Genomic DNA, 54,199 nt, shown 5'->3' on the forward strand with positions numbered 1-54,199 from the left:
TAAAAAAGCCGCTGCAGTTGCAGCGGCTAACCCCACCAGGAAGTTAGGGTGTTAATTAGTGGTCGTGATGATCATCTGCCGGCTCAGCAATACCCAGCCAGGTGATGCGGTGTGGCGTAAAGTTTAGCTGCTTGCGGCTTTTGATTTCCGCATCATGCACATCCACCGTAATCAGCTCTTTACGGATTGGATCGGTGATATAAACTTTGTCATCGGCCGCCGAAATCGCTAATTGGAAACGGGCCCCTGCCGGTAACAGGCTCAGATCAGCGTTCGATACTGCAACTTTAGCCGCATAGGTAAAGGCACTTTGGCCAGCGTGGGCATGACCATGGTAGTTAAAAATGGTCAGTTGGCCGGTGTTATCCAGCAATACAAACTTTTCCGCACCATCGGCAAAACCATAGCCCCAGATCGCGTTAGCAGCACCTGGCTGCCAATCCAGCTTTTCCATTTTGGCATCTTCAGCGTCAATCGCGAACACCTGAGCGCCTGCTAAACCAATAAAATGTTCTGCCGCTTTGTCACCGGCCAGGGTGCCAATACGCAGCGTACCGGTAAAGTCGGCGGTATTCGCCAGCTTACTGGCAGTAAAGGTATTTCCATTCTGCTCAATCAGCAATACACCATCCGAACAACCAAAGGCCACAAAATCATGATTCTGTGCGCTGCCGTGTAAGTTAGGGCAGTTTTCGGCAAAGACTTGTTCCTGGATGAAATCAGCACCTTGCCGCTTATACAGTGCCACCTGACTTGGCAGGGTAGTGCTGCTGTTTACATCGCGCAGAGTACTGACTAAAAACTCACCCCGTGCCTGCGCCGCACCATGCTGGTGAGTCGTTAAGGTTAATTTCGGATAGTCAGTGCGATCTTCACCAATATCAGCATCGGTTAACACCGCGACACTGGCAGGCGCACCTGTTGCGGCATTACCATCGAAAAATACCGCCAATTGGCCCGGAGCCTGCTGAAAGTGTGTCGGTCTGACGCCAGTTAACTGAAACGGCATAAAACGTGGCGCTTCCTGATAATCATGCAGATGGTCGACATGGTCTTCCTGCCATAAACCACCATCAATAAAGTTCACCAGATCCTGGGTACGTTGTACCACAGCTGCATAGCGGTAATCGCCACTGGCATAAAGATCACTGGGTGTCGCACTGACCATAAAGGTGTTCAGTTCGGTTTTAGCGGGTAACTCTAAGATTTGCACGAAAGGGTTATCAATCGCGGTTAACACTAACCGGCCTACCGGATTCACCTTATCATGGTCATGATCATGACCCGGCCGCTCAATAACAATCGGCTCCTGCTCGTTAATATTAATTGTCGTATCTCCACAAGCCGCAAGCAAAGCTGCGGCTACGGCCACGGCAACAGTCCGGGTCGGTGTTAGATAACGCATAGTGTCTTCCTCTGATACTCGAGCCCTGTCGCCAGGGCCCCTAATTGTTGATTAAAGTTAGAATGAACCTCTAAGGCCAATAGCAAAGCTACGACCTGGGAGTGGTGTGATGTCACGTAAGAAGGAGGTATGAACCAGCGCCAGCTCATCGGTCAGGTTCTGCGCTTTCAGATACGCCACCAGATCCTGCGAACCTAAGTTAAAGCGATAGCTCACACTGGCATCAACCAGGGTGTACCCCGCAGAAGCCTGCTCGAATTCAGCGATTTTATCCTGCCGGAAGTAACGGCTGATACTGAGATCAGCATCAAAATGATTACCCTGATACGCTAGCTCGGTCATCAAACGCATTGGTGGTGTGCGTGGTAACTCACCACCAGCGCGCAGCCGGGCCCGAATATAGTCGCCCTGAATGGTCAGCCGATACGGTGCGCTGATTTGCCAGATAAACTGAGCTTCAAAGCCGTGCAAATCAACGTCTTCGTTAACGTACAGATAAACCGGCAATTCACCGCCATGGTCGTGGCCACCATGATCATGATCGCCATGGTCATGACCATCATGCTCATCCTCGTGCTGGTGGCTATATTCGGCAAATAAGCCGGTGTTACGTTGATAGAAGTAATTATCAACCCGGTTGTAGAAGGCATTTAGTACTAAACCAAAATCACCACCAAACTTGCGGAACGTCAGGTCCAGATTGCGTGATTTTTCTAACTCAAAGCCGTCCCGGTTTAACTCAAAGCCATCCCGATCGGCATTGAGACGGAATAACGAGCCGATTTCATAACTGCGAGTCCCCAGGTGAGGACCAAAGGAGAACAACTCAGCCGCACTCGGCGCCCGCTCAGCCTGGGATAAGGATAAACCAAGGTTATATCCCTCAGCAAAGTCCCAGACCACACCGGCAGATAAACTGACTGGCGTGTATTTATTCTCGACACCAAACACACGGATGATCTCAACACCGCCATGATCATGGTCATGATCGTGGTCGTGATGGTCATCGTCATGGCCATGAATGTCCAGTTCCGGCAGCAGCACCCGGTCAGCGCTAATCTTTACCCGTTCAGCGCGGGCGCCCAGCTGCAACAATACCGGGCCAAAATGACGCTCAGCCATCCAACCCAAGGCCAACATGGTAGATTCAGATGGTGGCGTAAAGGCCTCGCTGCCAACCGCCTCGAAATCGCTGAATTTATAGTGCAGACTCAGGCCGCCTTTCCAGTCGTATACCGGCTGGTGGAATAACTCGAAACGGGCTTCGTGACTCTTGTTGCGGAACACCGTACTGACAAAACCGTCTTCAATCTCAGCATGCTGATAATCGGTATAGGCCAGACGACTATTCAGCTGACGTAGCCAGGGATTGTCAAAAAACAGCTCGCTTTGTAGCTGCAGCCGATCCTGCTTTTTATCGGCATAGACCAGCTCTTCGTCATGCTCAGCGTGATCTTCTTCGCCACCATGGCTATGGCCCGGGATACCATATTCCCGCTCTAAACGACCGTATGACAGCCCGACAAAGCCATTATCTAACAAGCGACTGCCACCAACGGTAAAGCCTTTGCTGGTGCTGAAGGTGTTCGCAATGCGACGACCGTGCTCATCATGCTCATCAGCATGGTCGTGATCATGATCGTGCTCGTCCTGGCGGTGCATCCAATCGTGCGGTGCCTTGTAATTAATGCTGTCGCGCCAGAAACCATCCAGATAAACCGCATAATCCTGATTGCCATTAACCAGTGAGCCGGCAATCAGCTTCGCTGAGTCGACGCTTTGTAGCTCGGTGAGCCACTCAGCACGCGGCGTGCTATCTGTCGGGATCCGATCATCGACCACATTGACTACACCGCCGATGGCGCCACTGCCATAGAACAAGGTCGCCGGGCCGCGCAATACTTCAATTTGGGTTGCGGTACTGGTTTCTGTCGCCACACTGTGGTCCGGGCCGATACGTGAGGCATCACCGGCATCGAGACCATTTTGCATAATCAGTACCCGCGGGCCATCCAGGCCACGGATAATCGGGCTGCTGGTAACACCGCCATGGAAATTCGAATGCACACCAACTTCTTTACTCAGCGTATCGCCCAGCGAGGTAGTTTGTTGCATCTTTAACCGATCACCTGCTAACACGCTGACTGGCAGGGCGGATTCTGTTACTGAGGCATGTAACGGGCTGGCCGTGACATCAATAATTTCAAAGCTGCTTGGCGTCAGCTGCAGTTCCACATCGGTTAACCCAGCTGCCGGAACAGATAATTTCACGTTGCTGTGACCAAAACGACGGGCCGCCAGATGCAACTCTACTTCCCGCACTGGTACATTGCGCAATGTAAAGCGACCAAATTCGTCAGTGCGTGTTTTGGCCGCGGCGCCAATAACATCAACTTCAGCATTGGCAACGGGCTGCCCTTTAGGATCTTTCACTACACCGCTAATGGTATTGGCTTGTGCTGTGGCGCTATGCAAGGCCGCTGCTATGGTTAGGGCTATCGCACTCTGCTTGATCATTGGTCCTTAACTCCAGGATTGGCTCAAAATGTTATATCGTAACAATATACAACTTTTGTGATGATATAACAATGCAGGGGTTTAATGATGTGCGTTTAACAGATGTAAAACCTCGATAAACACCATACCGACTGCTACACAGGAGATTTGCAAACCCAAGACTCTGATATTTACCGGCCGCTGCAATCTGGGCAATAAATCGAATAATGCAATGTAAATAAAGCCCCCGGCCGTAATAGCCAACAAGGTTGCTACCGGCAAAGTTAGGATCTGGCCCAAACTCAACACCAAAGCGGCACCGATAAAAACAGTGCTCGCCGCCAGCAAATTCAAGCCAACTGCCTTTTTCAAACTCGCGCCCGCCGCCACCAAAATGGCGGTATCACTGATTTCCTGGGGCAATTCATGCAGCAGAATCGCCAGCGTCGTCGCCCAACCCAAGGCCGGATCTAACAGAAAGCTGGTCGCAATCAGGGCGCCGTCAATCAGATTATGCAGAGCATCAACACTCAGGCTTACCCAGCCAAAACTGGCCATGGCTGGCGGATAAGCGCGGTGAAAAACGCGATGCTGCCAGTTGAGTCCCCGCTCGAAAAGAAAGAATACGCCCAGCCCTACGACCAGCCAGCTTAGAACGGGCCAGACCGTCGCCGAACTGGCAAGGGCTTCGGGTAATAAGTGAAAAAGCGCATCAGCAAGCAATACGCCGATGGCCACCGCTAACAACCAAGGGATAACGCTGTGCAGCAGGCTACCGAACAACCGCAGCAACAAGCCACCACTTAGCGATACCAAACAAACCAGGAAACAGGCAAAGACGATCTGCAGCATAAGACACCAAATTGTGATAATATAACATTTCACTTGCTAGTGTAGCCGATGCTGCTGCCTGACACAAATCATTAATGATAACTATTTGCATTTACAAAAAGCCGCGCTATACTCACTGCAACGGATTAAGAGCCGGTCATGGATGGCATCTCTCTGGTCTTTGTGGCTCGTCCTGCATTGTTCGGGCAAGCAAGCTTGCCCGTTTTTTTTGGAGGAAGATAAACTATGCCATTGCTGGAAGCCGGATCCCTGAAGAAAGCGCTTGGTATCCTGGCCGAATGCTGGCCATCGTTACGCAACAACAGCTCGCCCGCCCCCTGTCAACAACAGGTGTTATTTCCACCTGCTGCCGGTTGGCAACATTTACGCATTCTCGGTTATCGCTGTCTGGCTGAACATAGCGCGGGGTACGAGTTTATGCTGAAGCTGGAATCGCCATCAGAGAGGCTTGTATTGCCAACACTGCTGGAATTACAACCTCAGAATAGCTATAGCCAGGTGGCACTCTGGTTAACCCGACTCAGACTTAGTGGCTGTCAGATAGTACAGTTTGCACGGCAACGGGTGCCGCTCTGTCAGGCTCTTTCCTGTGTTGATTTAACTCAAGCCTGTCAAATACCGGCATCAGCGCTAAATGACTGGCTGGCCAGCCAGCCCAGGCTAATAGCGGGACGTTTTCAGGTGTTAGAATCTTGGGATACGGACGACAGCCTCAACCTGCACTGCGTCACCACAGATTGCATGTCGCGCGCCTGCTATCACTGGCTGCAACAGCAGGCGATCCGCTATCAGTTGCTCTACTTACGTTTTCTTGCAAACCGTTGTTAAAGCTGCGATTGCAGATAGTTTTCTAGTCCCAGTAGCTTAATCAGGCGGAGTTGCTGCTCCAGCCAATGCGCGTGATCATTTTCGGTATCGTCCAGCAGCCCCTGCAGGATATTACGCGTCACAAAATCCTGTTCCTGTTCACACAAGGCCATGCTTTGTTTCAGCAGCTTTTGCACCGCATACTCAACATTCAGATCATTCTGCAACATCTGCGGCACCGTCTGCCCGACCTGAATGGCATCGCGTTTGCTCATATCCGGCGTGCCGCCGAGAAAGATAATGCGCTCAATCAGCGCCGAAGCGTGACCTTTTTCATCGTCGAACTCGTGATCGATGCGCTCAAACAGCTTGTGCAGGCCCCAGTCGTGATACATTCTGGAGTGAATAAAATATTGATCCATTGCCGCCAGCTCATTAGCGAGCAACAAATTCAGGGCACTGATTACCTTCGGACTACCCTGCATTATTCACCTCCCAGCTGCGCTTGCAGATAATTGGCTAATCCCATCACCGTAATTTGATGCTGTTGCGTTTCCAGCCAGTCCAGATGTTCTTCTTCATACTCCAGGATTTCCGTTAACAGATCCCGGCTAACATAGTCCTGCAAACTCTCACACAGTGCTATCGCTTCCTTTAATAACGGCAATTGCTCCAGCTGAAAATCCTGATCGCATTGCAGCATCTCCGGCGTATCTTCACCAATCCTGAGCTTACCCAGCGCCTGCAAATTCGGTAACCCTTCCAGCATCAGAATACGCTCAATCAGTTCGTCGGCTTGCTTCATATCTTTGATAGATTTCTTGTAGCAAACATCATTCAGGGCTTTTAGCCCCCAGTTTTTATAGATCCTGGCGTGCAGAAAATACTGATTAATAGAGGTTAATTCGGCAGTCAGTACTTCATTCAATTTGCTGAGTACCTGTGGATGACCGTGCATAGCAGACTCCGGCTAGATTAAAAGCAGGCTTTAAGCTTAGTTCAAACCGTGCAGTTAAGCAAAATTATGTTTAATATCAGCAATATGCAATTAAGAATGCTTTGCATTTCTACTGTCACCCAGGCTCAGCACTGCCCTCCGTCCTGTAAATCTGCAACCAATCGCAAGTTGCTTCGCAGCGCTGGCATTTAACGTTATGGTAAGCATAAGATTTTCATTATCGACCTTGGACAACATTATGCGACTATCCTGCTACGCCCTGCCCCTTTTGCTGGGTCTGGGTTTAACACTGGGCCCGGCGCTACCGGCGCTGGCTACCAACAAAACCGAAGCGATCAGTATCGACGCCGATAGTGTAGTGGTGACCGAACACCGCACGCAGATTAACGGCCAAAGGTTCAGCTACAAAGCTTATACCGGTACCCAGCCGGTGTGGGATGACAATGGCCATCCCACTGCTACGCTGTTTTATACCTACTATCAGCGCACTGATATTAAGGATAACAGCAAGCGGCCACTGCTGATTTCGTTTAACGGTGGTCCGGGCTCGGCATCGGTTTGGATGCATATTGCCTACACCGGCCCCAAAGCGCTGATTATTGATAGCGAAGGCTACCCTATTCAGCCATACGGCGTAAAAACCAACCCTTACTCAGTACTCGATGTCGCCGATATTGTCTTTGTGAATCCGGTTAATACCGGTTATTCGCGGGTACTGCCCGGGCCAGATGGTAAAATGCCATCCCGCGAGCAACAACAGAAAATGTTCTTTGGCGTCAATGCTGACGTTAACTACCTTGCCGGCTGGATCAACAGCTTTGTCACCCGCTACGAGCGCTGGCCGTCTCCTAAATTTCTGATTGGCGAGAGCTATGGCACAACCCGGGTCGCCGGTTTGGCACTGGCACTACAAAACAATCAGTGGATGTATTTAAATGGTGTGATCCTGGTGTCGCCGACCGATATTGGCATTGAACGTCAGGGCCCGGTCAAGGCTGCCAATCGCCTGCCATACTTTGCCGCGACGGCCTGGTATCACCAAGCCCTGCCGGCCGATCTACAACAAAAAGATCTGTATGATATTCTGCCGGAAGTTGAAAACTTTACGCTGAACGAATACCTGCCAGCACTGGCCCGCGGCAATTCGCTGCCGGCACAGGACAAGCAACGTATTGCCGAGCAGGTTAGCCGCTATTCCGGTATCAGCGTGCAGAATGTGCTGCGTTCTAATCTGGATATCAGCACCAGCTACTTTTGGAAAGAGCTATTACGTGACCGTGGTCAAACCGTTGGCCGGCTGGATTCACGTTATCTGGGGATCGATAAAAATGATGTCGGCGCCAGCCCGGACTATTGGGCCGAGCTGACCTCCTGGTTGCATTCTTTTACCCCGGCAATTAATCACTACCTGCGCACCGAGTTAAACTATAAAACCGACATTAAATACAACATGTTTGGTAACGTGCATCCCTGGGATCGCAGCAACGACAATACCGGTGAAAACCTGCGCCAGGCAATGGCACAAAACCCCTATCTGCGGGTGCTGACACAAGCGGGTTATTACGACGGCGCCACCAACTACTTTGATGCTAAGTACAATATGTGGCAACTGGACCCGAGCGGTAAAATGAAAGATCGCCTCAGCTTCAAAGGCTACCGCAGCGGCCATATGATGTATTTACGCTATGAAGATTTAAAGAAATCAAATGATGATCTGCGCGAGTTTATCCTGCAATCATTACCTGCTGCTGGCCAGCCCGCTAAATACTAAACCGTAATTGTTACTGCCGAGTGCCGTCAGTATTTGAAACAGAAGCCCCCGCAACAGCGGGGGCTTTTTTAGGTCTGAGATCTACGGTAACTCACTTAGTCTGCCAGTTCCTGTTCGGCGCTTTGCTGTTTGGCTAACAGGGTTTGTTGCTCCATCTGCGCCGTCAGCTGCTTCACCCGGGCAGCAAAAGCGGCCTTGGATTCTGCTGGTACCGGACGCGCCAATGGGATATGCGCGGTCATCGGATTTACCGGTCTGTTATTCACATGCAGCTCATAATGTAAATGTGGTCCGGTGGAGCGCCCGGTATTGCCGGATAAGGCAATACGCTGTCCCCGCGTCACTCGTTGCCCACGCTGAACCAAAAAGCGGCTTAAGTGCAGGTAGCGGGTTTTATAGTTACCAAAATGCTGGATCTCAATGTACTTACCAGCAAACGGATGGTTTTCAATCCGGGTCACTACCCCGTCGGCCGGTGCAATAATCGGCGTCCCGATCGGTAACGGAAAATCGGTACCATTGTGCGGCGACACCCGTTGCGTAATAGGGTGCAGACGGCGTGGATTAAAGTGTGAGCTAACCCGGACCTGGCTAGCCAGAGGTAAGCGCGAAAAAGCCCGCTCCAGACTATCGCCATTGGCATCATAGTACTGGCCGTCGTCATGCATAAAGGCGGTTAACGTCTGACGCCGGTTTAGAATACGGATGCCTTCAATCCGGCTTAAGCCCGTACTTTCTTCACCAACAAAGTTTTCACTGCGCAATACCTGAAACTGGGCTCCGGCTTGCAAGTCGCGGGCGAAATTAATCCGCTCTTTAAATAACTGATTAATATTGTAAATATCAGCATCATTCAAACCAGCTCGCTGGGCTGAAGCGTAAAAGCTGCCAAAGACTTCACCCACCAGAATCGTATTTTGCCATACTCCTTCATCCAGCAGTTCCTGATAACTGAATTCATCGGCGGCTTCACGTTTATACAGCACTTTCTTGCCGGCATGCACATACAACTCCATGCTCTGTAGCTGGCCATTTTCATCCAGCTGCAGGGTCAGACGATTACCGGGGCGCAGTACGTCTAACGCCAGCAAGGACTCGTCTGCCGCCATCACCTGCTGTACAGTTTGGTAGTTCAGGCCATAGCGGGCAAAGATCCGGCTCAGGCTATCACCGGCACGGATATTATAAACTTTGATAAAGGGATCTTCGGCGGGTGCAATATGCAACTGGCTTTGCAACCAGGCGGTAAGCTCGGCCACCGGAAATTGCTGCAGCTGCTGGGGCCCATGTTGTAGCCCCATACCCAGCATTAACGGCATAAAGCCCAGGCTACTCTGTGTTGGCTTAGGCTGCGGCCAGGCGAGCAACACGCTCAAGCCCAGCGCACAGCCCAGCATCAACCGTTGATGCAGCACGGGCACACGGTCCCGGAATTGTTGAATTAAACTGTTCGGCATGAATTAAATCGTAATCATTATTCTAATTTTAGTGTGGATGGCGCTGGCGCAACCTGCTATCAGCGGCGGCCGACTCTGGCTACCTAAGATAACCGTACCCTCAATAAGTTCATTCTATGACATAGCAACGATAATTGCACCCGCCACCTGGCGGCATAGCACTGCAGGCGCTAGCGCCCGGTTTTATGCCAGATACGAAACTTTTACCAGAAAGCGGCGAAAAATCACACAAAAAATTTGTATTAAGCGCGCTTTTTCGCCATAAAAAAGCTGAACCGCCGCTTTCACTCTCACCTCTGGCACCAGTTTACAGAAAAAATGCCACCGGTAGACAAATCGGCGCACGATAAAGAAATAAACAATAAGCTATAACAATCAACAGGGTAGAAAAATGTTTAATCGAAAACTACTAACTATATTACTTGGCAGCGGGGTGCTGCTGGGCTGTAATACTGAAACCAAGGTGGTGGAAGTAGAAAAAGAGGTCCTTGTTACACCACCACCGAAAATTGATACCAGCGCTGTGGTACTTACCGATCTGGATACCGTGTACGGCTATGCCTCAGAAAACGGCGGTACCACCGGCGGCGGCGGTGAAAACCGGGTAGAAGTAGTAGTCTGTACTGGCGAGCAAATGATTAACGCTCTAAAAAACAAAGATCCGAATCGCCCGCTAACGATCTGGGTTAATGGCACCATTACCCTACAAAATGCGAAGGACAGCCGGATTGATATTAAAGATGTACGCGATGTCTCAATTATTGGTCTCGGCACTCAGGGCGAAATGGCCGGTATCGGCTTTAATATCGTGCGGGCACACAATATTATTATCCGCAATCTGCGTATCCATCATGTTCGCGCCAACCTTGGCGCACCTGGCGATGGCATCAGTATCGAAGGGCCGGCGAGCAATATCTGGATCGATCATAACGAAATTTACAATAGTCTGACCGTTGATGACCCGAGCCTGACACTGGATCAGGTGAAAGACTATTATGATGGCCTGGTCGATGCCAAGGGCGATGCCCGCTACATCACGATTTCTTTCAATAAGTTTCATAATAGCTGGAAGACGTCGCTGGTCGGCTCCTCCGACAGTGATAACTACGAGCGTACCCTGACTTACCATCATAACCACTGGTATAACGTCAACTCACGCTTACCACTGTTCCGTTTTGGTAAAGGCCATATCTACAACAACTTCTATGACGGCGCTGTCGAAAGCGGCATTAATTCAAGGATGGGCGCCGTGATCCGGATTGAGCAAAACCATTTTGCCAATATGAAAAACCCGGTGATGTCGATGTACAGCCAGCAAATTGGCTACTGGCAATTGATTGATAATATCTTCGAAAACATCAGTTGGGAGCCGGGCGCACCGGGTTCAGTGATTGCCGATAGCTATCAGTCGACCGGCGAGCTAAATGTGCCTTACAACTATCAGTCCAGTTTGATCCCGGTGCAGCAAGTCAAAGAAACCGTGTTACGTTACGCTGGCGTGGGTAAAATTGAGACGCCGCCAAGTCCGGGTTTATGCCCGGCACCCGAACCAGAAACCACCGCGCCGGAAGAGCCGACCCCACCACCGGTACCGATTGACCCGGTTGAACCGCCGGTTGCGGTGAACTGGAATATCTATGCTGCAGATTTAGAACCTTTCGCCAATGGCGCCGTAACTCTGGCCGATGGCAGCCTGGGTCAGTTTACCGCGCAGCAAAGTGGCGGTGTGGCAGAGCCTAATCTGTTCAGCGCTAACGGCGATGGCACCGTTACCTTTGATAGCACCGCCAGTGGCTCAGACCGCAGTCGCGCCAAACTGGATAACGTGGTCGCCGCCGACGGTGTCTATCCCAAATACTTTACCCTGCTGATGGGCTTGAAGGGTAATAGCGATAATCAACGTATTATCGAAACCGAAATCGCACTGGGCGATAGCGGCGCCAGTGCCGGCAGCCGTCTGAAAGTGGTGTTCCGCGGCGATGGTAATAATGCCGGGATCCAACTGGAAAATGCCAACAATGGCTCATCGGTTACCTTTGGCAAGGCCAATGAGGCCGATGCTATCGATATGACACAGTATCGGGTTTATCATTTCACCATCGCGCTGAGCTCTCCTACTACCGGTAATGTTGCCGTCTATGTCGAGGGCAATAATACGCCGCTGGGATTACTGGAAGCTGTCACCATGCGCCCGGCTAGCAATGGCAGTGACAACTATCTGCAGCTGGGCGATGCCGGCAATAGTAGCTACAAAGGGGATATCGACTGGGTGTTGTGGACCGATTCCGGTGCCTATACCCCTGAGATGTTAAAAGGTTTACTGCCAAACGGCATCGGCGATATTAGTGGCTACCAGAACGAGTAGCACACCTTACTGACAGCCCGGCTTAGTCCGGGCTTTTTTTATCGCAGCGAAAGTGTATCCGGCAGCCTTTGTTGCTATAGTCAGAAAAAAATCAACAACAGGATCCCGTATGCAACTTAAACCCTTGTTATTACTCGCTACGCTGACAAGCTTTGGTCTGTCTGCCGCGCCTGTAGTGCTGAAAAATATTCAGGGCTATGGTTTTGACCAGCAGCGGCAACTGGTGAACTTCCAGACGCTGGTATTTGATGACGAAAGCGGCCAGGTACTGGCTCGCGGCGCAGCCGGCATTACTGCCAACTATCCAAAGGCCAGGGTGATTGATGGTCAGGGACAAACCCTGCTGCCGGGCTTAATCGATGGCCACGGCCATTTACTCGGGCTGGGTGAATATCTGAAACAAGCCGACTTGCGGGGCCTAAGCAGTGAACAGGCTTCAGCGGCTCAGGTCGCGGAGTTTGCCCGCGCGAACCCGGAGCAGCAATGGGTGATTGGCCGCGGTTGGAATCAGGTACTATGGGATAGCAATGCTTTTCCGGCAAAAAAGACTCTGGATGAGCTGTTACCGGATAAACCGGTGTATCTGGTGCGGATTGACGCCCATGCGGCCTGGGTCAATAGTAAAGCGCTGGCCTTGGCTGGTATCAGCAAAGACACCCTGGATCCACCCGGCGGAGAAATTATCCGTGATGCCGCCGGCGAACCAACAGGTGTATTAATTGATAACGCTATGTACCTGGTACAGCAAAAAATCCCTGCCCCCAGCACTGACGATAAAAGAGCGGCACTGCAAACGGCATTTGCCCATTTGCAGGAACTGGGGATCACTGCCGTGCATGATGCCGGTGTCAGCAGTGAACTGGTCGCGCTCTATCAGCAATTACAGCAGGAGCAGGCGCTGGGCGTCCGGGTATACCCGATGCTATCAGCCAAGGATCCGGCACTGGAGCAATGGTTGACTAACGGCATCGTTGACGACCCGACTGATTGGCTGGATATCCGCTCGGTAAAAATTTATGGCGATGGAGCCCTGGGTAGCCGCGGTGCGGCATTGTTAGCTGACTATAGCGATCAGGCCGGCCAACGTGGCCTGTTGGTTACCGAACCCGATGCTCTGACCGAGATTATGCGGCTGACCATTAACGCCGGCTATCAGGCCAATGTGCACGCCATTGGCGATCGGGCTAACCGCTTGGTATTGGATCGCTTTGAATTGCTAGCCTCAGCCGAGCAGCGCGCTGCCGGCCGCCACCGTATCGAACATGCGCAGATAGTCTCACCGCAGGATATTCCGCGCTTTAAAGCGCTGCACATTCTGCCCTCGATGCAGGCGGTACATGCCACCTCGGATATGAATATGGCCGGTGACCGGCTGGGCATAGCGCGGTTGCGCGGCGCCTATGCCTGGCGCACCTTTGCCGATCAGGGCAGTATTATTGTCGGCGGTTCAGATTTTCCGGTGGAACTGGCCAATCCGTTCCATGGTTTACATGCCTCGGTCACCCGGCAGGATCAGCAAAATCAGCCGGTCGGTGGCTGGTTGCCAGAACAGCGCCTGACCTTAGTTGAAGCACTGCGTTCTTTTACCGTTGATGCCGCCTACGGTGCCTTTCAGGAAGACAAAATGGGCACCTTAGAACCAGGTAGCTGGGCTGATTTTATTCTGGTCGACCGCGATATTTTTGCGATACCGGCAGAACAACTGTGGCAAACCCGCACCCAGCAAACCTGGATCCACGGTCAGCTACGTTTTAGCCGCTAACCAAAATAGCAGTAAGGTTCAGGCCCGCCTGGTGGCGGGCCTGAACTAACCTCAGTTAACTTCGTCTTCTGTTACAAAGTCCGGGCGCTGGCCGTGGCTTTGCTTATCACGTAATTTGCCAATAACCGTACTTAATTTGCGCTGTAGCTTGTCAGCCGCACCGGTAATGGCCTGCCCCACCGTCGGGGCAAACTCGGTTACTGCTACCGGCTCCAGCCCTTGCGGGCGGGCTTCCAGCAAGCAGCGCTTGTCGTTACCTTCGTGTTTGGTGCTTCCGTTTTCATCACTCAGGTGTACCTCAACCCGGGTCAGGTGATCTGCAAAACGCTGCAATTTATGCTGTAGCGTATCGCGGACAAATTCGGCCAGGCGCTCATCCGCCTGAATATTGCGGTCACTGTTAATCTGAACTTGCATAGGTCACTCCTGTGGCAATAGGGACTGCAGAGTAAGACGCCGTTTAAGCCGATAGGTTGCGTCGTCTTAACGAATAATTGGCACCGCTGGGCGCTAACTTCAAGGGTTAACGCAGAAAATAAACGAGAAAGTCAGACATCTTTGGCAAGACTGGTTAAAATAGCGCTATACCTCACAGCCCAGTTACAAGCGCATGATCAGTAATAAGTGGACCAAGCTCATTAAATCGCTGCACCTGAAAAAGCATCGTAAAGCCGAGCAACTGTTCTTCGTCGAAGGTGAGAAAGCGGTGTTGGAGCTGTTACAGTCAGACTGGCCGGTCGTCGCCTTATTTGCCACTGAAAGCTTTCTTTCCGCGCACGGTGTGCACAGTCAACGCGCTGAGCTACTGCAAAGCTGCAGCAGTAGCGAGCTGGAACGGGTGGGCACCTTTAGCAGCAATGATGCCGCCCTGGCGGTGGTACGGATACCGCAACGAAGTTTTAGCCCTCTAGCACCTCAAGAGTGGGTGCTGGTTTTGGACAGCATTAACGATCCGGGTAATCTCGGGACCATTATCCGGATTGCTGACTGGTATGGTATCCGGCATATCCTCTGCTCTGAGGACACTGCTGACGCCTTTAATCCGAAAGTGATAGCCGCAGCCAAGGGCTCATTTTTACGGGTACAGTTGCATTATCAGCCGCTGTTACCCTTGTTACAAGCTGCCGATCGGCCGGTTTATGGAGCGTATCTTGGTGGCGAATCTGTGCACCAACTCCGGATGTCGCACAGCGGTGGCTATATCGTACTGGGTAATGAAGCGAATGGTATCAGCGATGCAGTAGGCCGACATGTCAGCCGGAAGATCACCATTCCGGCCTTTGGCCAGGCTGAATCGCTGAATGTTGGTATTGCCTGCGCTATTATTTGCGATAATCTGCGTCGCCTCGGCGGCGCCTGAAACAGGAACTGCGTATGAATTTCCCGACTATTGAAGCCTATGTGGGCAATACGCCACTGGTACGTTTACAGCGGCTGGCGAACCATACCAACAGCACTGTACTGTGCAAGCTGGAAGGCAATAACCCGGCCGGCTCAGTAAAAGATCGGCCAGCGCTGAATATGATTGTGCAGGCCGAATTGCGTGGCACCATCAAGCCCGGCGATCGGATAATTGAAGCCACCAGCGGCAATACCGGCATCGCACTGGCAATGGCTGCCGCCATTAAAGGTTACCCGATGACGCTGATTATGCCGGCGAATGCCACCGAAGAGCGCAAAGCCTCGATGCGTGCTTATGGTGCCGAACTGATTCTGGTGACTAAAGAGCAGGGTATGGAAGGCGCGCGTGATTTAGCGCTGCAAATGCAGGCTGAAGGTAAGGGCATCGTACTGGACCAGTTTAATAATACCGATAATCCGGCGGCACATTATGTCAGTACCGGCCCGGAGTTATGGCAACAAACGAATGGCAGCATTACGCATTTTGTTTCCAGCATGGGCACCACCGGTACCATTATGGGCACCTCCCGCTATTTAAAGCAGCAAAATCCGGCGATTCAGATTATTGGCTTGCAACCGGCTGATGGCGCCAGTATTCCCGGCATCCGCCGCTGGCCCAAAGAATACCTGCCGGGCTTTTTTGAGCCTGAGCGCGTCGATCAAGTAATCGATATCTACCAAAAAGATGCCGAAGAGATGATGCGCCGGCTGGCCCGGGAAGAAGGCATCTGTGCCGGCGTCAGCTCAGGTGGCGCTGTCTATGCAGCGATCAAATTGGCAGAGCAGCAGGATAATGCGGTGATTGTAGCGATTATCTGTGATCGCGGTGACCGTTACTTATCATCCGGTATTTATTAGCATAAAATGTTCTTAAAGCCCGCACGCTAAACTACCGGCTGGCGGTATAATAAGGGCCTTTTCGGCTAAGTGAGTGGCCCTTTTGTCATACGAATATCTGGCGCTGCTGGCAGCTGCCTGCTGGGCCTTTGGCAGTTTATTGTCGGCGCAGGCCGCTACCCATTTAGGTGCCTTTGCCTTTACCCGCTATCGGATGCTGATTGCTATGTCGCTGTTATGGCTACTTAGCTTGCTCAGTGGCAGTTGGCAGACCTTAGCGTCAGCGCAGGTTTTGCTGCTGGTCCTATCCGGTGCTATCGGGATCTTTATTGGTGATACAGCCCTCTTTGCCGCGATGAATCGTCTTGGCCCGCGCCGGGCCGGTGTGTTGTTCGCAACCCATGCGCTGTTCTCCGTGCTGCTGGCGTACTTTTTTTTGGGTGAAACCCTGTGGGGACTGACCCTGGTTGGCGGCAGCCTGTTAGTCGGCGGCGTGATGATTGCCATCGCTTTTGGTAAACGCAAAGAGGAGCAACATCAGTGGGAAAGCAGCCAGCAAGGGCTGAAAATTGGCATAGCGTTGGCATTATTATCGGCACTGTGTCAGGCCGTTTCAACCCTGATGCTGAAACCGCTGATGGTACAGGGCCTGGATGCAATAGCCGGCTCTGCCGTGCGGATGAGCACCGGCTTTGCATTGCACCTGCTGGTTTGGTTACTGGGTTGGCGTATTGCGAAAAGCTATTTACCCCTGACACCGAAAATCTTCGGCTATGTGTTTATTAACGCCAGCCTGTCGATGGTACTGGGCATGACCTTAATTCTGCAGGCGCTAAAAAGTGGTGACGCCGGTATGGTGGCGCTGTTTTCCTCTGTTAGTCCGGTGTTGATTCTACCTATGTTATGGTTGGTATACCGCCGCCGGCCAGCCTGGGGCGCCTGGGCAGGCGCCGTGCTAACCGTAGCGGGTATCGCCTTATTGATCCGTTAACTACCGATGATACCGCCATCATCCTTGGTAATAATTACCGTTGCCGAGCGTGGCCTGCGGGTACCGCGATCCGGCCAGGTACTGCTAAAGCTGTACGGGCCAGATCCCTCCCCCGGATGCTGAATATTGACAAACATAGTTCGGCAGTCCGGCGTCATCACCACGCCGGTGATCTCACAGCCCACCGGCCCCACCAGGAAGCGTTTCATCTGATGCGTTGCCACATCGGCGACTAGCATCTGGTTGTTACCAAAGGCCCCACCACTGAGCTGACTGCCCGACATATCGGTCTGGATCCACAATAAGCCATTGGGGTCAAACCAAAGCCCGTCCGGCGAGGCATGGTGATTCTCAGCGGTCAACATAAACTGATGCTGCGGCGTGTAGGTAAAGACGTCGCCACTTAGCATAAAGATATCCCAGTTAAAGCGCTGCTGTGCCTGCTCACGCCAACGGATAATGTGGCCCTGGCTATTGCTGGCTCGCGGATTGGCGGCATTGAGCTGTGAGCTATGCCGTTGATCATTGTTAGTCAGCGTAAAATATACTTCGCCGGTTTGCGGGTGCACCGCGCCCCATTCCGGCCGGTCCATTTTGGTAGCTCCTGCGATATCAGCCGCTAACCGGGTATTTAACAGCACATCAGCCTGATCACTGAACTCGACCTTGGCCGCCTCGGCCTTGGCCCGGAAGTCGGCATCTGCCAGGTCCAGCGGCAGCCATTCACCGCTGCCATCGTCATTAAAGCGGGCGGCATAGAGGGTGCCGTTATCCAGCAGATGCGGACCGGCCGTTGCCGGATCATAGAGCTCTTTAGATACAAATTTATAGATATACTCAAAACGTGAGTCGTCGCCGGAATAGGCGACCAGCGGCTTGCCGGCTTCTGCTTTGGCGAAAATCACGCCTTCATGGGCAAAGCGCCCCATGGCCGTGTGCTTAACCGGTACACTGCCCGGGTTAAAGGGGTCAATCTCAACAATCCAGCCAAAGGTGTTGGGCTCATGCCGGAAATCCTGCTCCGCAGTTTCGGCAACCGCTGATGCATCAAAACGCGCCAGCACCTGATCCTGCCTGGCCGCCGTTTCCCAATGCATAATGCTATTAAAATCTGACACGCTATAACGGCGATGCTCACGCGGCATCCGCTGATCACGGTTTACAAACAGCAGCGCCCAGTTCTCTTCGCAGGTCAGATAGGTGCCCCAGGGGGTGACACCATGCGAACAATTATTCAGCGTGCCGCGGGTGGCGGTGCCGTCCGGGCTGTACTGAGTGCGAACCTTGGCGTGACCGCGCACCGGGCCGGTCAGCTGCATCGGTGTCATGCCAGTGATCCGACGATTGTACTGACTGCCGCCAACCAGTTGCCACTGACCACTGTCATCACGTTTGATATGGGCCACACTAACGCCGTGTGCCGCCAGCTCCTTATGCACCTCTTCCGCCTGCCGCGGTAAGCCGGCACCACCAAAGGCGTGCAGGATCATCGGATCACAGTATTCGTGGTTCATTACCAGTAAACCTTCGCCCGAGTCCGTGCCACCATCCTTTAAATCAATCGGGAAGAAGTGCATGCCATCATGGTGCGAGCCAATTTGTTTTTCCTGATCGGCGGCGGTATTAGTGCCATCCGCTTTATAGGGCGCCGCGCCGTCCAGTAGCGGTGTGCCCCAGGGTAAAAATGGCTTAGCAGTGTAACCCGTTGGCACAGTGACACTGTCAAAACGGTTTACCGCCACAGCCTCAAAGCCCATTAAACCCTGTTTGACTGCCGAACTAACGGCGCTAACCTTAGTATCGCAACCTACCAGGCTAGTACCAATAAAACTGCCGACCGCAAGTGCCATGGCACCGCGCAAAAACTGGCGCCGATCTAATCGCTGCGCGACGACTTGCTGAAAACTGGGGTTATCAGAAAAGTTTGCCTGTGGCTCAACGCCAGAAATATCGTAGTTTACTTGCTGAGATTTAGTCATTCACGTTCGCCATCATTATCATTCGGGAAAATAGTCGTAATATGCCAGCAGTTGATTGCAAATTTGTGACGACCAAGGCTATGCTCGGGCTATTTCGCAGCACAGCGGGCTGGTCGCCGGCTAGTCTGCTTTGCTATAGTAAAAAAGAGTAAACCAGAGGAACCCAAATGATGCAATGGCAGGTGTTGACCTTCGACGAGCTGGACACGCGAACCCTGTACTCCCTTTTGCAATTGCGGGTGGATGTATTTGTCGTCGAACAAAACTGTCCCTATCCGGAGTTAGATGAAAAGGATTTAGAGCCGCAAAGTCGCCATGTGCTGCTGAAGAAAGGCGACAAGGTGATTGCTTATGCCAGAGTACTGGCCCCCAACGTCAGCTTTGCCGGCTATCCGGGCATTGGCCGGGTTTGTGTGTCACAAACGGCACGCCGCTTGGGGCTTGGCAGGGTGTTAGTAGAGCGTACGCTGGCGGTGGCCAATGAACTGTGGCCGGCAACGGATATTTATATTTCAGCCCAGTGTTATTTGCAGCGGTTTTATGAAGATCTCGGTTTCCGTGCCGCCAGCGAGCCCTACCTGGAAGACGATATACCGCATTTACAGATGATAAAGTACTTCCAGCACGCTGCGACAGCATAAAGTGCGACGACGGCAGTCTGCACAGACAGCCGTCACCGCAACCCCCCGTTAAGGTAAGCCGACTTCAAAAGTCAGGGTCAGTGTCGCCCGGCTCTGATCTGCCAGTTCAGTCTTTTCTGCTGACTGATAGCTGGCCTCGATCAGGTAACGACCGGCTTGCGTCGGGGTAAAAGCCAGTTTGCCCGCCGCATCCGTTTCCAGCATCTGCCGCCCGGCCGCATTACGGTATAACTCATCCTGCTGAGAAAGCTCTACCTTAACACCGGCAGCGGGTTTGCCGTCCATTAGCAGTTGCCATTCAATCTTATCCTCTGCCACATAATCCGCCGGATGGGTAATAAAGTTCAGTTCAAAGCCATCCCCTTTCGGGTCCAGCGCAGTGCGATTCGGTGCCTTTACCGTCACCACCGCCAGGGCTTTACTCTGCCCCCGGCTGGTCGTCACCTTAGTCGCGCCAGCCGGTAGCTCTTTAGCCGCCGCCCGCTTATCCGCCATAATGCGCTTACGCTCGCCGTTCACCTCAAACATAGTGAAGTAGCGCGCCGGGCCACCATTTTCAATCAGGTAAGTGCCTTCCTGCACCAGCTGATGGTCGGCCTGGGATTTGCGTTTGCCCTGATAACTCTGACTAAACTTATGCCGGCTGCCATCAGGAAACACCAGGCTCAGATTGTCAGGCGATACCCCTTTATCGGCGACAAAGGTCATATTGGCGGCAGACACATCGACCGAAATCCAGGTGTCTTCGCCTGATAACACAAAATGACTTGGCATCACCCACAGGGTATGGGCCAGACTCGCCTGGCTAAAAAGTGCCAGCATGGCAGCAGTAAGTAAGTTCTTCATCGCTATATCCTTCTTCTGTTTAGTCACTTATTTAAGCGTCAGCGTCAACGGTCCCAGCTCTTCAGCCGCCGCCGCATTCAGTTGTTGTGGTTGACCATTTAACTGAAAATCAATTTTTTGCAGGCTACGCCCGCCCTGCTCCCGCGAGGCTTCAACATAGAGCGTATAAGCACCAGGGGCCAGCGCCTGCCCCTGATCATCGGTGCCGTCCCAGCTTAACCGGTACTGACCGGGGGTGCGGGTGGCACCGGTCATCGCATCAACCAGCGCAGTATCACTACGGCCGATTTTGCGCCAGAAGCGGCGGATATCTTTTAGCCAGTCAGGCTCCTTACGCCACAGGGCAATCAGTTTTACCGGTTGCTGCTGGGCGTCTTCCACCCAGACAGCGACATAAGGCCGGTAGTACTGCGCCGTAGCAATCTCGGGGATCGTCAGCACAATGTCGGCCTGTGCCGCCGACAGCGGCTGGCTGCCCAGGCCGAGCAGCAATGCCAGGGCAAATAGCGGTTTTCTCACAATGTTCTCCTTGTTAATGATCGGCTTTAGTGAAAGGCCAGCAGATACGCCAGCACGGCCATCACGCCGCCAAGCACAGCCAGGGCGTTACCTAACTGCTTTTTCGATGGCATTTTCAGCAACAGATAAAAACCAGTCAGCGCAAACAACAGGCAGGCGATGGCGGTAATGTCAATCAGGGCTTTCCATAAGGCACCGCTATCCCGCCCCTTATGCAGGTCATTCGCCAACGCCAGATAGCCGTTAAACTGTTGTTCCAGCTCTATTTCTGCGGCAGCAAAGTCCACCAGGGCGACGGCAAAACCCGCTGGTCGTTTAAAGCTCAGCTCCAGGGTTTGTTCATCGCTGTCAAACCGGGCCTGCCAGCTTATGCCAGCAACGCCCTGAGTGCGTTGCAGCCAATCCACCAGCGTTGTTGCATACTCCTGCTGCTGTGTGACCAGCGGCCAATGCTGCAGGGGCTCAGGCAGCGGCAACTGCTGCAACTGCTGTCGCGCCCCCCAATTGCTTTGCCAGTCCGGATGATTAAGGGTGATGCCGGTAATGGAGAAAAACAGCAGTAACAACAACACCCACATTGCACTGTAGGTGTGTAAGGCGCGCATCAGGCGCGCCATGGCTGCTGCCGGCTTCTTACGGTTAGAAGCGGACATTCATCCCCACCCAGTAATTACGGCTTTTATCTTTGTTGTTGTAATCATCAACAAAGGCGGCACTGTAACCGTTCTGGCCACTGCTATCGCGAACACAGCTGGCGGCGGTATCATTACACTCAGTAAACACGATGTTGTATGAGGTAAAGTCTTTATCCAGCAGGTTATTGATGCGGAAATTAAAACTCACCGCATCGCTGGCCTGATAAGCCGCACCCAGATGCAGCACGTTATAGCCTTTAAAGTACAGCGCTTCGTTGTTCACGGTATCCCAGGAGCGGTAGCGCCGGTCGCGGTACTCAGAAGTTAAGAACAGATTTAATGTATCACTGGCCTGCCAGCTTAATGTCAGGTTAGCCATATGTTTGGCGGTATTACCCAGCGGACGGCCTTTTAACGCACCACTTTTCTGTTCGCTATCGGTATAGGTATAGTTTGCACGCAGCGCCAGTTGCGCCAGCAACTCGACCCGGCCCGCCAGCTCAGCGCCCTGAATAGTGACCTTGTCAATATTGACGGTCTTACTGCTGGTGGCATAACCCAGTTCGGCAAATTCACCGGTTTCAGTACAGACAATACTCGTACCCGCACCGCAAGGCTGGGATGCGAGCTTGTCATCAAAATCGTTTTTAAACACTGTGGCGTTAACGTTATGCCCGTTTGGATGACTCCAATACACCGCCAGCTCGGTCGATACACTGGTTTCCGGTTTTAAATCCGGGTTACCAAACATCGGCGAGGTGCCCTGACCGCCGAAACCGACTACGCCATCATACAACTGAGTAGTTTTAGGTGTTTTAAAGCCGGTACTGACGCCACCTTTAATGGTCCAGGCATCGCTTAGCGTATAAACACCATAGACTCTCGGACTTAACTGATTACCAAAGACTTGATGATCATCGTGCCGCAGGCCAGCAGTTAGCGAGAAAGCGCCGGTCAGATCCCAGGTATCTTCAGCAAATAGGGACCACATATTATGTTTCTGTACTGCCCCCGGAGTGCCGCTTTCAATCCCAAAAACGCCATCCTCCAGTTCACCACGGATCAGTTGCGCCCCCATAACCATGGTATGCCGTCCGGCGGCTTCAAACGGAAAGTCGACTTTCAGGTCCAGGGTATACTGATTGCTATTCATCACCCGCTTCGGTCGCGGCAGGAAGGTCGCTTCCGCCAATGCTTTACGCTGCGCTTCGGTTAAACCAGTGTAAGACCCCGTGCCATCAATCATTTGCAGCAGCAACGCCCGCTCTGCCACACTAAAAGGCAGAGTTCGACCGTTGTTATTAGTATCGACATAAGAGAGCGAGATAAAGCTGTTGAGCTGGTCCCATTTGCCTTCATGAGTCAGCGACCAGGTATCACGGGTAAACTCCTGGGTTTCACTGTAGCCGACCTGAGGGTTAGCGCGCCGCGCCCAGGTGCCGCCACTTTGTACGCAAGCCGCTTCACGACTACCGACACCGTTTTTACAGAAAAAGCCGGCCGCCCAGATGGTATTGATATTATCTACAGTACCGAGCGGGAATTCGCGCACGCCATTAGCATTAATAAAGGGCGTATTGTCATAGTCCTGCGTTGAAGACTCGATATCAAACCAAATCGTCTGCTGCGCGGTCGGCGTCCAGCTTAAACGCCCACCCAGTACCCGGTTTTCGTTATCTACGGTTTTGCCACCACCGCCAAAACCCAGCGAGCGGGTGCGAGTTTCACCATTTGGATAAACGACAGGCGCATACTCTGGCGTCGAACTTAGACGATTATAGACGCTGCCGCGTACTGCCATGCCCAATACACCGGGGATCAACGGGCCCATTACGTTAAAGTCGGTGGTAATATCATCGCCGTAAGCACTGTCGCTTTGTTTTGAACGGCTATGGGTCACAGAGCCGCTCCAGTTTTCGGTGACCTTTTTGGTAATAATATTGATCACGCCGCCCAGCGCATCGGCGCCATACAGGGTTGACGCCGGGCCGCGGATCACCTCAATCCGATCAATGGCATCCAGCGGTGGAATATGGCCAAACTGATTGCCAGCAAAAGCATTCGGATAGATATCGCCATGGTTATTCTGCCGCTTACCGTCAACCAGGGTCAGGGTATAATCCGCGCCCATACCGCGCAGGCTAATGGTACCCTGGCCGGTTTTATCGCGCGTTTCACCAATGTCGACACCTTCCAGATCTCTAACTGCATCTAACAGTGTGGTGTAGGGCCGCGCCCGCAACTCTTCCTGAGTAATCACCGAGATACTGGCCGGTGCATCCACCAGCTTCTGTTCGTAACCCGAGGCTGTTACCACGATCACCTCTATATGGCTACCGGCCGCCTCTTCCGCTTGGGTAACTGGACTACTCAGCGCACTGGCGATAGCCAGCGCCAAAGCACTTTGACGAAGCAGTGACTTATCAGCAAACAACATTAACCTAACTCCTGTAATGGCTTCCCGCCCTAAAAGATGGTGCAAATGATAACCATTATCATTATTAAGATCAATATCGATAATGAGGATTGTTGTGATTTAGGGAACTTTTTTAAGCTGGATAAACAGCAATAGTGGTTCATAAAAAAGCCCGCACAAAGCGGGCTTAGTCATACCAATGTTTAGCTTTAGAAGCGGTAACGGAAACCGGCTTCAAAGGCGCGCTCAGGACCAACATAGATCCCCTGACGCAGACCTGCGATATACTGCTTATCGGTCAGATTCTTCACTGAGCCATAAACAGTAAAGCCTTCAAAAGCAGTATATTGCGCCAGTAAATCATAGACAGTGTAAGCCGGTAATAAGCCACCCCAGATACCGCCTGCCGCATTAGCCGGAATATCGACGCGGTTGCTTGGATCACCGAATTGCTCACCACGGTGGTGTGCAGTCAACGCAACACTAAAAGCATCAGCGCTGTAGCTTAAGGCCACATTAGCCAGCACCTTGGGCGCATATGGCAGGCGGTTGCCAGCATTGACACCCGTTTTAAACTCAGAAGTCGGCACCCAGGTCGCATTGGTATCTAAGCGGAAACCAGCACCCAGATTATAACCAAACAGGAACTCCATACCGGTATGCTCGGTTTTACCGGCATTGGATTGTGACAGGTTGGGATCACTGTTACCGGTAACGACCTGATTGGCAAAGTCCATATAGAAAGCCGATACTTCGTAGTTAGCCGCACCCACTGTGCCACGTAAGCCCAGCTCATAGTTAACTGAACGTTCACCATCTAACTGCTGATCGGTTAAACCATCCAGTGCGACACCATTTGATGCTGGCGAGAAAGCGCGATACACACCACCGTATAATTGTGCATTCGCAGTTAACTCGTAGGTTGCGCCTACGCCTGGTAGCAATTCGGTGTTAGAGGTCTTAGCACTGTCACCATTCTGCGTCAGGATGGTGCGTTTTTGCTCATAAGACTCAACCCTTAAACCTGGGGTAACGGCAAAGGCATCAGTCAGCTGAATACGGCTTTGCGCATAACCGGCGACACTATTAGCAGAATCAATAATATGACGGTCATTGGTACCTGAGCGGTCAGCCGCGCGGGTCGCCCGGATCCGGGTGTCATTTGATTTTTCTTCCATCAGGCGCAGGCCAAACTCGGTAGCGGCAGCATAACCAAACAGTTGTTGATCAAAGCTTAACCGGCTTTCAATGCCCAAACGTTCAAAACTACGGTTGTTACCGACGATATTATTGGTGTAAACCCAACGCCCTGCGATATTCGAGGCGGCAGTATTGGCGTCATAACGCCAGTAATCGCGGGTCGTATTACTCCAGTAAACCAAGGTGTTTAATTTGGCATTATTATCAAATACATATTCATGGTTCAGGTCAAAAGCCGTGCGATCGGTCAGATACCAGTCATCCGGTGCCGGGTTGTTACGCTCACCATTCAGGTATTGCTGCAGCAAAAGTCCACGATAGGAAATATTGGCCTCATTTTCATGATAGGCAAATTTAATCCCGACTTTTTGCTTATCGCTAATGGCTAAACCGGCTTTAACCATCACATCAGACATATCGTAACCCTTGTCCATAAAGCCATCGCTCTTGGCTTTAGTGGCCACCACGCCTAAGAAGGCATCTTCGGCCTGGTTTTTAGCACCGGCTTCCAGTGTCATCTCACGTAGATTGAAAGAACCGGCGCGGGCAGACAGCTGTACACCATCAGTAGGAGTTTTGGTGATATAGTTTACTACGCCACCGATAGTCGAAGGGCCATAACGTAAAGAGGCCGAACCTTTTAACACTTCAACCGACTCCACCCGCTGAATACGGGTGTTAAAGTAGCGATCATTACCGATAAATAAGCCTGGTGCTACCGGTACGCCATCTTCCAGTAATAAGGATTTGGATTCACTGGCAGACAAGCCACGAATACCGAAATTCGCAACAATGGAGGTCTCTTCTTCACCTTTAATATTGATACCTGGTACCCGGCGCAAAACATCCTCTGTCGACAGTGGCTGCACCTGCTCAATCTGGGCGCGGTCGATCAGGATCACCGACCCGGTTTCATCAAAACGATGCAGCTGCTGATCACCCTTGACCCGGATCACCTCAATAGAGGGCATCACTTTTTCTGCACTACTTTCTGCGGCAGCTTCTTCCGCAGCTGCAGCCATGCTCACCACACCTAAAGATAGCGCCACGGCTAAAGCCACGGGCTGACGTTTAGTCGACAACATAAAACCTCTCCTGGATAATCATGATGTATGAAATTGCCGCGCATCTTAGCAATTAAAAACTCAAACAGCAATTGTTATCATTTGGCTTTATGATTGTTTTACTGTCACTATTACTTTGTGGGTAGCCCGTACAGGGTTTCGGCCCGTTGCAGTAAAATCCAACTGGTCAGTATGTACTTGTCACCGGATACCGGGATGCAGCCGCGATGAGTGTGGGTAAAATAGGCCGGCGCTATTACCATGCGGCCAGCTTTCGGTTGAATACGCTGCTGCTGATAATAAAACTCGGTCTCGCCGCCTTCGGCTACATCATTCAGATAGAACATAAACAGCAAGCTACGGTGCAACGGTTCATTGTCCGGCAGCTGGGGGTAAACCTCGCAATGCCAGTAGTTGTAGTTGCCCTTACCGGCGGCATATTTTTGCGCCTGAATAGGCCCCAGCCGGTACAGGGTACGCATAAAATCAAAGGTTTGTTGCTCACTAAACTGGCTGAAATTTTCATGGGTGACCGGCAAGGGGGCGCCACTGACCGGATCCTGGGTGGTGATGCCCACAGGCGCAATCAAGGCAAAATGGTACTTCTGAAAATACTGATGTGCATAGTGGGTGGTAACCTGAATAATCTGCTGTAATAACGCCTGGTACTCAGCATGCTCATTCAGATACAGATCGGTACTGATTTTTTTGCTGGTATCAACGCCTGCGCCGGTACGGCCGGTTTGCGTATGCGGGCTTTGCTCAAAGGTGCTAATCAGCTGTTGGCAAAGTGCCGAGCTTAACGCATTATCATACACTTCAATAAAATTGGTCATTACAAGGTCCTACTGATGTTTACCGAGGTTATCCAGCCCCGTTTTTCTGATACTGATGCCTTAGGGCATATTAATAACACGGTGTTTGCCGTCTGGTTTGAAAGCGCCCGCCAGCCGGTGTTCCGAATCTTTACCCCAGATCTGGACGTTAAAAAATGGGCTTTGATTATTGCCGGTATTCAACTGAATTACCATGCCCAGACCCATTATGGCCAGCCGGTAGAAATTCGAACCTGGATCAGTGAAGTGGGTAATCGCTCGTTTAAGGTGTATCAGGAAGCCTGGCAAAACGGCCAGAAAACGGTATCGGGCACTGCCGCCATGGTGAAATTTGATTATCAACAGCAACAGGCGGCGTTGTTAACCGAACAGGAACGCCAACAGCTAAGTGCCCACCCGCTTAACGCCGAAAACTAACCACTGAGCGAAAGCCGCTGGTATGCGTATTAACAACTGCTTAAGTTTAACCAAAACCACAGGGGATAAAATTTATGCAGCAAACACTGTTAACGCTGGCGCTGGGGCTAAGTATCACCGCCTCGCCGCTGGTACAGGCTTTCGATCGCATTACCGGTAAAGACTTTGCCAGCCGCTCCGAAGTGATCGCAACAGAAGCTATGGCGGCCACCAGCCACCCACTGGCAACCCAGATTGCATTGGATATTATGAAACAAGGCGGCAACGCAATTGATGCCGCCATTGCCGCCAATGCGGCCCTGGGTTTAATGGAGCCGACCGGTAATGGCATTGGTGGTGATCTCTACGCCATGATCTGGGATGCCAAAACCGGCAAGCTCTATGGGCTAAATGCCTCTGGCCGCTCGCCGCTGGGATTAAGTTATGACACCTTAAAGGCCGAGCTGGATAAACTGGGCCGCAGCGATTTACCACCCCATGGCATGCTGCCAATTAGCGTGCCCGGTACTATCGATGGCTGGTTTGAAATGCACCAGAAATTCGGTAAGCTGCCAATGCCACAGCTGCTACAACCCACTATCGATTACGCCGAAAAAGGTTTCCCGGTTACTGAACTAATCGCCTACTATTGGGATCGCAGTGTGCCAGTGTTAAGCCCACAACCCGGCGATTTTAAAGGCAGCTTTACCATTAATGGTAAGGCGCCAGCTAAGGGCCAGATTTTTAAGAACCCGGGCCTGGCGTACACGCTACGCACCGTCGCCAAAGACGGTCGTGATGCTTTTTACCGGGGCGAAATTACCCGCAAAATCGATAAATTTATGACTGAAAACGGTGGCTATCTGCGCTTTGCCGACTTTGCCAATCACCGTTCGGACTGGGTAGAGCCGGTGGGCGTCGACTATAAAGGCTATACCCTTTGGGAGTTGCCGCCAAACGGCCAGGGTATTGCTGCCTTACAAATGCTGCAAATACTCAAGAACTTTGATCTGGCCGCCCTCGGTTTTAACAGCCCGGAAAGCATCCACCTGATGGTAGAAGCAAAAAAACTGGCCTTTGAAGATCGCGCCAAGTTTTATGCCGATATGGACTTTTACAAAACACCAATCAGCAAACTGATTTCTGAGGAATACGGCCGCGAGCGCGCCAAGCTGATTAGCCAACGTGCCGCCCAGCGCGTCGATGCCGGCAACCCGCATCTGTATGAAGGCGATACCATCTATATGACCACCGCCGATAAAGACGGCAATATGGTGTCATTAATTCAGAGCAACTACCGTGGCATGGGCTCTGGCGTGGTGGTGCCGGGCTTAGGCTTTGTGTTCCAGGATCGTGGCCAGTTGTTCTCGATGGATAAAAATCACGCCAACGTCTATGAGCCTGGTAAGCGTGCCTTTAATACCATTATTCCGGCCTTTGTGACCAAGGACGGCAAGCCGCTGATCAGCTATGGCGTAATGGGCGGCGCCATGCAGCCGCAGGGCCATGTGCAAATTCTGGTCAATATGGTGGATTTTGGTATGAACCTGCAGGAAGCCGGTGATGCCGCCCGTTGGCAGCATCTGGGCAGCACTGAACCTACGGACGGCCAGGATGCCTATCTGAAAAACGGTGGCTATATTGAGGTTGAGCGCGGCATCCCGTTTGAAACGGTACGCGAGCTGCAAAAGCGTGGTCATGATGTGCGTTATGGCTTAGGTGGCTATGGTGGCTATCAGGCGATTATGAAAGACCATGTCAATGGTGTTTGGATCGGCGCCTCCGAATCCCGTAAAGATGGTCAGGCCGCGGGTTACTAACGCCGGCACCTGCTGTGGTTTTCTGCAAATCAGGGCGGCTCATGGCCGCCCTTTTTTATAGGTTAAATCACCAATTCTACTCTGGCATCATGATGTTGGCGGATTTCGCAGACTGCCTGCTCCAGACAGCCGGCAAAGGGCTCGGCCGACGCCGGTTTTTGCTTGCGCAGTTCAATACGCTCGGCGGCTTTCAGGTACCGCATCACTTCTTCCTTGCTACGCAGGATCAAGCGTGGCACCGCCACCGGCTTGCCGGTATCCGCGTCCTTGGCAATCATCGTAAAGTACGACGAGTTACAATGCTTTATCTGACCGGTTTGAATATTCTGCGCTTCAACCCGGATCCCGACCACCATTGAGCTGGTACCGACATAGTTCACCGAAGCATTCAGTGTCACCAACTCCCCGACTTCGATCGGACTGAGAAAATCCACCCGGTCCACCGACGCCGTGACACAGTATTTACCACTAAATTTAGAGCCACAGGCAAAGGCGATCTGGTCCATCAGCGATAGCAGATAGCCACCGTGGATCTTACCGCTAAAGTTGGAGTGGGAGGGTAACATCAACTGCGACAGCGTAATGTGAGAACAGGCAACGGTTTTATAGTCCAGGCTCATAACAGGCTCCTGCGCAGGTAGGGGTTAATTTAACTGTTGCGGTAATGGCTTATCCTGCACCAGAACCCAGGGTGAAATGACCACGGCCCACAGTTCGGCCTGTTGCTGATACCATTGCTGCGCTTGCTGTTCGCTGGTACGAACCACCTGAGCATTTTGCAACCACTGCGCAACCTGCTGCTTATCATCGCGACTAAACGCAAAGGCCACGTCAATCAAATCCAGCTCGGCTGCGACGCTAATCACACTGCCGGCGGCATAAAACTTTTGCAGCTCCAGCCAACTGATCCGCGCTGTTTCACTAACAATTTTCGCCCGGATCAGCGCCGGATCTTCTGCTTCTTCGGCCAGCCAGGCATCAGACGGAGTGGGTTTATTCATCTTTGTTTCTTCCTTCGCAGTGCCCTATTCCAGCTCATCACCCTGTTCGGCGACCTGCTGGGCACTGAGTTCATGTTTCTTCAGCAACTTATAAAAATCGGTACGATTACGACCCGCCAGTTCGGCGGCCCGGGTGACATTGCCTTCGGTCATTTGCAATACCCGGATCAGATACTGGCGTTCAAACTGGTCGCGCGCTTCGATTAGCGTAGGCCAATAACTGCTATTCTGCGATAACGCCTGCTCTACTAAGGACGCTGAAATCACCGGGCTCTGGGTTAAGGCGACACATTGTTCAATCACATTGACCAGTTGCCGCACATTACCGGGCCATTTTGCGGTAGCCAGCAGCTGCAGGGCATCATCGGAGAAGCGGGTCACCTTTACATGATGCCGCTCGGCACTTTGCTGCAACACATGGCGCGCTAACAGCGGGATATCTTCTGCCCGTTGCTCTAACGTCGGCAGTGGCAGGTTTACCACATTTAACCGATAGTACAGATCTTCGCGGAAGCTGCCGTCGGCCATCGCCTGTTGTAAATCCCGGTGCGTGGCAGACAACACCCGCACATTGATCGGGATCGTTTTAGCACTGCCTACCGGCCGGATTTGCCGCTCCTGCAGCGCACGCAGTAATTTTACCTGTAAAGCTACCGGCATATCGCCAATTTCATCCAAAAACAGGGTACCACCATCTGCTTCGCGGAATAAACCAGCATGCTCAGTAACCGCGCCGGTAAAGGCCCCTTTACTGTGACCAAACAGCTCAGACTCCAGCAAATGCTCAGGTAGGGCGCCGCAGTTAATCGCGACAAAAGGCTTAGCGGCCCGAGGGCTGGCGTTGTGAATAGCTTTGGCCAACAATTCCTTACCGGTACCACTGGCACCGGTGATCAGTACGCTGACATCCCGCTGCGCCACCCGGTACGCTTGCTCCAGCACATTTTGCATCAGCGGGCTGCGGGTAATAATGGCCTCGCGCCATTGCTCCTGCTCCGGTAAGGATTGATTCAGCGCGCGTTGCAATACTTCGCGCAGCTCAGCCGGGTTCAGAGGCTTGGTCAGAAAGCCAAACACGCCGCGCTGCGTGGCAGCGACCGCCTCCGGAATAGAGCCATGCGCCGTCATCAGGATCACCGGAACGCCTTTGTAACGTTTAGCAATTTCATCAAACAGGCTCATGCCATCCAGTCCGGGCATCCGCAGATCACTTAACACCACGTCGACACTCTGTTTCGCCAGCAGCGTCAGCGCCGTTTCAGCGCTGTCAGCATTAATCACCTGATAGCCTTCGCCTTCCAGACGCAGGGTTAACAGCCGCAGTAAACTCGGATCATCATCGACCAACAATAAGCGAGGGTTATCCCGGGCCATTATTGCCTCCGTTATTTTCCACCGGTTGCTGGTTTAACTCGGCCTCGATTTGGGTCAGGGCATCAATTTTCTTCTGCAATTCCCGGTTGGTTTTTTGCAGCCGCTCTAACTGGTCCAATTGCTGGGCATTTAAACGGGTAACGGCACTGACTGCCGATTCAGCTTCCAATAACTTCTGATTATAGGTTAGCTCCCAGCTAAAGATCGCAGCCAGACGCGGCGGGAAACTCAGCAGCATCTCGGCTAATTGCGTTTGTACCTTAAAGCGGCTGACATAGGGCATATCCGGGTGCAGCGATAACAGCGCGAACTGGAATTGCGCTACCTCGTCCGGTTCCGCCAGTTGCAGTAAACGCTGCCGCTCAGCCTCAGGCTCAGCCAGAATGCTTTGTTTATAATCCAGCCAGGCTTGCAACGTTGCCGGCTCATCGGTAAATTTTAGCAGGTCAAGCAACTGCGGTTCTTCCTGCAGCGCCGGCTCTGGCTGCTCCGGCATCACTTCAAGCTGCGGCTCGGCTGGCGGCGGTGCCGGCGGCGGCGTAACCTGACAGGCTGATAACAGCGCCAGTGACGCGACCCAGACTAAATTTTTCATACCATTTTTTCTCCTGAAAGCGGCAACCTGACCCGGATACAGACATCGGCATAGACGACGTCAACAATATCCGCATGCCCGCCAAGCAAGCGGGCGCAGTCTGCTACTATCGACAGCCCCAGCCCCGAACCCTGCACTGCATCAAAACGTGGGGTCGTGCCCCGCTGGAAAGGTTCAAATAATTTCTCACGCAGTGCCACTGGGATCGGGGTGCCATTATTCGCCACCTCCAATACCACGGATTCGTCCTGCCGGTATAATTTCACCCAAACCGGACTGCCTTCGGCGCCATAGGCCTGGGCGTTATTAATCAGATTATCCAGAATGCGCCGAAACAAGGTGGCATCAGTACAAAGTGAACTGAGCTGACAATCAAGCTTCACCTGTTGCTGGCGTTGTTGTAGTGATAACGCATGGTCACTAAAACACTCCTGCATCAGTTGCTGTGGCACCACCTGGCTCCAATTCGGCTGGGCTTGTTGTAGCAGGCGGTTATAGTCGAGTAGCTGCTCGGTTAACACGCTGAGCCGGTCGGCACTGCCATTCAGCAAACTGACAACTTCCTGCTGCTGCGGATTGAGCGGACCGACCAACTGCTCGGTTAACAGGGCGCAGCCTTCGCGAATGCTGGAAAGTGGTGTTTTTAGCTCGTGTGAGGCATGGCGCAGCAACACCAGCCGTAAGGCTTCTAATTGCTGCAGGCGCGAACTCAGCCAGCGTAATTGCTCACCCAGCTCGGCCAGTTCCCGCGGCCCGCGCAGTTTTTCATCCGGAAACTGATGCTTTGGCTGCGCAATGGCCCGGATCATCCGGTCCAGCTTCTGTACCGGCGCCGTGATCCGGCCCGAGGCCCATAACACCAAGAGTAAGGTGAGTAACACCAGAGCAAAGGTTTCCCAGGCCAGCTGTTGCTGGGTTTTCGCGACCTGCTGTTGCTGATTCTCCAGTTGCCGCTCTAACAGGTCCCAGATTTCTTTGGTGATTTGCTGTTGCTGGGTACGCACTTGCAGCAGTAAGGCTTCTGGCACTTCGCTGGTCGGTTCAATAAACTTTAATCTGAGGCTTTGCAAAGCATCGCGCTGACTCTGACATAACGCCAATTCGGGTAAACTGCGACAGAGCTGAGCTAACAGCTGTAGTTGATTGTCGATATGGTTTAAAGCCAGCCGCTGCAGCGCCTCAGTGCGCACCACCGCATACTGGCGCACCGCCCGCTCGATATCGACTACCAGGCTTTGCATACTTTCTGCCTGGCGCACTGTCGACACTGCCTGCTCGGCCGAGGTAATGGCATAATTACTGACACCACTTAGGGATTTATTACTCTGCCACAATAAAACTCCGACTGGGATCAGGGCCAGAAAAAAGCTTAGCAGTACTAACTGTCGCAATGACGCCGTTTGAATGGAAAAGCGCATGGGCTCCACCCTCAGAGAATTCTGACTTTAGTTTACTGAAAATTCAGGGCCTTGTATTGCCGTTAGCCGTATAAATTAGCTGCTACGGGCAAAAAAAAGGCCAGTACTAAGACTGGCCAAGGCAGATTCAGCTCAACAGCTGATCTATGGGATAGGTTACTGGGCTAACTCGGTGTTCATGCCCTGAGCATAAACTGCTTGCGTAGCCTGAGTTGAATGCGCCAGTTGCTGCTGTTCCCAGGCCTGGACGCTGGCATTATTCAGGTCAACCCGACGCAGTAAGGTAAAAACGATAGCCATATTGGCAACTAAAAACAGCGTGATAAAACTTAAGAACATATCCATGGTACTTCTCCGGCTATGGGCTCCCGCAGTGGAGCAACTTTGCTGTCTCAGGAGAATCGCGTAAAAGTAATACTGCATTGCTTTTACGCTATTCCCCTGCAGCGTTACCATAGTTAATGCATGATGCGTGCCAACATTTAATTTCAATTTAGATTCAAAAACTTAGGTGATTTCTGACAGGGTAATGCGGATAGGGGTGTCGCTAACTGTTGCTAATTAGCGACACTTAAAACGGGGTAAAAAAATTTCCATTTAAAATCAACAGCTTAAACTGTATGCAAAAAGCGACACTACCTCAGACAGCAGAAATAGCTAGCAGCCAAATAAAGGCCAGCTAACAGTAAGCTTTTGATTTCAATTAAATAAAGCCATAGCGCTGGGCAACACGGTCAAAATACTCCAGGCACTGTTTAGCATACTGACGTTTCTCGACATAGCTGCCTGGGAAAAAGCTTTTCTTAAAGCCATAGGCCACCATATCTTTTAACCGTTTTAACGGCACGTCGAAGTTATCCAGCGCCAGCTGGTATTCCTTACTGACTGTGGTATTCGATACCAGGCGGTTATCGGTACAAATGACTGTAGCAATACGATGCTCCAGCATATCTTTAAACTTATGCTGGCGGATATCGGTAATCGCCGGGTTGGTTTGCAGGTTGCTGGTTAAACAGACTTCAATCGCAATACGCTTATCGGCGATATAAGAAGCCAGGTTATTGATATATTTTGTTTTATCGGAAATAGCCGGATCCTGAATCATCTCCGGTATAAACATTGAGTAGCCATGCCCCAGACGATCTGCATAGCACTCGGTAATGGCTTCAAACACACTCTCGGCACCGTAGGCTTCACCGGCATGCAGGGTTTTTAGCAAAAAGTGCTGGTGAGCGTATTCGTATACTTCTTTAAATTTACCGGCCGGATAGCCTGCTTCCTGCCCGGCTAAATCCAGACCAACAATCGGCATGCCTTCTTCATCACGCAGCCGGACACTGGCACGCACCAGCTCCATCGCCGCCAGCTTAATCACATCCATTGGCGCAAAATCACGCATTAATTGAAACAGGTTGGTGTAATAGGGTGAGAAACCTTTGTTACCAAACATTCGCATCGCACAGTTAATAATGCCATAGTAGAACGGCGGCTTCTGACCGCTTAGCACCGCTTCAGTGGCGTTATACTCCTGCATCGCCTGCTTTAGCCCGTTATTCACTGCATGCATAATCTGGTCAAAATCAATACCGCGCGTCAGATCAATCAACAACTGCGGGGCGAAACGCACTTCAATATAATTGACGCCTTCGGCCTGATTATCCAGTGCCAGCTCGTAAGCGGCCTGCTGCAGGTTTTCCGGGTCGCGTAACACGGCACAGGTATATTGGAAGCAATGCAGATACTCACCCAGATTCTGATAACGATCTTTAAATACCAGCTCTTTTAAACCACTGACGCTTTCTGACGGCAGGGTAACCTGACTGCGTTTCGCCATCTCGATTAAGCTGTCCAGACGCAAACTGCCATCCAGGTGTAAATGCAGATCGGATTTAGGCATCATTTTAATAAAATCGGCGGAGTAGCGGGCCATAGTCATTCCTCTGTTAACACAGCTATAGCATACCACAGACTCACCAGCGCAGCGGCTGAACCGATAACCGGACCAACTGAAAAACACCTGCTAACGCCCTTAGCAGATTGGATTAATTGCGCTTATGCTATCTACAGGAGCCCTCCTGTTCACCTTAGGTAATGCTATGCAGTTAAATACTATCTCTATCAAAAGCCGGTTAATTATTATCGCCACGCTAGCCATTGTCGCCCTGGCATTGATGCTAGTACTGATGCAGCATCAGGCGAAAGTGCTAAATAACCTGTCCGGTGCCAGCCGTTTAGTTGCCGAACTGAATAGCGAAATGCTACAGCTACGGCGTCATGAAAAAGACTTTTTACTGCGCCAAGAACTACGGTATTTAGAACGCCACCAAAATACCCAGCAGAGCCTGCAAACTAAGCTCACGGCATTGCAAAGTTTGTTACAAACCCTACGACTGGATGATAGCAAGAGCCAGCAGTTCGCTACCCAGGTGCGAGCCTACGTGGCTGAGTTCGCCGCTCTGGTGCAGGCGCAGCAAAAAATTGGCCTGACCGTAGAAGAGGGGCTAATTGGCAATATGCGCCAGGCAGCACAGCGTCTGGAGCAACAAGTCGGCAGTAATCCGGAGCTACTGGTAAGTTACCTGCAATTGCGACGGCTGGAGAAAGACTTTTTACTGCGCCGGGATAACCAATATCTGGCGGCGCAACAACCATTCTTTGCCAGCTTGCAAGCTGCTGCAGAGCTGACAGATCGCAGCGCGCTGTCTCAATACCAGCAAAGCCTGAGTGCCCTGGATCAGGCAATGCGCGAGCGAGGCTATAACGAGAGCGAGGGCAATGAAGGCAAGATGCGGCGTGAAATTCAAGCCACCGAGGCATTGTTAAAGCAATTATCCGAAGAGCTGGATCTGGCGTTAACCGCTGCCAGCACCCAAATCAACCGGCTGAGCCTGGGTATTTTCGCCGTTATTCTGGTGCTGGTGGTGGTGCTGGTCAGCCTGATCGCCCGCAGCATTCATCGCCCTATCCAGCAGGCATCTGCTGATTTGGCCCGGATCCGCTCTGACAAAGATTTTACCCATCGCCTGGTGTTAAAAGGCAAAGATGAAATCAGCAATCTTGGCTCTGATATGAATGCGGTACTGTCTGATGTACAAGGCCTGATCCAAACCGTAAATCAATCGTTGACCACGCTGGACAAAGTGACTGATGAACTGGCTGCGGCTGCGCAAAGCACCAATCAGGTCATGCGTAGCCAGCAATTGGAAACCGATATGGTGGCCACCGCAGTGACAGAAATGGGCGCTACCATAGAGGAAATTGCCGCCAGTACCGAGAATACCGCCAATACCGCTGAAGCCAGCAACCAAAGCGCGCAGGCTGGACAGCAACAGGTAAATGACACAGTCAGTCATATCAAAGCCCTGGCCAGCCGGTTACAGCAAGCCAGTACCGCCACCGCCGAGCTGGAACGCGACAGCGTGAGCATAGGGTCAGTATTGGATGTGATCCGCGCCATTGCCGAGCAAACCAATTTACTGGCACTGAATGCGGCTATTGAAGCAGCCAGAGCCGGTGAACAAGGTCGCGGCTTTGCCGTGGTTGCTGATGAGGTCCGCACCTTAGCACAGCGCACCCAACAATCTACCCGGGAAATTGAGGGTATTATCCAGAGCTTACAGGGCAGAACCAAGGATATTGCCAAAGTGATGCTGCAGTGTCGTGATGATGGTATGCAAAGCGCCGAACAAGCCGGTTCAGCCAGCCAGCTGCTGCAACAAATCACCAGCGATATCACCCGCATTATGGATATGACGACCCAGATCGCCACTGCCATAGAAGAACAAAGTTCGGTAGCAGCAGAGGTAAACCGCAATGTGGTGAAAATCCGTGATATGTCAGAGGATACGCTGCGTAGCGCTGACAACAATAGCCAACTGAGTGAACAGGTGGCGAGGCAGGCTCGCGGTTTACGGGCTGAGGTGATTAAGTTCCGCGCTTAAACCCAGGCAGCCGATACACTCTGCAGCATACGACAACGGATGTTTTAGACCGCAAAAATAACAAGGGCGCCAAATGGCGCCCTTCAGATTAATGACAAACCCCGGTTTTTTGGCCGGGGTTTGTGTTTTCTGGATTCTGATCTTTTTTGTATCTGTGTTTTCTGCTTTCTTTTATTAAATCTGGCAGTATTGAATCTCGGATTTGTTATGCCGCAGAATGCACTCTGCAAAGGTGTATAGTGCCGATTTCAGGCCATAAAAAAGCGATAAAAAGGCCAGCAAGGCCATTTTCTTGATGTTTTGCGCTACCGCCGCCAGTAAACACTGCATCTGCACTTTCGCCAGACCACGGAACCGTGCATAGCGATGGCCATGATGCTGTTTTGCGTCTGCGAAGCTGCGTTCAACCGTCTCTTTTCGTCGGTTGTAAATCTTCTTACCCCACGGACAGCAGCCGCAAACCACTCACATGCTCTTTATCCTCTTCCCAGACATGCCGGGTTATCGTTTTCTTATACTGCTTGTTCTTCGTGCAGTCCTGACGTAGCGGGCAATCCTGACACACTTTAGGGTTAGATTGATAATGCCGGTAGCCCTGACGGTCTGTCGTGCTGTAAGTCAGGATTTCACCTTGGGGGCAACGATAGGTATCGGTTGTTTTATCGTAGGTAAATTGCTTCTTCTTAATCGGATTAGCGGTGACATTGGGACGACGGTAGGCAATAACCGGTGCAATTTGCCGCTCCCGGATTAAATGGCAAAGCGGTGCAGTAAAGTAGCCCGCATCCAAACCAACGGCTATCGGACTAAACTTAAAGCGCTCAAGCTGACGGTCTAATCTGGCCAGATAGGGCTGGCTATCATGCACATTCCCCGGCGTCACGAAGGTATCCGTGATGATGCCGTGGCGGCCATCCACGGTGCGATGGTCCAAGGTAGAAGAAGCCCTGTGGTTTGCCTTCCCGCGTCATAAAGCCACTGTCAGGGTCGGTTGTGCTGACCTTTTGATTTTTGGTTTCGGGCTCCTTCGAGTCATCTTGCTTCAGTGGCGCTTTGCCATGGGCTAACCGGTCCTCTTCAACCGCCTTGTTGAGCTCAGCGATATACGCCGATGCACTGACCGCCACCTCTTTGTTCACCGCCTTGCGCTTATTGGCATTGGCTTTTAAATGTGTGCTGTCAGTGTAAAGCGTGTGACCACCAATCAGACGCTGCTCATACGCCTGTTCAACTATCCGGTCGAAGATACGCTGAAACACATCCGTGCCGTTAAAACGACGAATACGATTCTGGCTCAGCGTGGAGGCATCAGGCACTTTCTCGGTTAATCCCATCCGCAAAAACCAGCGATAAGCCACATTAACCTGAATTTCCTGTACCAGACGACGCTCACTGGGAATGCCAAACAGATAGCCGAGGATCATCATCTTAAACAAACGGACAGGGTCAATCGGCGGACGGCCATTATCTTTGCAGTAGAGATGTTCGACTTCAGCACGAATGAACTCGAAATCAATGGCGGCATCGACCTTGCGAACCAAATGGTTCTTCGGTACCAGCTCTTCGAGCGTGACCATTTCTAACTGATATTGTTGAGGAGAGGGAGTTTTGAGCATGTTGGTTAGCCTTCAAATCAACTAACCCTATTAGATCAAAGTCCTGGATCGGCGTCCAGGACTTTGTCAGCAGTCTGAAGGGCGCCAAATGGCGCCCTTTTCAACCTGACTAAGGCTTAAACTTTAAAGCGATTAACCAGTTCATTTAACTGAATCGCCAGGCGCGACAACTCGGTGGCACTGGCCGACGTTTGCTGTGAACCAGCGGAGGTTTGATTGGCCAGATCGCTAATCGTAATAATATTACGGTCAATTTCCCGTGCCACTTTCGATTGCTCTTCAGCAGCACTGGCAATCACATGGTTCTGATCGCTGATACTGGTAATATTGGTCGCGATCTGCCCCAGGGCTGCGGCAGCTTCTTCAGCCACATTTTGGGCATCACCAGCGTTTTGGCTAATTAGCCCCATGGCATTTACCGCTTCACGTACCGAACCTTGCACTTGTTGGATCATTTGTTCAATTTCACCGGTGGAGGTTTGGGTGCGGTGCGCCAAACTACGCACTTCGTCGGCGACGACGGCAAAACCGCGGCCGGCATCACCGGCGCGGGCTGCTTCGATCGCCGCATTCAGCGCCAGCAGGTTGGTTTGCTCGGCCACACTGCGAATCACTTCCAGCACCTGGTTAATTGACGAGACTTTTTCTGCCAGCACATTAATCACGGTGACGCTTTGCTGAACCTCGGTATTCATCTTGCCGATAACAGCACGGGTCTGGGTAACCTTCTGGCTACCATCTTTGGCCAAGTTGGCCGATTGTGCAGACGCATCTGAGGTTTGCATCGCCGTTGCCGCCACTTCATCAACGGCTGAGCTCATCTCAGTGATAGCCGTCGCGGCTTGTTGTACTTCGTCATTTTGTTGCTGAATGGCGCGCGCTGACTCATCGGTAACGGCATTGAGTTCTTCCGCAGCAGAGGCCAGCTGACTGGCTGAGCTGGCAATATGGCCAATGGCATCACGCAGTTTTTGCTGCATTTGTTGTAAGGCTTCAGCCAGGCGGGTTAATTCATCGTCACCGTCTTTGTTGATACGCTGCGTCAAATCACCTTCCGCAATTTGCCGCGCAGAGGCGACCGCCTGCTCCAGCGGCTGATTGATACCGCGTGAAATAACCAGCGCAATCACTATAGCAACCGCCACTGCTAACACTATTAGTACAATCACAATAATACGGGCGGCCTGATAAGCACTGACGGATTCGGTACGCGCGGTGTTAGCGGCTTGCTGGTTGATACGGGTGAGATCGAGCAAATCCGTTGTCATCTGTGCCGTAATTGGGTTAATTTGCTGCAGCAAATCCAGCGCCATGCCGGTCTCATCCTGCTTCAGAAATTCGAGCGCTTCTTGCTGTAACTGCAAATATTGCTGTAATCTTTTTTCGAAATCAGCAAAAACTTCCCTCTCTTCATCCAGATATATGTTAGCAGAAAATGCCTGCTCATTACGCCGCACCTCTGCTCGTAATTGCTCTACTTCGTTCAGTGTGGCGCCTTCCTGCGTAATGTCGGTAGTTAACATCAAGCGTAAGGTTAAGGCCCGCAGACGGGTGACGTTCAGATTTAAGTCCGCCAGGCTCATTAGTGAAGGTAAAGTATTAGTTTCAACCAAATTCGCCCGTTCACGAATTTGCGACATGGTATTCAGGTTATAAAGACCCAGCGCGGCCAGCATAAAAGCCAGAGCGCCAAAGGCTGCCAGTAAACGTTTTTGAATGGATATTGTTCTGAACATAGGTTTACCCTGTGTTTGCTAGACTGCATAACGGCCTAAAGCCGGATGATTGTTCGAATACAAGAGTCTCTACTTTAGCAGTTATCTTGCGGCTTGAAAGCATCACAACCGGAAAAAACTGCTTTTTCTCAACTTTGCTGCGCCGATCGCTAAGAGCCGTTGCCGTATTTTGGGTGAGCAACTTTAGATCCGAAAAACTTGATCCTGATCAAGCAATGAGCGTATTATTGTTTCAGAAATTTCTGAAAGTTCAGTAATGAGATGCACATATGCAAATGACTCCAATGATTGAATCCTTTGTTTACCACTTTGGCGAAATGGGTAGCCGCTGGGGTTTTAACCGCACCGTTGGCCAAATTTACGCCCTGTTGGTGATTAGCGAACAACCGCTATGTGCCAATGAAATTGGCGAGCTGCTGGGGATTTCTCGTGGCAACGTCAGTATGGGGTTAAAAGAGTTGGGCAGCTGGCAGCTGGTACAGGTTAGCCATAAACCCGGCGAGCGGCGCGAGTTTTACCATAGCCGCGGCAGTATCTGGGATATGGCCAACCGGGTGTTTGAAGAGCGGCGCAAACGGGAAATGGACCCGACCCTTAGCTTACTGCGCGACATTATGATGGACGAGGCCGCCAATCCGGAAGAAGCCTTTGCCCAAAAGCGCATCGCCGAAATTCACGATCTGCTGGAAAACATTACCGAATGGACGCAAAGCCTGCAGTCCTTGTCGCCAGAGAAGCTGAATACCTTAATGAAGCTGGGCTCTGGCGTTGGCAAGGTACTGGAGTTTACCGACAAGTTTTTAGGTAAAAAAGATCCGGCAAAAGAAGCCTAGCTGTTTTTGCCAGCTGTTGTTCTATTGTAGTGAGGTTGCCATGTTAGACACCCTGTTGCTGTCACGCATTCAGTTTGCGGCCAATATCAGTTTTCATATCCTGTTCCCAACCATTACCATCGCTTTGGGCTGGTTGCTGGTGTACTTTAAAATCCGCTTTGACCTGTCACAGCATCCGGTGTGGATGCGCGCCTACCGCTTTTGGGTCAAAGTCTTTGCACTCACCTTTGCACTGGGCGTGGTCAGTGGCATTACGATGTCGTTCCAGTTCGGCACCAACTGGCCGGGTTTTATGGAAACTGTCGGCAATATTGCTGGTCCGTTACTGGCCTATGAAATCCTAACTGCCTTTTTCCTCGAAGCAACCATGCTCGGCATTATGCTGTTTGGTTTTAATAAGGTACCGCGCTGGCTGCATACGCTAGCCACCTTACTGGTTGCCCTCGGCACAACCTTGTCGGCATTTTGGATCCTGGTGCTCAATTCCTGGATGCAAACTCCGGCAGGCTTTGAAATGCGTGATGGCGTGGCGCATGCCACTGACTGGCTGGCAATTATTTTTAACCCCTCCTTCCCGTATCGCTTTAGCCATATGCTGCTGGCGTCGGCACTGACGGTCTGCTTTTTGGTAGCCGGTATTTCTGCCTACCGGCTATATCGCGGTGACAATAAAAAAGCCCCGCGCCTGACACTAAAAACCGCCCTGTTTACCGCTGCTGTGCTGGCCCCAACCCAGGCCTTTGTTGGCGACCTGCACGGTTTAAATACCTTAGAGCATCAGCCACAGAAAATCGCTGCGATGGAAGGAATTTGGCATACCGAGCAAGGCGCACCACTGGTGTTGTTTGCGATCCCTGATGCTGAAACCCAGACTAACCGCTTTGCGCTGGAAATTCCGAAACTGGCCAGTTTAATACTGACCCATGATTTAAACGGTGAGCTAAAAGGCATTAACGAATTTCCGGGCGCTCACCCGCCGGTAGCCCCGGTGTTTTACAGTTTCCGGGTAATGGTAGGTATCGGCGTATTAATGCTGGCCGTGGCCTGGTGGTGTAGCCTGCGGTTGTACCGAAAAGGCGAATTATCACCGCTGCAATATAAGGTATTAATCGGCATGTCGTTCTCCGGTTGGATCGCCACCCTGGCCGGTTGGTATGTGACCGAAATCGGCCGCCAGCCATACCTGGTATATGGTGTGCTAAAAACCAGTGACGCCGTGACCACTGTGGCCAGTGAGCAGGTTGCCTTAACGCTAATCATGTATCTGGCGCTGTATGTGGTGTTACTGCTGGCCTATGTTAAAACCTTATTCTGGCTGGCAAAACGGGCGATTGAGGTTGAGGAATATGACCTGTCGCTGCCAGGCCTACCGGAACAGAAAGCCAAACTCGCCAATGAAGGAGTCGAAGCATGAATTTCCTGACTGCAGAAAATCTGGCACTGGTGTTCGCCGGCCTGACAGCACTGGCGGTACTGCTGTATGCCATCCTGGATGGTTATGACTTGGGCGTGGGCATAACGCTGCCGATGCAGCAAGAAGCCTGGCGCGATACCGCCATTGCCTCTATTGGTCCGTTCTGGGATGCCAATGAAACCTGGCTGGTGCTGGCCGTCGGCTTGCTGCTGGTGGCTTTTCCGGCGGCGCACAGTGCGATTCTGCATGCGCTGTATTTGCCCGCCGCCTTGTTGCTGATTGGCTTGATCTTACGCGGTGTCGCCTTTGATTTTCGCGCCAAAGTAAAACCGGAGCGGAAAATCCGCTGGGACTGGACCTTTAAATTTGGCTCCTTGCTGGCAACCTTTAGCCAGGGCTTTATGCTGGGTATCTATGTTATGGGGCTGGAATACAGCGTTGGCAGTGTCGTGTTTGCCAGCTTTAGCGGCCTCTGCGTTACCGCCGCCTATGCGATGATTGGCAATGCCTGGCTGATAGGCAAAACCAGTGGCGATTTACAGCGCCATGCTATCCGGCAGTGTAAATTGGCCGGGGTTTGGACGCTGGCCGGTATTCTGGCAGTCAGCGCTATCAATCCGCTGGTAAATGCCAATGTATATCAGGTTTGGACCGAGCCACCACTGGCTTATTTATTTGCCGCCATTCCGCTGCTGTGTTTTGCGATGTTTGCGCTGGGTTATCTGGCTTTAAAACGGCTGCCGCTGCCTGATGATCGCGGCGCCTGGTTGCCGTTCTTTATCTGTAAGGTGATCTTTGTCTGCAGCTTTGTCGGCTTAGCACTAAGCTTCTACCCCTTTGTGGTGCCAAACCAAATGACGCTCTATGAAGCGGCCAGCTCCAAAGAGTCCCTGATCATTATTTTCTTCGGCGCTGTCGTGGTTATTCCGATTATCGCCGCCTATACCGCGGTTGCCTATTATGCGTTTCGCGGTAAGGCGGATGGTTTGAAGTATTACTAGAACAGCGTGTTTGAGCAGCCAGAAGGCAGTGTTCCGCACTGCCTTCACAGCGGATAATTTGACTAAAGGTTGAAGCGAACGCCAAAGTAAGCAGTGCGCTCGGCTGCGGGTTCAATGCCGTCAGTTCTAACCCTGCTATAATAATTTTCGTCTAACAGATTGTTTACGCCAGCGAATAAGGACCAACGATTTGACAGCTCATACTCGGCACTCAAATCTACCACCTGATAGGATGGGATCATAGCATCAATAACGTTGGCTCCAGAACCGCCTGCCCGATTTGAATCCTGCCAATATTGCTCGCCAACCATCGTCAGGCTTAATGCGGCATTCAGTCCATTACCGTCATACGTTAAGCCACTGCGCAGCAGGTAATCCGGTGCAAACGAAACGGTGTTACCAACCAAGCTGCTATTCACGCTACGGGTAATTTCGGCATCTAACCAGGAGCCGTTAGCAAAGGCCGTTACATTATGCCCAGCAGTAACTTCAAACGCATATTGTAGGCTTAACTCAATACCCTGATGACGTGAATCACCGCTATTAATTCGCTCAATGTCGGTAATGTTGACCTGTATTTGCTCAATTTTATCTTTAAAATCAATGAGAAAAAAGCTGATGTCAAATGCAAACTTTTCAGTAACCTGGCTGCGATAGCCCAATTCATAGTTCAGCGCTTTCGATAACGAAGGATCATTACTACCGGCCAATTCCGACGTAGGGTTGATCAAGTCGTCAAAACGTTGCGGCCGGTAAGATTCCGAAACATTGGCATAAATCTCAGCATGATCTGACAGCCGGAAACCCGCCCCTAAACCAAATAGTAGTTCGTTATATGTGCGATCAAGATCAATAGCGTCACGGTTCAGACCAGGGCTTCTAACCAATTCAACCATATCGTAGTTAATCCGTTCATAACGGACAGCCGGTACTAAGGTGAAATTACCAAAGCGAAATAGATTTTCGAAAAACAGCGCGCTATACGTTGTCAACCGATCTTGCTCAAATCTTAAATCTGCGGCGTTCTGGGCATCCGAACGAATATCATTACTGCGGTGCTGTGTCCTGGGGCTGTCACCACGATAGCCAGAACTACCTGCTGTTAAGATGTAATTATCACCCCAGACCAGGCTGTAACGCAGGTCATAGCCAAGATTACGGAATTGCTGTTCATCAATATTGGTTGTCGTTGGCTCAGCTGCTGGAGGTAAAAAAGCGGCAGCGCGACGACTAAACCGATCCATGGCAAGATACCAAATTTTACCATTTAAGCTGGATAGCTCATCAAGCCGCTGCTCATAGGTCAAACTGGCCAGAGTTTGGTCGATCTTGACCCGGTTAAAAGGCGTTTTAACCAGCTCACGATTTGCAGCAAACTCAGCCGAAGTTAAACGACCTGCTTCGCCCGAGTCGGAGCTATAGACATCTAAGTTGGCGCCAATTTTTATACCTTTAAAGCCTTCATAGCTAAGGCCTACATACCCGGCACTGACATCGAAGTCTTCATTTTGACGTGGACCATCGGCCCGCCGATGATCAAAAGAGGCCATGAACCCAGTATCACCATACGCCCAGCGTGCTTCATTGTAAGTGCTATACATCGAATCACTGCCTAAAGCATGCTCAGTCACTATTGCGGTTTCCGCTTGTGCAGAAGGACTGCGTGTCACAAAATTTACCACCGGGCCGATTTGTGGTCCGTACAGTAAACCAGAACCGCCGCGAATAAACTCTACCCGCTCGATACGCTGCGCTCCTGGCATGTAGTACATTGTCGGATAACCGAACATGTTAGCGCCAAGTGGTACATTATCCTGATAGAAAGCGACAAATTCAGACTCGTGGGGATCACCCAAGCCACGATAATTAACATTGTAGATGCTGGGGATCTTCTGCTCTGAGACAAATAGACCCGGTAAAGTAGCAAACATTTGGCGTAAGTTAGGTTCAATCAGCGCCGGCTGTTCACTGAGTTCAACGACTGAAGTCTTCTTGCCCGCAAAGATCCGACCTTGCTGTATATCTGGCAGGTTGTTGCCGCTATCTGCTATTTGCGCACCGCGTACCTCCAGAACTTCGATTTGCGACTGCTTTTCTTGCTGCTCTGCAGCCTGACTTTGCAAACTGCAAATAGCCAACGCCAGCACCACGTGCTGTGCAACCCGATTTACTTTCATTCCTACCACCTTTTTAGTAATGCCAATAAAATTACAAATGCGAAATATTACCATTATCAATCAATGGCGGATCACAAGTAAATAAACAAAGATGAACTTTTTTTGAGTTGTCGCTGTTTAATAGGAATCTATGGCTAGTTAAAGAATACTTTCAAAATGACGTCACCTGTAACCGTTTGGGCAGGCCCAATCCTTCGCCGACTGCAACCCAATCGAATAACTATTTGGTTGGCAACGGCAGAACCTGTTACCCCAGAGTTAACACTGTTCACTGACAGTGGTTTGTACCATATTTTACCCGCCTCCGTATTATCTGCCGGTCATCAACAAATCAAAGCGGGAGTTAATCTTCATTTTCAATTATTTGACCTTAAACTTGAGATTAGGTTACCTGTCCAGCAGGCTATTTATTACAACCTGCAGTTGAATGGTCAAGGCTGGAAACAGTGGGCACCTGATCTAAATTTTACTCCACACTCTCATCCATTTTTTGTGCTCCAGCCGAAGTTAAGTAGCTTATTACATGGTTCTTGTCGTAAGCCACACTTTGCTGCTGCCGATGGCCTACTGAGAGCTGAGCAACTATTAGCCTCCACATCAATCGACGATTGGCCAGCCTTACTCATGCTAAGTGGTGACCAAGTGTATGTTGACGACGTGGCGACCCCTATGTTGATGGCGATCCACCAGTTTATACCGAGATTGGGTTTACCCGATGAGTCACTGCATAACACCGACGTCTCACTGGCAAGTACCCTGCACAGCAAGAGCCCCTACTATCTGAAACGAGAGACTCTGCTGCCCGATGATAAAAAAAGCAACAAAGTACTCGAGCAGCTGTTTAAGGGTGCACGTAAGCCCGTTTTTACCTCCGATAACGCGCATAACCACCTGATTAGTTTGGCTGAAATGTTCGCGATGTATCTGCTGGTATGGTCACCAGTTGGCTGGCAGCAGCTAACTAGCCCTCGCGACCTCAACCCTCCAGCCGATTTTAATACCAAACAATGTCAACAGTTTATCTGCCAGGCTGAAGTACTGGATGCATTTATCGGCGGCCTTAGCGCTATACGCAGACTGCTGGCACACTTACCTGTAGCAATGATTTTTGATGATCATGACATTACCGACGACTGGAATCTTACCGCTGCATGGGAACTCGCGGCTTACCAACATCCATTATCCAAGCGCATTATTGGCAATGCCCTACTTGCTTATTTGCTATTTCAGGGTTGGGGAAATTGCCCGGAACAGTTTCCTGCAACCTATCTCTCAGACATCCAACAACAATTATGCTCTCCCGGAAGTAACAGCTACGATGTAATGTTAGACCAATTGCTGCGCTTCAATCATTGGTACTATCAGTGGCCTACTGAACCAGCTTTAGTTGTGCTGGATACCCGGACCCAAAGATGGCGAAGTGAACGTTCCATTCACAGTCCGTCAGGTTTGATGGATTGGGAGGCATTGAGCAATTTGCAACAAAAGCTAGTTGGTGTGGATGCAGTGGTGTTAGTTTCAGCCGCGCCGATTTTTGGAGTTAAGCTGATCGAAGCGATACAACGTATTTTTACCTGGCTTGGTAAACCACTACTGGTGGATGCAGAAAACTGGATGGCACATCGTGGTACCGCCTATACGCTGCTTAATATGTTCCGCCACCCGAAAACACCAAAGCATTTTGTGATTCTGTCGGGCGACGTGCACTACTCCTTTGTTTACGACATTCGTCTACGGTCACAAACAGGCAGTCCAGCTGTCTGGCAAATTACTAGTAGTGGGCTAAAGAATGAATTTCCCGGCAAGCTACTGCAAGTCTTTGATCGCTTAAACCGCTGGCTTTACTCTCCGCGCTCTCCACTCAACTGGCTGACCCGTCGTCGCCGGATGTTGATTACGCCACACCAACCAGAATCTGCGCAGCCGGGCGAACGCTTGCTCAATGCGGCGGGTATTGGTTTAGTAAAATTAAATGAGGATGGCTCACCAGCGGAGGTCATTCAACTTTGCGCTGATGGTCGCAATATTGAGTTTAAACTTTACGAAGATGAAGCCAGATGGCATTAGCCATAAGGCTATGCCGGACCTCCCGCAATCCGATTTAGCAGCGCTTGCTATACTTTAATCGGCTTTATCAGACATGCCGATTATCGCCGCCTATACCGCGGTCGCCTATTATGCGTTTCGCGGTAAGGCAGATGGTTTGAAATACTACTAAGCTTTTCTCGGGCGTTACCTTGCGTAGCGCCCATTTTTTGTGGGCCCTTGTGCTACAACGAATGCTGCGCGATATATTTGGCTATCTCCACTATCGCGGTTTTACCGGTAAATTCAAATTTTACCTTACCTACTGCTGACAAATAAATTTCCAGCTCAGAGTCCAAATCGAAGGTGCCAGAAGTTTCGACCGAATAGGCGACAATGTTTTTATAAGGGATAGAGGTGAAATCTTTTTTGCTACCGGTAATTCCCTGCACGTTAACCACAATCAGCCTTTTCGTTGTAAACACCACGCCATCACGCATGGATTTATAGGCGTCAATTATGGTCTCACCATCCAGCAACAGGGCCGCCACCTGGTCTGCATAGTCACGGTTTTGTTTTAACTTAAAAAAACCCTTATTGTTAAAATCAATCATCTTTCATCCTCAATCACTATGATCCAGTGCCAGCTTGGCGTCCTCAAATAACGTCAGATAGTCGTTTTGCTCTGACAGCTTTAAACGGGCCGTCAGCGTCACTGAGCTGGCACCTTTTGGAATATCTAACAAACCAGAGCTGATAGTGAAATTCAGCTTAGCAGACTTTTGCTCGGCCAAAAGTTGCTGCATCTCAACAAAATTAGTAATCGCCTCCTCAGATAATTTAAAGGTATAGCTATTTTTAGCTGGCGTAGTAGAGAACAAGCCACTGACTTCCGGCAGCTGATCCTCGACAACTAACTGCAGCGGGAACTGATATAGACGCGAGCCTTTGCTGGTATCCAATTCCAGCTGTAGCTGAACTTTATCTAAATCGGCCCGCACCGGCTGTACCAACAATACTTGTGCCCGCAGCTGCTCAGGCTGGGTGGTCAGAAAATCCTCTTTACTATAAGAGCGCATTTCCAGCATGGTACTCAGCGGAATACTGGAGCAACCCGTGAGCAATAAAATTACAGTCAAAAGTATAACTTTATACATGATGTCCCTCTCCATTATGGTCGGCATAGCCTCCGCCAGCGCAACGGCACGCCTGGTTAATGCGCCGCCTTTTGTTTAACATTGAATTAAGCTTAAATAGGGTATAAGCCACTAGCAGGCATTAATGCTGCCACCGAGTAACAGTAACTTAATAAGTATTTCCCACCAGGGAACCTGGACATTAAAGTTATCGCCGGCCAGACCCCACTATCATGCTCGTTTTTCTTCCAGCAAAGCCAGCAGATTGGCGTCAGGATCACGCAAAAAACTTAACCATAACTCATGGTCTGGCATTGTTGCTGCTAACTGCGGCACCCGCTCGCTCTGTGCGCCTGCAGCAACAATCCTGGCATGCGTTGTTTCGATATCCGAAACTTTAAAATACAACACAGAGTTCGCCCCAACCTTACCAGCGCCCTGTGGGGTACTGAGCATAATACGGACACCATCCGCATTAAGAAATGCCAAATTGGGTCCAGCACGGAACAGCAACTCCAGCCCCAGCAGATCGCGGTAAAAGCCAAGTGCCGTATCCACATCGCTCACCGTCAGCGCAATTTGTGCGATCGTAGAAAGCTTTATTGTCATGCAAATTCTCCCTGAGCAGTTGCTTCTGTTTTGTAATTTAATTAGTAGGGCTTGAACAGGAAGACTGTAGCTGTTGTTTTATTACAAAAGCAAAGCACAAAATATGCCTTATCAAAATTGTTTATTGATACTCAAACCAACTCTTCAAAGCATCACTACCACCACGTTTTTCAACTTCATCAAATATTGCAGACTTGAAATCATGATGAATTTCAATAGGAAAAAGCAAATACCAACAAGGATAATGATCTAATAGCTTGATTGCATCAGCCCAAGAAGATGACTCAGATTCTTTTGTACTAACATAAAAATTCCGTTCAACTGAGAGCGCACGGTCTTCTGAACAATCTGAAGACAATAATGAATATAACCATACATTTTCGTCGAGTCGTCTCCCCATAAGAGTAATCGAACCGCCTTCAGCACCGAGTTTGAAAATTATTTCTGGCATATCAAAATTCATTTATACCTATCGCTTTAAAATGGGTTTGCCTTACGAATCTTTGGTGCTCGCGTTCATCCCGGCTTTAAGTTGCTTATCAGCACAACGCTACAGGTCGAACTGAAAAACTTAGCTCATATTCCATAACGCGTACACTTGGCACCTGACTTACAGCATAACGTAATTTTGTGGGTATCTCTGAGGCAACAATAATACCTCTGACATCTTTACCATTAGCCAAATGTTTTTTAACCCACCCCATATATCTTAAAATCTGGCCCAACGTCGCGTCAGGTCCCCGACCAAGCTTCAATTCAAGAACAACGAAATTTCCAAAGTCATCAAGGGCTAGGATATCTATAGGGCCAACATCTGTTTGAAACTCTACACCGTCTCTACCATCATGACTGAGGTAGATAGACAGCTTTGAATCAAATACATTCAACTTTGGTAGGTTCTTTGCCAAATAGTCACGCAAATGGCTCTCTAAAGCGAAAAGTGAGCTCTCAACTGAAGCGTCACTTACTAATTGAATTTCAGAATCTTCATTACCCTCAACAACCCTCACACCGTAAAGGCCCTCCTCCTTGATATAAATCTCCCACGTGCCGTGAATAGATGGGTTATAGGGTGCTACACGGCCTCGCCCGGTATTAAACAAAAAGTCATGATCCCCTAAGCAAACCCTGGGCCTCTTATTTTCTTGGTAGTGAATACGCGATGGATGATTGACTGAAGAGGATATGATTGAGCACGTTAATGATGACTCATTTATCTCACCATACACAGATCTTACGTGCTGCTTTATTTCAGAGTAGGTAGCCTCTCGCCCAATACTCAAAGCCGCTTCCTTAACCATTTCCCAAATTGCGGGCATATAACTTATCTCCTTAGCCTGGATTTTTAGAATGTTGAATTATTCTCAATAATCATTAATCGCAAATGCCCAACAGGCGAGATTTTGACGATGCTTATGAACATGTGAATATCAACATGCCGGAGTTCGCTACTAAAAAATGGTTAATAAGCAGTTCATGTTATTAACAAAAGGACTCTGCAACTTGAAATTGAGCCATAACCAACCTTTAGCCAACCAGCATCAATTTTGTTAAAACTTTGCCAGCAATCGGACAAGTCTGCAAAGTATAATTTTCAGCACATTACAGATTTTCCGACAAAAATAAGCCCGTGTATAAAGTTAAGTCGTAACAGGCGTCTGGATAGGCGTACTTTTTTAAATCGCAGCTGGCGTCTCCGGTACGCCAGCATACCGGAGACGGGACGCGGTGCGGCTTAGACGTAAGAAAGCAAAAAAGCCGCTATTAAAAGCGGCTTTTTCGGAATTTGGATTTACCGAATATCTAACGCAATTAAGTTGTTACACATTCAAATCAAGCCAAACTTGGCTTTTGTCTGCCGCAGGAATTCAAACGTATTAATACATTGAACACCGAACTGTTTACAGATATTAGGTACCTTAACTTTCTTCGTCGCGTCACTAACCAAACTTTCATGCGTTACAACTATAGCGCCGCTCGACATCGCTTTAGCAATTAACCAAGGGTCCGCTTTTGATCTCGATTAGCAGGGTTAAAGTTTTGCCCCATCACATACTCAATGATTTGCACAAAAGCCGTTTGGGTGGCATCATCATCGTTAGCAATAAACTGGCCTTTACGGGCTTCAACCCATTCCGCTAACTCGTCATTACCCTCTTTCAGCTCTCGACCAATCATATCAATACTACCCGCTATACCGGCCGCAAATTGGTGATCTAACCAAGACCAATAGGCGGGGCAAAAATCCATGCTGTAGTAGCTGTTTTTAGCTTCGATATAGGTGTTTGCATCCAGCAGATAAATCAAAACCCAAGCTCCTGCGCGAATTTAGTCACGTTGGCTGGTTTCATTCCAAGCAGCCAAGCAGCATCACGCAACAACAACTTACCATTCAACGCTTCACTGACAACGGCCTTAGAAAACAGCTGACTAATTTGCGCCTTTTTGGTTTTAAAATAGCCTGGGCTACTACCGCTAGCTTCGCGCTCTTTAAATGCTTCTCTTTGCGCCTTAATGAAGGCTCCGTATTCACCCTGGCTAATCAATGCCAGCGTTAATGCTTTCCGCGCCAAGGCCAAGGGGCTAACATGAAAATGCGCTTCTAACTCAGGTAGGTTTTGTTGCCAGTTATCAACGTCGATGTGCCAACGCGCCCGGAATTCATCAGTAGGAACGAGTAACTCAGCTGCCACCGCGTTACAAAAACGCTCTTCCGCGCGATGACTGTTAGCATCGCCATCAGAAAGGCCGGTTTGCCCTATCCAGATATGGCATAGCTCATGGATAAGGGTAAACAATCGGGCACCGGGTGCATCAGCATGATTGACGAAGATAATTGGCGCAAACTCATCACACATCGCAAAACCACGGAATTCATCGACACTAAAAGGTCTGCTGTGATGTCCAAGACTAGATTGCCTCATCACCAAAATACCAAGCGCTTCGATTCGCTCTACTAAATCGCGGTAGTAGTCGTCCCAAGAACCCCGCTTTGGGTGAGGTGGAATGTTAAGCTTATTGCGCATATCTGCCACAACAGCTGCCACCCCATCTTCAATTCGGAAGCTCCCGACAATACTGATAGGCTCTAGCAGCTGATTACGGGCATAGTCGCGGTACCAGTCCTGACATTCCAGCATATTCTTGAGTAAATCCATCAGCTCAGTACTTGGACGCTTTAACTCTGCGGAATCCACAGTGCGTAAATCAGGGATCGGTAGATTTTCAACAGGAGGCTGGCTTAAAAACAGGAAACCAAAAGGCACATGAGCTTTATTGGCAAACGTCATTGCCTGCACGAAGGTAATATCCCGCTCGCCAGCTTCCCATTCACTGACTTTTTCTTCAGTCACATTCAATTTGCGCGCAAATTCAGGCAAAGCATAGCCGGAACGCTCGCGCGCCCATGTCAGCATAGCTTTGTTGATTTTTGCGTTATTCATTAATTCCACCTTTCAAGCAAAATGCTCAAACCGCCCCAAAATTATAAACTGCTGTAACTTCCGGCGCTATGCTCAATTAATCAGCATTCCAAGTATATGTCAGGCTAGGATACATTATTGCCATCATCTCAGTTTTGACACCATAAAGGAAATCTTGACCAGGCACCTCATAGTCAACCTTTATAGCAGTTGTATAAGTCTTGTTAAGACTTTGCCTGCATCCATGCGAGTCCGCAAAGTATAATTTCAGAATATTACTGGCTGTCTGCCAAAATGCGCGGATGTTTCAGACTGAGTAGCAACAGGCGTCTGGATAGGCGTACTTTTTTAAATCGCAGATGGCGTCTCCGGTACGCCAGCATACCGGAGACGGGGCGCGGTGCGGCTTAGACGTAAGAACGCAAAAAGCCGCTTTCAAAGCGGCTT

46 protein-coding genes and 1 pseudogene are annotated in these 54,199 nt (G+C 50.7%); 15 read left to right on the forward strand and 32 right to left on the reverse strand.

What is annotated here, in order from left to right:
• Positions 1 to 55: 55 nt before the first annotated feature.
• The 3 genes from AJE_RS07350 to AJE_RS07360 form a co-directional block, all read right to left on the reverse strand.
• Positions 56 to 1,405 carry a hypothetical protein gene (locus AJE_RS07350; protein WP_008950321.1) on the reverse strand — a complete coding sequence of 450 codons (1,350 nt, stop codon included), beginning with the start codon at positions 1,403 to 1,405 and terminating at the stop codon, positions 56 to 58.
• A gap of 57 nt (positions 1,406 to 1,462) precedes the next feature.
• Positions 1,463 to 3,922 carry a TonB-dependent receptor gene (locus AJE_RS07355; protein ID WP_008950322.1) on the reverse strand — a complete coding sequence of 820 codons (2,460 nt, stop codon included), beginning with the start codon at positions 3,920 to 3,922 and terminating at the stop codon, positions 1,463 to 1,465.
• A gap of 81 nt (positions 3,923 to 4,003) precedes the next feature.
• A complete protein-coding gene (locus AJE_RS07360; protein ID WP_008606642.1) occupies positions 4,004 to 4,753 on the reverse strand; it encodes a ZIP family metal transporter in 750 nt (249 codons plus the stop codon).
• Positions 4,754 to 4,978: 225 nt separating this feature from the next.
• Here AJE_RS07360 and AJE_RS07365 point away from each other — a divergent pair, with 225 nt between their 5' ends.
• Positions 4,979 to 5,581 carry a hypothetical protein gene (locus tag AJE_RS07365; RefSeq protein ID WP_008950323.1) on the forward strand — a complete coding sequence of 201 codons (603 nt, stop codon included), beginning with the start codon at positions 4,979 to 4,981 and terminating at the stop codon, positions 5,579 to 5,581.
• On the opposite strand, the gene bfr (AJE_RS07370) is transcribed toward AJE_RS07365, so the two are convergent.
• Together bfr (AJE_RS07370) and bfr (AJE_RS07375) are read right to left on the reverse strand one after the other, a co-directional pair.
• Positions 5,578 to 6,045, reverse strand: coding sequence for a bacterioferritin (bfr, locus tag AJE_RS07370; protein WP_008606632.1), 468 nt, complete (start codon positions 6,043 to 6,045; stop codon positions 5,578 to 5,580). The two genes, AJE_RS07365 and bfr (AJE_RS07370), sit on opposite strands and share 4 nt — an antisense overlap.
• The gene (bfr, locus tag AJE_RS07375) at positions 6,045 to 6,518 is read right to left on the reverse strand and encodes a bacterioferritin (RefSeq protein WP_008606631.1); all 474 of its coding nucleotides are present in this window, start codon (positions 6,516 to 6,518) and stop codon (positions 6,045 to 6,047) included. The genes bfr (AJE_RS07370) and bfr (AJE_RS07375) overlap by 1 nt, the downstream gene beginning before the upstream one ends.
• Before the next feature lie 238 nt (positions 6,519 to 6,756).
• Between bfr (AJE_RS07375) and AJE_RS07380 the strand changes: the two genes are divergently transcribed.
• Positions 6,757 to 8,289: a S10 family peptidase gene (locus AJE_RS07380; RefSeq protein WP_008950324.1), complete on the forward strand. Its 1,533-nt coding sequence runs from the start codon at positions 6,757 to 6,759 to the stop codon at positions 8,287 to 8,289.
• A gap of 95 nt (positions 8,290 to 8,384) precedes the next feature.
• Here AJE_RS07380 and AJE_RS07385 read toward each other — a convergent pair whose 3' ends face one another.
• Positions 8,385 to 9,746, reverse strand: a complete 1,362-nt coding sequence (locus AJE_RS07385; RefSeq protein WP_008606627.1) for a peptidoglycan DD-metalloendopeptidase family protein — start codon at positions 9,744 to 9,746, stop codon at positions 8,385 to 8,387.
• A 391-nt stretch (positions 9,747 to 10,137) separates the two neighbouring features.
• On the opposite strand from AJE_RS07385, the gene AJE_RS07390 reads away from it, so the two are divergent.
• Complete coding sequence (locus AJE_RS07390) at positions 10,138 to 12,111, forward strand: pectate lyase family protein (protein WP_008950325.1); 1,974 nt, start codon at positions 10,138 to 10,140, stop codon at positions 12,109 to 12,111.
• A gap of 109 nt (positions 12,112 to 12,220) precedes the next feature.
• On the forward strand, positions 12,221 to 13,873 hold the full coding sequence (locus tag AJE_RS07395) for an amidohydrolase (RefSeq protein WP_008950326.1): 1,653 nt from the start codon (positions 12,221 to 12,223) through the stop codon (positions 13,871 to 13,873).
• A gap of 51 nt (positions 13,874 to 13,924) precedes the next feature.
• Here the strand turns inward: AJE_RS07395 and AJE_RS07400 are convergent, their stop codons facing one another.
• Entirely contained in the window at positions 13,925 to 14,290 is a 366-nt protein-coding gene (locus tag AJE_RS07400) for an HPF/RaiA family ribosome-associated protein (protein WP_008606624.1), read from the reverse strand.
• Positions 14,291 to 14,483: 193 nt separating this feature from the next.
• On the opposite strand from AJE_RS07400, the gene AJE_RS07405 reads away from it, so the two are divergent.
• The 3 genes from AJE_RS07405 (at position 14,484) to AJE_RS07415 (ending at position 17,102) form a co-directional block, all read left to right on the forward strand.
• Entirely contained in the window at positions 14,484 to 15,233 is a 750-nt protein-coding gene (locus tag AJE_RS07405; RefSeq protein ID WP_008950327.1) for a TrmH family RNA methyltransferase, read from the forward strand.
• 14 nt (positions 15,234 to 15,247) lie between these two features.
• Positions 15,248 to 16,132: a cysteine synthase CysM gene (gene cysM, locus AJE_RS07410; protein ID WP_008950328.1), complete on the forward strand. Its 885-nt coding sequence runs from the start codon at positions 15,248 to 15,250 to the stop codon at positions 16,130 to 16,132.
• Positions 16,133 to 16,205: 73 nt separating this feature from the next.
• The gene (locus AJE_RS07415; RefSeq protein WP_237709322.1) at positions 16,206 to 17,102 is read left to right on the forward strand and encodes a DMT family transporter; all 897 of its coding nucleotides are present in this window, start codon (positions 16,206 to 16,208) and stop codon (positions 17,100 to 17,102) included.
• Here AJE_RS07415 and AJE_RS07420 read toward each other — a convergent pair.
• On the reverse strand, positions 17,099 to 19,081 hold the full coding sequence (locus tag AJE_RS07420; RefSeq protein ID WP_008950330.1) for a PhoX family protein: 1,983 nt from the start codon (positions 19,079 to 19,081) through the stop codon (positions 17,099 to 17,101). The two genes, AJE_RS07415 and AJE_RS07420, sit on opposite strands and share 4 nt — an antisense overlap.
• 167 nt (positions 19,082 to 19,248) lie before the next feature.
• Between AJE_RS07420 and AJE_RS07425 the strand changes: the two genes are divergently transcribed.
• Positions 19,249 to 19,722, forward strand: a complete 474-nt coding sequence (locus AJE_RS07425; protein ID WP_202799377.1) for a GNAT family N-acetyltransferase — start codon at positions 19,249 to 19,251, stop codon at positions 19,720 to 19,722.
• 48 nt (positions 19,723 to 19,770) lie between these two features.
• On the opposite strand, the gene AJE_RS07430 is transcribed toward AJE_RS07425, so the two are convergent.
• The 6 genes from AJE_RS07430 to AJE_RS07455 form a co-directional block, all read right to left on the reverse strand.
• Positions 19,771 to 20,568 (reverse strand): DUF4198 domain-containing protein, encoded by a 798-nt coding sequence (locus tag AJE_RS07430; RefSeq protein ID WP_008950332.1) that lies wholly within the window; start codon positions 20,566 to 20,568, stop codon positions 19,771 to 19,773.
• Positions 20,569 to 20,595: 27 nt separating this feature from the next.
• Positions 20,596 to 21,087 (reverse strand): DUF2271 domain-containing protein, encoded by a 492-nt coding sequence (locus AJE_RS07435; protein WP_008606617.1) that lies wholly within the window; start codon positions 21,085 to 21,087, stop codon positions 20,596 to 20,598.
• A gap of 26 nt (positions 21,088 to 21,113) precedes the next feature.
• Positions 21,114 to 21,740 carry a PepSY-associated TM helix domain-containing protein gene (locus AJE_RS07440; protein WP_008950333.1) on the reverse strand — a complete coding sequence of 209 codons (627 nt, stop codon included), beginning with the start codon at positions 21,738 to 21,740 and terminating at the stop codon, positions 21,114 to 21,116.
• Positions 21,727 to 24,159, reverse strand: coding sequence for a TonB-dependent receptor domain-containing protein (locus tag AJE_RS07445; protein WP_008950334.1), 2,433 nt, complete (start codon positions 24,157 to 24,159; stop codon positions 21,727 to 21,729). Before AJE_RS07445 ends, AJE_RS07440 begins: the two co-directional genes overlap by 14 nt.
• A gap of 188 nt (positions 24,160 to 24,347) precedes the next feature.
• The gene (locus AJE_RS07450) at positions 24,348 to 26,423 is read right to left on the reverse strand and encodes a TonB-dependent receptor family protein (RefSeq protein WP_008950335.1); all 2,076 of its coding nucleotides are present in this window, start codon (positions 26,421 to 26,423) and stop codon (positions 24,348 to 24,350) included.
• Positions 26,424 to 26,533: 110 nt separating this feature from the next.
• On the reverse strand, positions 26,534 to 27,238 hold the full coding sequence (locus AJE_RS07455; protein WP_008950336.1) for a 2OG-Fe(II) oxygenase: 705 nt from the start codon (positions 27,236 to 27,238) through the stop codon (positions 26,534 to 26,536).
• A gap of 15 nt (positions 27,239 to 27,253) precedes the next feature.
• On the opposite strand from AJE_RS07455, the gene AJE_RS07460 reads away from it, so the two are divergent.
• Together AJE_RS07460 and ggt are read left to right on the forward strand one after the other, a co-directional pair.
• Complete coding sequence (locus AJE_RS07460) at positions 27,254 to 27,655, forward strand: acyl-CoA thioesterase (protein WP_008606612.1); 402 nt, start codon at positions 27,254 to 27,256, stop codon at positions 27,653 to 27,655.
• 74 nt (positions 27,656 to 27,729) lie between these two features.
• Positions 27,730 to 29,454 (forward strand): gamma-glutamyltransferase, encoded by a 1,725-nt coding sequence (gene ggt / locus AJE_RS07465; protein ID WP_008950337.1) that lies wholly within the window; start codon positions 27,730 to 27,732, stop codon positions 29,452 to 29,454.
• Between the two features lie 62 nt (positions 29,455 to 29,516).
• Here ggt and AJE_RS07470 read toward each other — a convergent pair whose 3' ends face one another.
• The 7 genes from AJE_RS07470 to AJE_RS07500 form a co-directional block, all read right to left on the reverse strand.
• The gene (locus AJE_RS07470; protein WP_008950338.1) at positions 29,517 to 30,074 is read right to left on the reverse strand and encodes an acyl-CoA thioesterase; all 558 of its coding nucleotides are present in this window, start codon (positions 30,072 to 30,074) and stop codon (positions 29,517 to 29,519) included.
• 24 nt (positions 30,075 to 30,098) lie between these two features.
• Positions 30,099 to 30,455, reverse strand: coding sequence for a DUF2288 family protein (locus AJE_RS07475; protein WP_008950339.1), 357 nt, complete (start codon positions 30,453 to 30,455; stop codon positions 30,099 to 30,101).
• A 24-nt stretch (positions 30,456 to 30,479) separates the two neighbouring features.
• Positions 30,480 to 31,829: a sigma 54-interacting transcriptional regulator gene (locus AJE_RS07480; protein ID WP_008606606.1), complete on the reverse strand. Its 1,350-nt coding sequence runs from the start codon at positions 31,827 to 31,829 to the stop codon at positions 30,480 to 30,482.
• Positions 31,816 to 32,424 carry a hypothetical protein gene (locus tag AJE_RS07485; protein WP_008606605.1) on the reverse strand — a complete coding sequence of 203 codons (609 nt, stop codon included), beginning with the start codon at positions 32,422 to 32,424 and terminating at the stop codon, positions 31,816 to 31,818. The genes AJE_RS07480 and AJE_RS07485 overlap by 14 nt, the downstream gene beginning before the upstream one ends.
• On the reverse strand, positions 32,421 to 33,842 hold the full coding sequence (locus tag AJE_RS07490; RefSeq protein ID WP_008606603.1) for a sensor histidine kinase: 1,422 nt from the start codon (positions 33,840 to 33,842) through the stop codon (positions 32,421 to 32,423). The genes AJE_RS07485 and AJE_RS07490 overlap by 4 nt, the downstream gene beginning before the upstream one ends.
• A gap of 156 nt (positions 33,843 to 33,998) precedes the next feature.
• Positions 33,999 to 34,187 carry a hypothetical protein gene (locus AJE_RS07495; RefSeq protein WP_008606601.1) on the reverse strand — a complete coding sequence of 63 codons (189 nt, stop codon included), beginning with the start codon at positions 34,185 to 34,187 and terminating at the stop codon, positions 33,999 to 34,001.
• A gap of 358 nt (positions 34,188 to 34,545) precedes the next feature.
• Positions 34,546 to 35,772 carry an adenosine deaminase family protein gene (locus AJE_RS07500; RefSeq protein ID WP_008950340.1) on the reverse strand — a complete coding sequence of 409 codons (1,227 nt, stop codon included), beginning with the start codon at positions 35,770 to 35,772 and terminating at the stop codon, positions 34,546 to 34,548.
• Between the two features lie 166 nt (positions 35,773 to 35,938).
• Between AJE_RS07500 and AJE_RS07505 the strand changes: the two genes are divergently transcribed.
• Positions 35,939 to 37,783, forward strand: coding sequence for a methyl-accepting chemotaxis protein (locus tag AJE_RS07505; protein WP_008950341.1), 1,845 nt, complete (start codon positions 35,939 to 35,941; stop codon positions 37,781 to 37,783).
• A 174-nt stretch (positions 37,784 to 37,957) separates the two neighbouring features.
• On the opposite strand, the pseudogene AJE_RS07510 reads toward AJE_RS07505, so the two are convergent.
• Positions 37,958 to 39,399, reverse strand: a pseudogene (locus AJE_RS07510) (IS1182 family transposase).
• A gap of 116 nt (positions 39,400 to 39,515) precedes the next feature.
• Complete coding sequence (locus AJE_RS07515) at positions 39,516 to 41,135, reverse strand: methyl-accepting chemotaxis protein (RefSeq protein ID WP_008950342.1); 1,620 nt, start codon at positions 41,133 to 41,135, stop codon at positions 39,516 to 39,518.
• 269 nt (positions 41,136 to 41,404) lie between these two features.
• On the opposite strand from AJE_RS07515, the gene AJE_RS07520 reads away from it, so the two are divergent.
• The 3 genes from AJE_RS07520 to AJE_RS07530 are packed head-to-tail and all read left to right on the forward strand — an operon-like array spanning position 41,405 to position 44,383.
• Positions 41,405 to 41,968 (forward strand): GbsR/MarR family transcriptional regulator, encoded by a 564-nt coding sequence (locus tag AJE_RS07520; protein ID WP_008950343.1) that lies wholly within the window; start codon positions 41,405 to 41,407, stop codon positions 41,966 to 41,968.
• Positions 41,969 to 42,008: 40 nt separating this feature from the next.
• Positions 42,009 to 43,382 (forward strand): cytochrome ubiquinol oxidase subunit I, encoded by a 1,374-nt coding sequence (locus AJE_RS07525; RefSeq protein WP_008950344.1) that lies wholly within the window; start codon positions 42,009 to 42,011, stop codon positions 43,380 to 43,382.
• The gene (locus AJE_RS07530) at positions 43,379 to 44,383 is read left to right on the forward strand and encodes a cytochrome d ubiquinol oxidase subunit II (protein ID WP_008950345.1); all 1,005 of its coding nucleotides are present in this window, start codon (positions 43,379 to 43,381) and stop codon (positions 44,381 to 44,383) included. Before AJE_RS07525 ends, AJE_RS07530 begins: the two co-directional genes overlap by 4 nt.
• A 62-nt stretch (positions 44,384 to 44,445) precedes the next feature.
• Here the strand turns inward: AJE_RS07530 and AJE_RS07535 are convergent, their stop codons facing one another.
• Positions 44,446 to 46,560 (reverse strand): TonB-dependent receptor family protein, encoded by a 2,115-nt coding sequence (locus AJE_RS07535; protein ID WP_008950346.1) that lies wholly within the window; start codon positions 46,558 to 46,560, stop codon positions 44,446 to 44,448.
• Between the two features lie 156 nt (positions 46,561 to 46,716).
• On the opposite strand from AJE_RS07535, the gene AJE_RS07540 reads away from it, so the two are divergent.
• On the forward strand, positions 46,717 to 48,627 hold the full coding sequence (locus AJE_RS07540; protein ID WP_039928258.1) for an alkaline phosphatase D family protein: 1,911 nt from the start codon (positions 46,717 to 46,719) through the stop codon (positions 48,625 to 48,627).
• 203 nt (positions 48,628 to 48,830) lie between these two features.
• On the opposite strand, the gene AJE_RS07545 is transcribed toward AJE_RS07540, so the two are convergent.
• The 8 genes from AJE_RS07545 to AJE_RS07575 all read right to left on the reverse strand — a co-directional run bounded on the left by AJE_RS07545 (position 48,831) and on the right by AJE_RS07575 (position 53,773).
• The gene (locus tag AJE_RS07545; protein WP_008606587.1) at positions 48,831 to 49,199 is read right to left on the reverse strand and encodes a PH domain-containing protein; all 369 of its coding nucleotides are present in this window, start codon (positions 49,197 to 49,199) and stop codon (positions 48,831 to 48,833) included.
• A 9-nt stretch (positions 49,200 to 49,208) separates the two neighbouring features.
• A complete protein-coding gene (locus AJE_RS07550) occupies positions 49,209 to 49,724 on the reverse strand; it encodes a hypothetical protein (protein ID WP_237709323.1) in 516 nt (171 codons plus the stop codon).
• Positions 49,725 to 49,952: 228 nt separating this feature from the next.
• Positions 49,953 to 50,330 carry a VOC family protein gene (locus tag AJE_RS07555; RefSeq protein WP_008950349.1) on the reverse strand — a complete coding sequence of 126 codons (378 nt, stop codon included), beginning with the start codon at positions 50,328 to 50,330 and terminating at the stop codon, positions 49,953 to 49,955.
• Positions 50,331 to 50,451: 121 nt separating this feature from the next.
• Complete coding sequence (locus AJE_RS07560; RefSeq protein WP_039928262.1) at positions 50,452 to 50,793, reverse strand: hypothetical protein; 342 nt, start codon at positions 50,791 to 50,793, stop codon at positions 50,452 to 50,454.
• 76 nt (positions 50,794 to 50,869) lie between these two features.
• Positions 50,870 to 51,649, reverse strand: coding sequence for an endonuclease NucS domain-containing protein (locus AJE_RS07565; RefSeq protein ID WP_008950351.1), 780 nt, complete (start codon positions 51,647 to 51,649; stop codon positions 50,870 to 50,872).
• Positions 51,650 to 52,158: 509 nt separating this feature from the next.
• Positions 52,159 to 52,314, reverse strand: coding sequence for a DUF4411 family protein (locus AJE_RS18880; RefSeq protein ID WP_255365668.1), 156 nt, complete (start codon positions 52,312 to 52,314; stop codon positions 52,159 to 52,161).
• Between the two features lie 11 nt (positions 52,315 to 52,325).
• On the reverse strand, positions 52,326 to 52,637 hold the full coding sequence (locus AJE_RS18885) for a DUF4411 family protein (RefSeq protein WP_008950352.1): 312 nt from the start codon (positions 52,635 to 52,637) through the stop codon (positions 52,326 to 52,328).
• Complete coding sequence (locus tag AJE_RS07575; protein WP_008606581.1) at positions 52,634 to 53,773, reverse strand: ImmA/IrrE family metallo-endopeptidase; 1,140 nt, start codon at positions 53,771 to 53,773, stop codon at positions 52,634 to 52,636. The genes AJE_RS18885 and AJE_RS07575 overlap by 4 nt, the downstream gene beginning before the upstream one ends.
• Positions 53,774 to 54,199: the final 426 nt, after the last annotated feature.

This window comes from Alishewanella jeotgali KCTC 22429, assembly GCF_000245735.1.
GTDB lineage: Bacteria > Pseudomonadota > Gammaproteobacteria > Enterobacterales > Alteromonadaceae > Alishewanella > Alishewanella jeotgali.

Bases quoted from the DNA above. Each gene is read 5' to 3' on its own strand.
- AJE_RS07395 (WP_008950326.1), top strand. From the start codon at position 12,221: ATGCAACTTAAACCCTTGTTATTACTCGCTACGCTGACAAGCTTTGGT.
- AJE_RS07515 (WP_008950342.1), bottom strand. From the start codon at position 41,135: ATGTTCAGAACAATATCCATTCAAAAACGTTTACTGGCAGCCTTTGGC.
- AJE_RS07440 (WP_008950333.1), bottom strand. From the start codon at position 21,740: ATGTCCGCTTCTAACCGTAAGAAGCCGGCAGCAGCCATGGCGCGCCTG.
- AJE_RS07540 (WP_039928258.1), top strand. From the start codon at position 46,717: ATGACGTCACCTGTAACCGTTTGGGCAGGCCCAATCCTTCGCCGACTG.
- cysM (WP_008950328.1), top strand. From the start codon at position 15,248: ATGAATTTCCCGACTATTGAAGCCTATGTGGGCAATACGCCACTGGTA.
- AJE_RS07425 (WP_202799377.1), top strand. From the start codon at position 19,249: ATGATGCAATGGCAGGTGTTGACCTTCGACGAGCTGGACACGCGAACC.
- AJE_RS07460 (WP_008606612.1), top strand. From the start codon at position 27,254: ATGTTTACCGAGGTTATCCAGCCCCGTTTTTCTGATACTGATGCCTTA.
- AJE_RS18880 (WP_255365668.1), bottom strand. From the start codon at position 52,314: ATGTCGAGCGGCGCTATAGTTGTAACGCATGAAAGTTTGGTTAGTGAC.
- ggt (WP_008950337.1), top strand. From the start codon at position 27,730: ATGCAGCAAACACTGTTAACGCTGGCGCTGGGGCTAAGTATCACCGCC.
- AJE_RS07420 (WP_008950330.1), bottom strand. From the start codon at position 19,081: ATGACTAAATCTCAGCAAGTAAACTACGATATTTCTGGCGTTGAGCCA.
- AJE_RS07500 (WP_008950340.1), bottom strand. From the start codon at position 35,772: ATGGCCCGCTACTCCGCCGATTTTATTAAAATGATGCCTAAATCCGAT.
- AJE_RS07360 (WP_008606642.1), bottom strand. From the start codon at position 4,753: ATGCTGCAGATCGTCTTTGCCTGTTTCCTGGTTTGTTTGGTATCGCTA.
- AJE_RS07405 (WP_008950327.1), top strand. From the start codon at position 14,484: ATGATCAGTAATAAGTGGACCAAGCTCATTAAATCGCTGCACCTGAAA.
- AJE_RS07400 (WP_008606624.1), bottom strand. From the start codon at position 14,290: ATGCAAGTTCAGATTAACAGTGACCGCAATATTCAGGCGGATGAGCGC.
- AJE_RS07490 (WP_008606603.1), bottom strand. From the start codon at position 33,842: ATGCGCTTTTCCATTCAAACGGCGTCATTGCGACAGTTAGTACTGCTA.
- AJE_RS07385 (WP_008606627.1), bottom strand. From the start codon at position 9,746: ATGCCGAACAGTTTAATTCAACAATTCCGGGACCGTGTGCCCGTGCTG.
- AJE_RS07450 (WP_008950335.1), bottom strand. From the start codon at position 26,423: ATGTTGTCGACTAAACGTCAGCCCGTGGCTTTAGCCGTGGCGCTATCT.
- bfr (WP_008606631.1), bottom strand. From the start codon at position 6,518: ATGCACGGTCATCCACAGGTACTCAGCAAATTGAATGAAGTACTGACT.
- AJE_RS07480 (WP_008606606.1), bottom strand. From the start codon at position 31,829: ATGGCCCGGGATAACCCTCGCTTATTGTTGGTCGATGATGATCCGAGT.
- AJE_RS07535 (WP_008950346.1), bottom strand. From the start codon at position 46,560: ATGAAAGTAAATCGGGTTGCACAGCACGTGGTGCTGGCGTTGGCTATT.
- AJE_RS07390 (WP_008950325.1), top strand. From the start codon at position 10,138: ATGTTTAATCGAAAACTACTAACTATATTACTTGGCAGCGGGGTGCTG.
- AJE_RS07565 (WP_008950351.1), bottom strand. From the start codon at position 51,649: ATGCCCGCAATTTGGGAAATGGTTAAGGAAGCGGCTTTGAGTATTGGG.
- AJE_RS07505 (WP_008950341.1), top strand. From the start codon at position 35,939: ATGCAGTTAAATACTATCTCTATCAAAAGCCGGTTAATTATTATCGCC.
- AJE_RS07525 (WP_008950344.1), top strand. From the start codon at position 42,009: ATGTTAGACACCCTGTTGCTGTCACGCATTCAGTTTGCGGCCAATATC.
- AJE_RS07475 (WP_008950339.1), bottom strand. From the start codon at position 30,455: ATGAATAAACCCACTCCGTCTGATGCCTGGCTGGCCGAAGAAGCAGAA.
- AJE_RS07555 (WP_008950349.1), bottom strand. From the start codon at position 50,330: ATGACAATAAAGCTTTCTACGATCGCACAAATTGCGCTGACGGTGAGC.
- AJE_RS07365 (WP_008950323.1), top strand. From the start codon at position 4,979: ATGCCATTGCTGGAAGCCGGATCCCTGAAGAAAGCGCTTGGTATCCTG.
- AJE_RS07350 (WP_008950321.1), bottom strand. From the start codon at position 1,405: ATGCGTTATCTAACACCGACCCGGACTGTTGCCGTGGCCGTAGCCGCA.
- AJE_RS07530 (WP_008950345.1), top strand. From the start codon at position 43,379: ATGAATTTCCTGACTGCAGAAAATCTGGCACTGGTGTTCGCCGGCCTG.
- AJE_RS07495 (WP_008606601.1), bottom strand. From the start codon at position 34,187: ATGGATATGTTCTTAAGTTTTATCACGCTGTTTTTAGTTGCCAATATG.
- AJE_RS07355 (WP_008950322.1), bottom strand. From the start codon at position 3,922: ATGATCAAGCAGAGTGCGATAGCCCTAACCATAGCAGCGGCCTTGCAT.
- AJE_RS07520 (WP_008950343.1), top strand. From the start codon at position 41,405: ATGCAAATGACTCCAATGATTGAATCCTTTGTTTACCACTTTGGCGAA.
- AJE_RS07485 (WP_008606605.1), bottom strand. From the start codon at position 32,424: ATGAAAAATTTAGTCTGGGTCGCGTCACTGGCGCTGTTATCAGCCTGT.
- bfr (WP_008606632.1), bottom strand. From the start codon at position 6,045: ATGCAGGGTAGTCCGAAGGTAATCAGTGCCCTGAATTTGTTGCTCGCT.
- AJE_RS07445 (WP_008950334.1), bottom strand. From the start codon at position 24,159: ATGTTGTTTGCTGATAAGTCACTGCTTCGTCAAAGTGCTTTGGCGCTG.
- AJE_RS07575 (WP_008606581.1), bottom strand. From the start codon at position 53,773: ATGAATAACGCAAAAATCAACAAAGCTATGCTGACATGGGCGCGCGAG.
- AJE_RS07560 (WP_039928262.1), bottom strand. From the start codon at position 50,793: ATGAATTTTGATATGCCAGAAATAATTTTCAAACTCGGTGCTGAAGGC.
- AJE_RS07430 (WP_008950332.1), bottom strand. From the start codon at position 20,568: ATGAAGAACTTACTTACTGCTGCCATGCTGGCACTTTTTAGCCAGGCG.
- AJE_RS07545 (WP_008606587.1), bottom strand. From the start codon at position 49,199: ATGATTGATTTTAACAATAAGGGTTTTTTTAAGTTAAAACAAAACCGT.
- AJE_RS07470 (WP_008950338.1), bottom strand. From the start codon at position 30,074: ATGAGCCTGGACTATAAAACCGTTGCCTGTTCTCACATTACGCTGTCG.
- AJE_RS07455 (WP_008950336.1), bottom strand. From the start codon at position 27,238: ATGACCAATTTTATTGAAGTGTATGATAATGCGTTAAGCTCGGCACTT.
- AJE_RS07380 (WP_008950324.1), top strand. From the start codon at position 6,757: ATGCGACTATCCTGCTACGCCCTGCCCCTTTTGCTGGGTCTGGGTTTA.